The sequence below is a fragment of the Streptomyces sp. NPDC005820 genome, from assembly GCF_040630255.1.
Lineage (GTDB): Bacteria > Actinomycetota > Actinomycetes > Streptomycetales > Streptomycetaceae > Streptomyces.
The window spans coordinates 227,533-275,414 of record NZ_JBEXXE010000008.1 but is presented as its reverse complement, the minus strand read 5'-3'; the positions used below and the strand labels follow the sequence as shown (position 1 = coordinate 275,414).

Here is a 47,882-nt window from a genome sequence, read left to right as displayed (position 1 = left end):
GACGCGATGGGGGTCCCCCCGCTCGAGCGCAGCCGAGAGTGGGGGAGTCGTCAACTGACGACAACGCCGCAGACGCGCGTGCCACACCCCGCGACCCGCGGCATGATCCAAACGACAGGCCCTAGGCCGTCGCCCGGGTCTCGGCCAGGGGCAGCGGCGGCAGCGGCGGCCGGTACAGCCAGGCCTCGAACAGCTCGTCCAGGGGCTCCAGGGTGAACCGGGCCGCGTGGGCCGTGAACATGGCCGTCGTGACCGCGCCGCCCCGGTGCAGCCCGAGCCAGCCGCGCAGCATCCGGAAGAACGCCTCGTCGCCGAGCGCGCACCTGAGCGCGTGCACCGCGAGCCCGCCGCGCTGGTACAGCCGGTCGTCGAACATCGTCTTGCGGCCGGGATCGGCCAGCTTCAGGTCCTGCGGCCGCGAGGACAGCAACCGGTGTGCGGCGGCGGCGAGTTGCTGGGCGCTGCGACCGCCCGACCGCTCCGACCACAGCCACTCCGCGTACTTCGCGAAACCCTCGTTGAGCCAGATGTGCCGCCAGTCGGCGATCGACACGCTGTTGCCGAACCACTGGTGGGCCAGCTCATGCGCGACGAGCCGCTCCGAACCCCGCGCCCCGTCCACGTGGTTGACGCCGAACAGCGACAACCCCTGGGCCTCGACGGGGACATCGAGCTCCTCGTCGGCCACGACCACCGCGTACTCGTCGAACGGGTAGGGCCCGAACAGCCGTTGGAACAGATCCATCATCCCCGGCTGGCGCGCGAAGTCCCGCGAGAACTGCGGCAGCAGATGCGCCGGTATGTGCCCGTGCATCGGCACCCCGCCCAGACCCGGATCGCCCAGCAGCACCGTCTGGTACTTGCCGATCGACAGCCCGACCAGATAGCTCGACGTCGGCGCCGACTGCTCGTACACCCAGGTCGTCGTGGACGCCTTAGTGGTCCGGGTCAGCAGCCGGCCGCCCGCCACCACCGAGTACGCCGACGGCGTCGTGACCGAGATCAGATACGAGGCCTTGTCCGCGGGACGGTCGTTGCACGGGTACCACGAGGGCGACCCCACCGGCTGGCTCGCCACCAGCGCGCCGTCCGTCAGCTCCTCCCAGCCGATCCCGCCCCAGGGGCTCGACACCGGCTTGGGGTTGCCCGACCAGTGCACCTCGACCGTGAAGGCGGCCCCCGCGCGCAGCGCCTTCGCGGGACGGATGCGCAGCTTTCCGCCCCGGTGCGTGTAGTGCGGCTGCCGGCCGTCCACCCGGACCCGCCCGATCCTGAAGTCGGCCAGGTTCAGCTGGAATTCGGCCAGCGGCGCACGGCCCGCGATCGCGTTGATCCGGGCCGTGCCCGACAGCCGGTTCGGGCCGGGACGGTAGTCCAGCGTGAGTTCGTAGCGATGCACCCGGTAACGGGGATCGCCGTTGTCCGGGAAATACGGGTCCGAACCCATCGACTGCTGCACTGCCACTTCCGCGTCCGCTCCCTGCGCCGTACTCGAAGAACCACTCACCGGTGCACCGCCGCCCGCAGTCACCGCATGGCCCGCGCTCAGGGACGCCATGCCTCGATCGGGTTGCCCAGCCAGCGGGTGTCGTCCGGGACGGACTCCGCGGCCATGACGAGCGACGCGGGACCCAGGGTGGTACGGGCCCCGACCGTGCTGCCGGGCAGCACGATCCCGCCAGGGCCCAACGTGGCGCCCTCACGGAGGACCACAGTATCCGTCCGCAAGATCCGGTCGTGGAAGAGGTGAGTCTGCAGGACGCACCCGCGGCCCACCGTGGCCCCGTCCTCCAGTGTCACCAGATCCGCCTCCGGCAGCCAGTAGCTCTCCACCCACACGCCCCGGCCGATCCGCGCCCCGAGCCCGCGCAGCCACGCCGTCATCACCGGTGTACCCGGTACCGCGCCCGCCAGCCACTGCACGGCCACCACCTCGACGAAGGTGTCCGCGAGCTCGTTGCGCCACACGAAGGAACTCCACAGCGGATGCTCCCCGGTGCGGTGCCGCCCCACCAGCAGCCACTTCGCGACCACCGACAGCAGACAGGCCGCCACACCCGTGCCGAGCAGCACCAGCCCGCCCAGCAGCGGCGCCCACACCCCGAGGGCGCACAGCGCGGCCACCGTCAGCACGGCCAGCGCCGCCGAGCAGAACACCGGCACGATCCGGCACAGCTCCACCAGACCGCGCGCCCACAGCAGCCGCGCGGGCGGGTCGTACGTCCGGCTCTGATCGCCGCCGGCCGTGTTGCGCGGCAGCTTCACCGGCGGCAGACCCAGATAGGAGCTGCCCTTCTTCGCCTTCTTCGGCGTCGCCGACAGCACCCCGACCAGACCGCCGTCCGGCACGCTCCGGCCCGGCGCGGTCATCCCCGAGTTCCCGAGGAACGCCCGCCGCCCGATCTCCGCGCGCCCGATCCGCACCCAGCCGCCGCCGAGCTCGTACGGCGCGGTCAGCGTGTCGTCGGCCAGGAACGCGCCCTCGCCGACCGTCGTCAGGCTCGGCAGCGCGAGCACCGTCGACACCTCCGCGCCCCGCCCGATCCGCATCCCGAGCAGCCGCAGCCACAGCGGCGTCACCAGCCCCGCGTACAGCGGGAACAGCGTCTCGCGGGAGCGGTCCATCAGCTGCGTCACCGTCCACGCCTGCCAGCCCACCCGGCTGTGCGTCGGATGCGTGCCCTCACGCAGGCCCAGGCTCAGCAGCCGTACGGCGACCAGGAGCAGCAGCGCGTACGCCAGACCGTAGGCGAGCGTCGCCGGGACCAGCGCCAGCACCGCCCCGCGCAGCGCACCGCCCAGCCCGGCGCCCGGCGTGACGAACACCCGGGCCACCGCGAGCGCGGCCACCGCCGCCACCACCGGCAGCAGATTCAGCGCCAGACCGGTCACGCCGTACATGATCCGCCAGTACGTGCCGCGCTGCGGCCGCTCCTTGGGCCAGTTCCGCTTGGCCTTGCCGAGCTTGACCGCGGGCGCGCCCGCCCAGCGCTGACCGGTCGGGACCTGCCCGGTGACCGCCGAGCCCGGCGCCACCTCGGCGCGCTTGCCGACCCGGGCCCCCGGGAAGAGCATGCTGCGCGTGCCGACGACGGCGTGCGCACCCACCTTGACCGTGCCGATCTCCAGCCGGTCGCCGTCCAGCCAGTAACCGGACAGATCCGCCTCGGACTCCACGGCCGCGCCGCGCCCGAGCTTGAGCAGACCGGTCACCGGCGGCAGCGAGTGCAGATCGACGTCCGGACCGATCTTGGCGCCCAGCGCCCGGGCGTACCGCTCCAGCCAGGACCCGGTCAGCGTGGTCGCCCCGCTGAACTCGGCCAGCCGCTCCGCCGCCCACAGCCGCACATGCACCGAACCGCCGCGCGGATACCGGCCGGGCTTCACGCCCCGCAGCAGCAGCCGCGCCCCGCCCGCCGCCACGGCGATCCGCCCCGGCGGGCTGAAGAAGAGCAGTGCTCCGGCGGCCACCGCCCACCAGGACGCGGTCGGCAGCCAGCCGTACCCGGGCAGCAGATCGCCCAGCGCGGCCAGCACGACCGTCCAGCGCAGCCCGAGCAGGGTGAACAGCGGCAGGAGCAGCAGAAGCTGCACGAACTGCGTCTTCTTCGGCACCGGCGCGACCGTACGGGTGCCGCCCTCGTCGTGCGCCGACTCCTCCAGCCGGCGGGCCAGCTTGCGCAGCACCGGCGACTGGTAGATGTCCAGGACGGCCGCGCTCGGGTAGCGGGTGCGCAGCCGGGTGGTCAGCTGGGCCGCGGCCAGACTGCCGCCGCCGATCGCGAAGAAGTCGTCGGAATGGCTCGTCACCGGCATACCGAGGACCGCCGCCCACTGCTCGGCCAGCCATGCCTCGGTGCCGTACAGATCCTCGCCCACCGGCACCTCGACACTGTCGAGCGGCCACGGCAGCGCGTTGCGGTCGACCTTGCCGGACGTCCGGGTCGGCAGGTCGTCGACCGGCGCCAGCAGCGGCACCAGCGCGGCCGGCAGCGCGGCCCGCAGCCGCTCCACCGCCTCCGCCCGGTCCCAGCCCTCCTGCGTCACGACATACCCGACGAGCAGTTGGTTGCCGCTGCGCGCCGTCCGCACCGCCGCCGCCGCGCCCGCGACACCCGGCAGCGCCTGCAGCGCCGCGTCCACCTCGCCCAGCTCGATGCGCCGCCCGCCGAGCTTGATCTGCTCGTCGGCGCGCCCGAGGAAGACCAGCCCCTCGGGCTCGGCCTTGACCAGGTCACCGCTGCGGTACGCCCGCTCCCAGCCCAGCGACTCCAGCGGCGCGTACTTCTCGGCGTCCTTCTCGGCGTCGAGGTAGCGGGCAAGGCCGACCCCGCCGATCACCAGCTGCCCGCTCTCGCCCATCGGCACGGGCTCGCCGGCCTCGTCCACGACGGCCAGCTCCCAGCCCCGCAGCGGCAGCCCGATCCGGACCGGCTCCTCGCCCGACAGCAGCGAGGCGCAGGCCACCACGGTCGCCTCGGTCGGCCCGTACGTGTTCCAGACCTCGCGGCCCTCGGTCACCAGCCGCTGCACCAGCTCGGGCGGGCAGGCCTCACCGCCGAAGATCAGCAGACGGACGTCGCTCAGGGCCTCCGGCTCCCAGAGCGCGGCCAGCGTCGGCACGGTGGAGACCACGGTGATCTCCTGCTCGACCAGCCAGGGCCCGAGATCGGCCCCGCTCCTGACCTGCGACCGGGGCACCGGCACCAGACAGGCGCCGTACCGCCAGGCCAGCCACATCTCCTCGCAGGAGGCGTCGAACGCCACCGAGAGACCCGCCATCACGCGGTCACCGGGCCCGATGGGCTCCTCGGCGAGGAACAGCGCGGCCTCGGCGTCCACGAAGGCGGCGGCGCTGCGGTGACTGACGGCCACCCCCTTGGGCTTGCCGGTGGAGCCGGAGGTGAAGATGATCCACGCGTCGTGCTCGACCGTCGGCCGGGCGGCCCGCGTGTCGGAGGCCCCGTGAGCGGTGATCTCGTGCCCGGCGCCGATCACGGCCCGTACGTCCGCCTCCCCGAACACCAGCTCGGCCCGCTCGTCGGGGTCCTCGGCGTCCACGGGGACGTAGGCGGCACCGGCCGCGAGTACGGCGAGGATGGCGACGTAGAGGTCGTTGGTGCCGGACGGCACCCGCACGCCCACCCGGTCCCCGAGTCCGACCCCGGCGGCGGCGAGCCCGCGCCGCAGCCGCTCCACCTCCACGGCGAGCCCACGGTAGGTCAGCGGCGTGCTGCCGTCGTCCAGGGCGAGCTCGTCGGGGTACGACCGCACGGACGCCTCGAAGACGTCGACGAGCGTGCGGGGGGAAGCGGCGGGCCCGCCGGAGAAGCGTGCCCTGTCACCGAGTTGTACGCGGATTTCTTCGTCGAGCAGGCCGAGAGCGCTGCTCTCGTCAATGGCTGCCATCGGTCCTCGCGTCTCGATCCCGGAAGCCTCCGGGGCGCCGGCGGGCCCGCAGGTCTGCCTGGGGTTGTCCGGGCCGGCTCCGTAACAAGCCGGAAATTTTAGTACGACGCTAGGCTCGCCCCCTTCTGTCGGCCACTGGGGAAGGCCGTTCGGGCGACGCTCCGCGCCCGGGTGACCTGCGGTGACCTGCGTGATCTTCGGTCAGGGAGAGATCGGCCACACACAGCAAGCGAGGGCCCCGACCAATGGTCGCGACCCTCGCTGTTCTCAAGTGTCCGAGGGGGGACTTGAACCCCCACGCCCGATAAAGGGCACTAGCACCTCAAGCTAGCGCGTCTGCCATTCCGCCACCCGGACAAGGTGTCTGTCGCGGCGGGGTTTCCCTCGCGGCGACGTCGTAAACACTACCAGGCTTTCGAGGGTGCCCGATCACACCAGGTCGGCCGGGTGGCACGGCCCGCGTGAACGGTGTGTGACGGGCCGGGACCGGTCTTGGGCGGGGCGGCCCGGAGGGGGAGGATGTGGGGGAACCGGCAAGGACAGCGGGAGGAAGCAGCGTGAGCGACACGGCCAGGAACGTCACCGGCGAGGACGAGGTCGTGGACCTCTGCCGCGACCTCATCCGGATCGACACCAGCAACTACGGCGACCACTCGGGCCCGGGTGAGCGCAAGGCGGCCGAGTGGGTCGCCGAGAAGCTTGCCGAGGTCGGGCTCGAGCCCCAGATCTTCGAGTCGCACCCGGGGCGCGCCTCCACCGTGGCCCGCATCGAGGGCGAGGACCCGTCCCGGCCCGCGCTGCTCATCCACGGCCACCTCGACGTCGTCCCGGCCAACGCGGCCGACTGGACCCACCACCCCTTCTCCGGGGAGGTCGCGGACGGCTGCGTCTGGGGCCGGGGCGCGGTCGACATGAAGGACATGGACGCGATGACCCTGGCGGTCGTACGCGACCGGATGCGCTCCGGGCGCAAGCCGCCCCGGGACATCGTCCTCGCGTTCCTCGCCGACGAGGAGGCCGGCGGTCTGTACGGCGCCCGGCATCTCGTCGACCACCACCGCGAGCTCTTCGACGGCGTCACCGAGGCGATCAGCGAGGTCGGCGGCTTCTCGTTCACCGTGAGCGAGGAGCGGCGGCTCTATCTGATCCAGACGGCCGAGAAGGGCATGCACTGGATGAAGCTGACCGTCGCCGGCACCGCCGGGCACGGCTCGATGATCCACAAGGACAACGCGATCACCGAGCTGTCCGAGGCGGTGGCCCGGCTCGGCCGCCACACCTTCCCGGTCCGCGTCACCAAGACCACCCGCGCCTTCCTCGACGAGCTCGGCGACGCCCTCGGCACCGAGCTGGACCCCGAGGACATGCAGTCCACCCTCGCCCGGCTCGGCGGCATCGCCAAGCTGATCGGCGCGACCCTCAGCAACACCGCCAACCCGACCCAGCTCGGCGCCGGCTACAAGGTGAACGTGATCCCGGGCGAGGCGACCGCGCACATCGACGGCCGCTTCCTGCCGGGGTACGAGGAGGAGTTCCTCACCGACCTCGACCGCCTCCTCGGCCCGAACGTACGGCGCGAGGACGTGCACTCCGACAAGGCCCTGGAGACCTCCTTCGACGGGGCGCTCGTCGAGGCCATGCAGGCGGCGCTGCTCGCCGAGGACCCGACCGCGAAGGCGGTCCCCTACATGCTCTCCGGCGGCACCGACGCCAAGTCCTTCGACGACCTCGGCATCCGCGGCTTCGGCTTCGCCCCGCTGAAGCTGCCCCCGGAGCTGGACTTCGCGGGCATGTTCCACGGCGTCGACGAGCGGGTGCCGGTGGACGGGCTGCAGTTCGGGGTGCGGGTGCTCGACCGGTTCATCGACGCGTCCTGAATCACGCACCAAAAATCGCGCGCCCGTGCGGGAGTGACTGAGAAGAGTGAATGCGCCGATAAGCGCGTAGCCTCATTAATTCCCCCTCGTTACTGGTGATGCGGTCCGCTGCTGAGGATCGCTTTTGCCAACAAGGAGGAATAATGATCAAGAAGGTCGTCGCTGCTGCGGCTGCCACTGGTGGGCTGGTTCTCGCGGGCGCGGGCCTGGCCGTTGCCGATGCCGGTGCCCAGGGTGCCGCGGTGCACTCCCCGGGTGTCGCTTCCGGCAACGTGATCCAGGTTCCGGTGCACGTCCCGGTGAACGTCTGCGGCAACACGATCTCGGTGATCGGGCTGCTGAACCCCGCCTTCGGCAACGTCTGCATCAACAAGTGACGTCGACCCGCTGAGGGGTCGTCCACACCGTCGGCCCCGGAGCGCGCGCCATGCGCTCCGGGGCCGACCGGTCTTTTCCGAAGGAATGGCCGAAGAATTCGAACGGCCCGAATCTCCCCGAGCGCTTCCCGAAAACTGGAATGATGCGGGAATTCGAGTCGAGGACGAGATCGAAAGCAGGGAAACAGCAATGCGACAGGTCACCCGTAAAAGCCTCATGACCGTGGCGGCGGCCACGGGGGTGATCGCCGCCGCCGGCGGCTACGCGCACGCCGACTCGGGGGCGAACGGCTTCGCCGCGGACTCGCCCGGCGTCGCGTCGGGCAACACGGTGCAGGCGCCGGTGAACGTCCCGGTCAACGTGTGCGGCAACACCATCGACGTCGTCGGGATCCTCAACCCGACGTTCGGCAACTCGTGCGCCAACAAGGGCGGCGACCACCGCGCCCCGGGCGGCTATGGCGACAGCGACCACGCGTACGGCGGCGGGAAGCACGGCGGAGCCCACGGCGGCGGCCTGCACACCGGCGGTCACGGCGGCAACGGGGGCAACGGGGGAGGTCACTGGGGCGGCCACCAAGGCGGCAACGGCGGCCACCAGGGCGGCAACGGCGGCTACGGCGGCTACGGCGCGTACCCGGGCTCCGGGGGCGCGCACGCGGGCGGGTACACCGGTGGCTCGCCCGGCGTAGGTTCCGGCAACCAGGTCCAGGCCCCGGTCGACGTCCCGGTGAACGTGTGCGGCAACAGCGTCGACGTCGTCGGGATCCTCAACCCGTCCTTCGGCAACGACTGCGACAACGACGGCGGCTACGGCGGCGGCTACGGAGGTGGACACGGCGGTGGACACGGTGGTGGCCACCACCACGGCACGCCGCCGGGTCACGGCCACGAGACGCCGGGCAGGCCGGGCCACCAGACCCCCGGCAAGCCGGTCGGCCAAGGGTCCACCCCGTCCGGGCCCGAGGCGGTGCCGTCCACCCCGGGCCGCGGCACCCCGGCCCACTCCGTGACCGACCGCCGGCCCACCGGCGGCACCGGTGCGGTGGCGAGCGGCGCCCAGCTCGCCGAGACCGGGAGCGAGCTCCCGCTCGGCCTCGCCCTGCCGGCCGGTGCGGGCGCGGTTCTCGCGGGCGCGCTGCTCTACCGCAGGGCGCGCACCTCCATGTGACCCCGGAGGCCGGACGACGGAGCGGGCCCCGCCCAGGCGGGGCCCGCTCCGTCCGTGTCGCTCACTTCACCATGTGGCACGTACCTGGCGGATGATGCGTCGGCGCAGCCGCACCCTGCGGCTGCCGTCACGCATCAGGCTCAGGCGGTGCAACTCCCAGTGTCCGTACTCGGCATGGTCGGTCAGCAGACGTGCCGCCTCGTTGCGGGAGACCCCGCGCGGTACGTACACGTCGACAAATTCGTATTCCGGCATCGCATCTATTGTGCGGGCTGGGGCCTCGTACGGATAGCGTCTGCACTATGTCTGATGCTGCGCAGCCCACCGCTGCCGAGGTACGCGCCGCCGCCGAGGCGGTCAAGACCGCGCTCGACCGCCATCTGGCCGCGGTCGAACGCAGGACGGGGGAGGACGACCCGGCCGTCTACGAGGCGTTCAACGAGCTGGCCGCGGCCGCCGAGGCGTACGACGAACTGCTCTACGACCGCTACGACGAGGTCACGCCCTTCGAGATCCCCGGCGCGGACGACTCCCTGCCGCCGTACACCGGACCCGAGGAGCCGAACGCGCTCAGCGTGCTGATCCGCCGGGACTACGCCGTCGCGGAGCCACAGCGGTTGCTCGCCCAGGCCCAGCGGATCGAGGCGGCGGACGGCGAGGGCACGGAGACCGCGGGCACCGTGCACGGAGCCCTCGGCATCCTGTTCGGCGAGTTCGAACCGGACGAGATCGCCTCCCGGCACAAGGAGTTCGGCCTGGAGGAGGGCGACTCCACGCTGTGGGTGCTCGCCGCCGACGAACCGGCCGAACCGGGCGAGTGGCTGGAGGCCCCGTTCGACCAGGCCGATCCGCAGCGGGTGGTCTGCCGGTTCGACGTGAGCGCGGTCTTCGACGACCTCGACGAGGACGAGGACGAGGACGGCGGCGACGGCGAGGATCTCGCGGCAGACCTGGACGAACTCGACGACCTCGAGGAGATCGAGGACATCGAGGAGATCGAGGGCGAGGATCTGGACGGGGACCTGGAGCCGCTGGACGCCGACCGGCGCTAGGCGACCTACGTCCGCGGGCAGCGCGAAGGCACACGGCGGCGGCCGGCACGGGGGAGACCCGTCCCGGCCGCCGCCGTGTCCCGCCTCTTGCCCGGCGGCTCAGCCGGCCGGCGGGACCTGGGTCCGCAGCAGGACCGGCAGCCGGGTCGTGCGCGGCTTCGCCGGGACCTCGGCGACGGCTCTCGCCAGCGCCTGGTCGACACCGTGCACCACGGACAGATGCCGCTCCGCCCGCCCGAACGCCGTGTACACCCAGGGCCGGGAGAGAGCCTGCGCGGCGTCGCCGGGTAGCACCACGACCGCCGCCGGCCACCGGCTGCCCAGCGCCTGGTGCGCGGTCAGCGCCCAGCCGTGCCGCACCGACTGCTCCACCCGCTCCTTCGGTACGACGACGGGGGCGCCCGCACAGGACAGGTGCAGCCCGTCCGCGTCGGCCTTCTCCACCCGGCCCAGCTGGGTCCGCCCCGGCGCGGGGGAGTGGGCGACCACGTCCCCGGGGTCGAAGCCGCCGAAGCGGCCGGGACCGGGGTTGAGGCGCTCCTTGAGCGCGGCGTTCAGCGCGCGGGTGCCGGCCGCGCCGCCATGGCCCGGGGTGATCACCACCGTCCGGCCGGGCTCGACGCCGAAGGCTCGCGGCACCGAGTCCAGCACGAGCTGCAGGGTCCGGTGCACCGCCTCGGCCGCGTCCCGCACCGGCACGATCACCAGCTCCTTGCCGGGCGCCTCGACCTGGTTGAGCTCGCCGATGCCGATCCCGGAGAGCAACTCGCCGAGCGGGCCGGGGTCGGGCGTGCGCGAGGCGATCTGCGGGCACACCCGGGCCGCGAGCAGATCGGCGAAGACCCGGCCCGGACCGGCCGACCACAGCTCCGCCGGATCACCGCTCAGCACCAGCCGGGCGCCGTCCGGCAGCGACTCCACCACCATCGCGGCGCTCTCCACGTCGAGTCGCGGCGCGTCCGGCACGATCAGCAGGTCCAGGGCGAGCGCTCCGTCGGCGTCCCGGCCGGGGCCCTCGGTGCCCGCGAGCAGCCCGTGGACGGTGACGGCGGCGCCCTCCTCGCCCGCCCGGGCCGCGATGCGGTCCCGGCCGTCGGGGGTGTGACAGGCCGCGACCGCGCGCAGACCCAGGGAGCGGGCGGCGCTGAGCAGCGCGGCCGGTTCGGCGCGGGCGGCCTCGCCGCCGGTGTGCAGCACCAGGCCGTGCCCGGCGACGGCGCGGATCAGCTCGGCGGCGCTGCCGGACGCCGAGGCCGCGGCCGACTCCCACCCCGCCTCCGTGGCGGCCTCCTTGGCCAGGGAGTTCACGATCCTGGCCAGGCCGTCCGCGAGGCTCTCCTCGGCGAGCGCGTACCGCTCCAGGCCGACCAGGACCCGGACCGGACGGTCGTCCTCGGCCTCTTCGGTGGCGTCCTCGGAATCGTCGGTGGCTGCCGAGGCCTGGGCGGCGGATGCGCCGGCGGGTGCCCCGGGCTCCTCCACCGCGTCCTGGAAGGCGAGCGCCTCGCCCTCGGCCAGCGCGCTCTGCACGGCCGCGTCGGCGTCCGGCACGGACCGCTGGGCGAGCGCCGTGGTGAGCGCCGGGAGTTCCAGCGCGGTGTGACCGGCCAGGGCCGCCTGTTCCAGGAGCCAGACCGTCAGCGCGCGGCCCCGGCGCTCGTCGTCGGGGGCGCACTCCGCCCCGAGCAGGGCCCGTGCGAAGCCGTCGGCCTGCTCGGGCCGGACGCCGCCGACCCGCAGCAGGTGCCAGGGGTCCTCCCGCAGCAGGTCCTCCGCGCCCTCGCCGAGTGCCCCGGCGACCTGCGCGGCGAGCGCCTCGGGGGCACCGCCGTCGGTCAGCACGCGCCGTACGGCCGCCACGGTCTCCTCGGCGGGGGCCGGGGCGGCGGCCGGGGTCCCGGCGGGCGCCGGCTGCGGGTGCCGTACAGGCTCCCGGTCGGCGGGCCGGCGCGGGGGTTCCGGCGCGCTGAAGACGGTGGCCGCGGGCTTGGCCCCGCCCTCCACGGCACGGACCGCCGCGAGCAGATCGGCGGCCTTGCCGCTGAGCTTGGCCCCGCTGTCGATGGGCCCCGCCCTGTCGGCCCTGCGCCGCTCGATCCGCTCCCGCTCCAGCTTCTGCGCGGCGAGCTCGGCCTGGGCCTCGGTGACCTGCGCGGCGCTTTCGCCCGCGGCGCTTTCGCCCGCGGCGGCCGGTGTCGCGGCGGTCTCCTCGGTCTCGCTCCCGGTCGTGGCCGGGGCGCTGTCGTCACCGTCCGGTGTTCCCGGCCCGGTGTTCTCGGTCTCGTCCGAGGAATCCGGTTCCGTGCTCACAGCGTGCTCCAGTCGTGATCGGGATAGCGGTGCACGGGCGCCGACACGTCGTCGAGAGCCCGGCAGATCTCGTCAGGAAGAGTAAGGGCCTCCACTGACAACGCCGCCGTGAGCTGCTGCGCGTTGCGCGCGCCGACCACCGGGGCGGCCACGCCGGGCCGGTCGCGGACCCAGGCCAGGGCGACCTGGAGCGGGGTCACCGCGAGGCCGTCCGCCGCGGTGGTCACGGCGTCGACGATGCGGCTCGCGGTGTCGTCGAGGTACGGCTCGACGAAGGGCGCGAAGTGGTCGGAGGCGGCGCGCGAGTCGGGCGGCAGGGCGTCGCCCCGGTACTTGCCGGTGAGGACGCCCCGGCCGAGCGGCGAGGAGGGCAGCAGGCCGATGCCCAGGTCCAGCGCGGCCGGGAGCACCTCGCGCTCCACGCCGCGCTGCAGCAGTGAGTACTCCATCTGTGTACTGGCGAGCCGGGTGCGGGCGCCGGGTGCGGCGAGCTGCCAGGTGGCGGCCTTGGCGAGCTGCCAGCCGCAGAAGTTGGACACGCCGGCGTAGCGGGCGCGGCCGCTGGCGACAGCGATGTCGAGGGCCTGGAGCGTCTCCTCCAGCGGGGTGTCCGGGTCGAAGGCGTGGACGTGCCAGATGTCGACGTGGTCCGTGCCGAGCCGGGCGAGGGAGGAGTCCAGGGCGGCGAGGAGATGGCCCCGGGAGCCGTCGAAGCGGCGGTCCGGGTCGGGCACGCTGCCCGCCTTGGTGGAGATGATCAGGTCGCGCCGGGGCACCAGGCCGTCTATGAGCCGTCCCAGCAGGTACTCGGCCTCTCCGTCGCCGTACACGTCCGCCGTGTCGACGAGGGTGCCGCCCGCCTCCCAGAACGTCTTCAAGAGGTCCGCGGCGTCGTGCTCGTCGGTGTCACGCCCCCAGGTCAGGGTGCCGAGCCCGATGCGGGACACACGCAGGCCGGTGCGGCCGAGATGCCTCTGCTCCATGAACGCCGAGATTACTGGCCAGAACTGGGCCGTGGGTTGCCTGTGGACAACGGAATCTCCGCGCGTCACCCACGGACCCCGGCCACCCCACCGTCCCGCTGCCCCGCAGGCCACACGCCCGACCACCCTCCCGAGACACCCGCCGTTCCGCCAACTCCCCTCCACCGCACGCCCGCCCCACCCCACCCCTTCACCGCCCGCCCGCCCCACCCCACTCCCCCCGCGCCACCACGCGACCCTCGCCACACCGCCCTCCCGGCTCCCCGTCCCCCGCGCTAAGGTCGGCACGACAGCGTCGTTACTGATCGGTAAGGGGAATCGGCCATGCAGCTCGGGATCAACCTCGGCTACTGGGGTGCCGGAATGGACGGGGACAACCTGGCCGTCGCCCAGGAGGCCGACCGCCTCGGGTACGCCGTCTGCTGGGCCGCCGAGGCCTACGGCTCGGACGCCGCCACCGTGCTGAGCTGGGTCGCGGCCAAGACGGAGCGGATCGATGTCGGCTCGGCCATCTTCCAGATCCCGGCGCGTCAGCCCGCGATGACCGCGATGACCGCCGCCACCCTCGACTCCCTCTCCGGCGGCCGTTTCCGCCTCGGCCTCGGCGTCTCCGGACCGCAGGTCTCCGAGGGCTGGTACGGCGTCAAGTTCGACAAGCCGCTGTCCCGCACCCGCGAGTACGTCGAGATCGTACGGAAGGCGATGACGCGCGAGCGGCTGTCGTACGCGGGCGAGCACTGGACGCTGCCCCTGCCCGACGGCCCCGGCAAGCCGATCAAGCTGACCGTGCACCCCGAGCGCGAGCACATCCCGCTGTACATCGCCGCCATCGGCCCGAAGAACCTGGAGCAGACCGGCGAGATCGCCGACGGCGCGCTGCTGATCTTCCCGTCCGCCGAGCACATCGAGGACACCGCGCTCCGGCACATCCGGGCCGGACGCGAGAAGGCCGGGAAGACCCTGGAGGGCTTCGACGTCTGCCCGACGCTGCCGCTCGCCGTCGGCGACGACAAGGACGTCGAGAAGCTCGCCGACACCTTCCGCCCGTACACCGCCCTGTACGTCGGCGGCATGGGCAGCCGCAAGCAGAACTTCTACAACCAGCTCGCCCGGCGCATGGGCTACGAGGAGGCGGCCGCCGAGGTCCAGGACAAGTACCTGGCCGGCGACAAGCAGGGCGCCGCCGCCGCGGTCCCGCACGACCTGATCGACCGGACCACGCTGCTCGGTTCGGTGGAGCGGATCGCCGACCGGATGAAGGCCTACGCGGCGGCCGGCGTCACCACCCTCACCCTCGCCCCCGCCGGCTTCACCCTTGACGAGCGCCTCGCCTCGCTGCGCGCGGGCTCGCGCGCGCTGGAGCTCGCCGGCCTGGTGTAGGGAAATTCCAGCGGCCGTGGTGGGGGCTCGGGGGTCTTCCCCGCCACGGCCGTCACGGAGAACAACGCGCCGGAGCGCGCGCGGTTACGCCCCACGTCGGCGCCGTGGGCCTCATCCTTTCGGCCGAGTCCCCGGACACATCTGTTGCGGGCTGTGTCGTCCCGCATTTGACTGATTTGCATGCTTTCGGCCAAGAGTCTGTTCCAGGAGATCCTCGACCACGACGAGTCGTTCGCGCTGTTCTGCTCCATCGCCGCCGGCGGGGAGTCGCAGGGCGGCTGGGAGAACGCCCGGATCGCCGCGCTCGTCCCGCCGGACCAGCGCGACCTCGCCCCCAAGATCGCCCGGCACGGCGCCGACGAGGACAAGCACGGCCGCATCTTCAACGCCCTGATGAAGAAGCGCGGTGTCCGGCCCGTCCCGGTGCCGCCGGAGACCGACTACACGATGCTCCTGGAGCGCAGCGGCATCGGCCTCGCCCACGACAGGCTCCGGGCCGACCGGCCGCTGACCGTCCAGGACATCGTCACCTACCTCGCCCACAGCCGGGTCACCGAGCAGCGCGCCTCCGAGCAGATGGACCTGCTGTGCAGGTACTTCGCCGACCACCCCGACATCGGCCGCGCGGTGAAGATGATCTCCCACGACGAGGACAACCACCTCGCCTACTGCCACGAGGAACTGCTGCGCTTCGCCCACGCCGGGCACGGCCGCGCCATCCAGCGCACCCTGCGCGTGTGCGCGCTCGCCGAGATCCGGGTCTACCGCGACGTCAGCCTCGCCGTCATGGCCCACATGGGCCGCATCCTGGGCTGGCCGAAGGCCAAGTCCGCGGTCCTCGCGGCCGGTATCCACGGCCTGTACGCCTGGGAGCGGTTCGCGGGCTGGCGGCGGATGGTGTCCCTGGAGATGCCCGAGCGCCGCGACGCCCTCGGCGGACCCGCGACCCCCGCCCCGGAATACGCCTGAGCGGGGGAGCTACAGCCAGCCCCGTCGCTTGAACAGCCGGTACAGCAGCACCTCCAGGGCGGCCATCAGCGCGATCACCGCCGGGTACGACCACAGCCAGTGCAGCTCCGGCATGTGGTCGAAGTTCATGCCGTAGACCCCGGCGATCATCGTCGGCACGGCCGCCATCGCCGCCCACGCGGAGATCTTCCGCATGTCGTCGTTCTGGCGGACGCTCATCTGCGCCAGATGCGCGCTGAGGATGTCGGAGACCAGCCGGTCCAGGCCCTCCACGGACTCGTTCACGCGCGTGAGGTGGTCGCTGACGTCCCGGAAGAAGTGCCGTGCCTTCTCGCTGACGAAGGGCAGTTCCGAGCCGAGGCCGCCGACGTCCGCCAGGCGGGTCATCGGCGGCATCAGGGGGACGGACGCGCGGCGGAACTCCAGGAGCTGCCGCTTGAAGCGGTAGATCCGCGATGCGGTGTTCCGCGAACCGCCGCCCGACGGCGAGAACACCTCCGCCTCCAGTTCCTCCAGATCGGTGCCGAGCTCGGTCACCACTTCCAGGTAGTGGTCGACGATCGCGTCCGCGATGGCGTACAGCACCGCCGTGGGCCCCTTGGCGAGGATCTCCGGCTCCTCCTCCAGCCGCCGCCGCACGGAGCCCAGCGGCGAGCCCTCGCCGTGGCGGACGGTGACCACGAAGGCGTCGCCGAGGAAGACCATGATCTCGCCGGAGGAGACGGCGTCGCTCTCGGGCTCGTACACGACCGGCTTGAACACCTGGAACAGCGAGTCGTGGTACACCTCCAGCTTGGGCCGCTGGTGGGCGTTGAGGGCGTCCTCCACGGCGAGCGGATGCAGCCCGAACTCCTCGGTGACGTGCTCGAACTCCTGCTCGGTGGGCTCGTACAGCCCGATCCACACGAAACCGCCCGACGCGCGCGCCTCGGCCAGGGCGTCGGAGAGATCCTCCGGCCCCTCCGCGCGGTGCCCGTCGCGGTAGATCCCGCAGTCGACGATCACGGAGCGTATTCTCCCCTCGACGGACCCCCGGCGCACGCGCGCGTGTGCCCAGGGCCCTTCTGACGGCACGCCGAGAGCACGTGCCGGACGCCGCTCCTTCTCCCGCGGAGATCCGTCAGAAGGGCCCTAGGCTGGTCCGCATGCCCACGCTGATCCTCGTCCGGCACGGACGTTCGACCGCCAACACCTCCGGATTGCTCGCCGGCTGGACGCCCGGCGTCGCCCTCGACGAGCGCGGAGCCGCACAGGCCGCCGCGCTGCCCGGCAGGCTGGAGGGGCTGCCGCTCGCCGAGGTCGTCGCGAGCCCCCTGCAGCGCTGCCAGGAGACGATCCGGCCCCTCCTCGACGCCCGCCCCGGCCTGTCCGTCCACACCGACGAGCGGATCGGGGAGGCGCACTACGGCGACTGGTCGGGGCGCAAACTCGCCGAACTGATGGACGAACCCCTGATGGAGGTCGTCCAGGCGCACCCGTCCGCGGCCGCCTTCCCCGGCGGCGAGTCCATGCGCGCCATGCAGACCCGCGCGGCCGAGGCCGTACGCGAGTGGAACGCGCGCGTGGAGCGCGACCACGGCGCCGACGCCGTCTATCTGATGTGCTCCCACGGCGACATCATCAAGTCGCTCGTGGCGGACGCCCTCGGACTCCATCTCGACCTCTTCCAGCGGATCTCCGTCGAACCGTGTTCCATCACAGCGATCCGTTACACCCGGCTGCGGCCCTTTCTCGTACGCCTCGGCGACACCGGCGACTTCGCCTCGCTGGCGCCGCGGGAGGAACCCCCGAGCGGTGACGCGACGGTCGGGGGCGGCGCGGGCGCACCGTGATCGTCGGCCGCAGTAGGGTGAAGCGGTCCACACACACGCGTACACGCATGGACGTTCCCGAACCCACGACTCCCATGGAGACAGGACGTGTCCCGTCAGGTGTTCCTCTACGACCCACCGGACCGCTTCGTGGCCGGTACGGTCGGACTGCCCGGGCGCCGTACCTTCTTCCTCCAGGCCACCGCAGGCGCCCGGGTGACCAGCGTGGCCCTGGAGAAGACCCAGGTCGCCGCGCTCGCCGAGCGCATGGACGAGCTGCTGGACGAGGTCGTACGCCGTAGCGGCGGAAGCGCCTCGGTGCCCGCCGTGGCGCCCGCCGAGAACGCCGACACGGGCCCCCTCGACGCCCCCGTCGAGGAGGAGTTCCGGGTCGGCACCATGGCCCTCGCCTGGGACGGCGAGGAACAGCGCATGATCGTCGAGGCGCAGGCGCTCGTGGAGCTCGAGGCGGACTCCGAGGAGGATCTCGCCGAGGCCGAGGAACGCCTCCTGCAGGACGAGGAGAACGGGCCCCCGATGCTGCGGGTCCGGCTCACCGGCGCCCAGGCGAGAGCCTTCGCCAAGCGCGCCCTCGACGTCGTCAACGCCGGCCGGCCGCCGTGCCCGCTGTGCAGCCTGCCGCTCGACCCGGAAGGACACGTATGTCCGCGCCAGAACGGATACCGCCGCGGGGCGTGACGACCACCGACCCGGCCTCCGCCGAGCTTCTCGCCCGGGGCGGGCTGACCGTACGGGGCCGGATCCGCGACGCCTCCAACGCGGCCCTGTACTGCACCGTCACCCATGAGGGCCGGGAGGCCGCCTGCGTCTACAAGCCCGTGGCCGGCGAGCGACCCCTGTGGGACTTCCCCGACGGCAACCTCGCCCGCCGCGAGGTCGCCGCCTACGAGGTCTCCGAGGCGACCGGCTGGGGCCTGGTGCCGCCCACCGTGCTGCGCGACGGCCCGTACGGCGAGGGCATGTGCCAGCTGTGGATCGAGGTGGCCCCCGAGGCCGAACTGCTCGCCCTGGTCGACGGCGAGGAACCGGAGCCGGGCTGGAAGGCGATCGGGTTCGCCGAGGTCGGCGAGGGGCGGACCGCGCTGCTGGTGCACGCCGACGACGAGCGGCTGCGACGGCTCGCCGTCCTCGACGCGGTGATCAACAACGCCGACCGCAAGGGCGGCCACCTGCTGCCCACCGCCGACGGCCGGCTCTACGGCATCGACCACGGAGTGACCTTCAACACCGAGAACAAGCTGCGCACCCTCCTGTGGGGCTGGGCGGGGGAGCCCCTGACCGGAGAGGCCCTGGACGTCCTCAAGGGCCTCAGGGCCGCGCTGGAGCCCTCCGGGACGCTCACCGGCACTCTGTCCGCCCTGGTCACACGGGATGAGGTCGACGCCACGCGCGCGCGGGTCGAGGCGCTGCTGGAGAGCGGGAAGCACCCCGAGCCGAGCGGCGAGTGGCCCGCCATCCCCTGGCCGCCGGTGTAACGGGACGGGTGCACCCGGGGATGCACACGGGGCGGAAACACGCAAGAGCGCCTTCCCGGTCATCCGGCCCGCTCCGGCTCGTATGCACAACATCCGTCCGGGTTACGCTCATGACATGCATGCCTGGCCCGCTTCCGAGGTCCCCGCCCTGCCTGGTCAGGGCCGCGACCTGAGGATCCACGACACCGCGACCGGTGGCTTGGTCACCCTTGATCCCGGTCCCGTCGCCCGTCTCTACGTCTGCGGCATCACGCCGTACGACGCGACCCACATGGGTCACGCGGCGACCTACAACGCGTTCGACCTCGTGCAGCGCGTGTGGCTCGACACCAAGCGGCAGGTTCAGTACGTCCAGAACGTCACCGACGTCGACGACCCGCTCCTCGAGCGCGCGGAGCGCGACGGCGTCGACTGGGTCGCCCTCGCCGAGAAGGAGACCGCCCTCTTCCGCGAGGACATGACCGCCCTGCGGATGCTCCCCCCGCAGCACTACATAGGCGCCGTCGAGGCGATACCCGGCATCGTCCCGCTCGTCGAACGGCTCCGGGACGCGGGCGCCGCCTACGAGCTGGACGGCGACATCTACTTCTCCGTCGAGTCCGACCCGAACTTCGGCCAGGTCTCGAACCTCGACGCCGCCGCCATGCGCCTCCTTTCCGCGGAGCGCGGCGGAGACCCGGACCGCCCGGGCAAGAAGAACCCCCTCGACCCGATGCTCTGGATGGCCGCCCGCGAGGGCGAGCCCAGCTGGGACGGCGGCTCCCTGGGCCGCGGCCGCCCCGGCTGGCACATCGAGTGCGTCGCCATCGCCCTGGACCACCTCGGCATGACCTTCGACATCCAGGGCGGCGGCTCCGACCTCGCCTTCCCGCACCACGAGATGGGCGCCTCGCACGCCCAGGTGCTCACCGGCGAGTTCCCCATGGCCAAGGCCTACGTCCACGCCGGCATGGTCGCCCTGCACGGCGAGAAGATGTCCAAGTCCAAGGGCAACCTCGTCTTCGTCTCCCGGCTCCGCGCGGACGGCGTCGACCCCGCCGCGATCCGCCTCTCCCTGCTCGCCCACCACTACCGGGCCGACTGGGAGTGGACCGACCAGGTCCTCGCCGACGCCGTCGCCCGCCTCGGCCGCTGGCGCGCCGCCGTCTCCCGCCCCGACGGACCGCCCGCCGAGGCCCTGGTGGACGAGATCCGCGAGGCCCTCGCGCACGACCTCGACGCCCCGGCCGCGCTGGCCGCCGTCGACCGCTGGGCGGCCCTCCAGGAGGAGCGCGGCGGCACCGACATCAGCGCCCCCGGAGTCGTCTCCCGGGCCGTCGACGCCCTGCTCGGCGTCGCGCTGTAAACCGCGTACGAGGGGCCCTTCGCCGGTTCGTCCGGTGAAGGGCCCTTCCTTACTGTCGAAATGCTGTGGACCGCCCACGAGAGGCTGTGGCCGGCGGGGTCCATGTGGTGAGGTGGGGCGGTAGTTGACCGCTGGACCGGCCAACTGCCGGTCCCCTTCGCGGAAGGACGCTCCGTGGCACCCACACACGGTTCCTTCGCACATCCCCTCTCCCGCCGCAGACTGCTCGCGATCGGCACCGCGACCTTAGGCGCCGCCTCCCTCGGCACGTCCGCCCACGCCGCCGCCTCCTGGCCGGACGTCATCCCCCTGCCCGACGGCTTCCGCCCCGAGGGCATCGCCATCGGCCGCGCCCCCTACGCCTACCTCGGCTCCCTCGGCGACGGCTCGATCTACCGCGCCGATCTGCGCACCGGCGAGGGCGCCATCGTCTCGGCGGGACCCGGCACCGCCTCCGTCGGTCTCAAACTCGACGACCGGGGGCGGCTGTTCGTCGCCGGACGCGACGCCGGCGCCCGGGTCGTGGACGCGCGCAGCGGCGAGATCCTCGCCTCCTACCCGCTCGCCACCACCACCCCCACCTTCACCAACGACGTGTACCTGACCCCGCGCGCGGCCTGGTTCACCGACTCCTTCCAGCCGGTCCTGTACGCCCTGCCGCTCGGCCGGCGCGGTGAACTCCCGGACGCCGCCGACGTCGTACGCCTCCCGCTGAGCGGTGACTGGACCCAGGCCGACGACGGATCCGTGAACGCCAACGGCATCACCCGCACCCCGGACGGCTCGGCGCTCCTCGTCGTCCAGAGCGGCGCCGGGGGACTGCACCGCGTCGACCCGCGCACCGGCGTCACCACCCTGGTCGACCTCGGGGACGCGGCCCCCCTCACCAACGGCGACGGGCTGCTGCGCACCGGGCGCACGCTGTACGTCGTACAGAACCGGCAGAACGCGATCGACGTGTTCACCCTGGCCGCCGACGGCCGCAGCGGTGTCTTCCGGCGCCGCATCACCGACGCCGACTTCGACGTGCCGACCACGGTGGCCGCCTTCGGCAGCCGGCTCTATCTGCCCAACGCCCGGTTCACGACGACGCCGACACCCACGACGACGTACGCGGTCGTCGCCGTCCCGGCATGACGGAAGGGGCGGTGCGTTCCGAGAAACGCACCGCCCCCATCAGCACCGCCCGGGTCACACCGGCGCGATCACACCGCCGCGATCAGTGCTCCGACGAATCCTCGTCCCCGGGCGAGTCCCCGGTGTCACTGGCCTCACCAGCCTCACCGGCCTCACCCGCCTCACCGGTCTCCCCGCTCGGCCTCGGCGGCCTCGGCGGCCGGGTCCGCTCCCCGGGGTCCGGCGGCCCCCCGCCGTCCCGGCGCCGCAGATAGCGCTCGAACTCACGGGCGATCGCCTCGCCCGACGCCTCCGGCAGCTCCGCCGTGTCGCGGGCCTCCTCCAGCGTCTGCACGTACTCCGCGACCTCGCTGTCCTCCGCCGCCAGCTGGTCCACGCCCACCTGCCACGCCCGCGCGTCCTCGGGCAGCTCGCCCAGCGGGATCCGCACGTCGATCAGGTCCTCGAGCCGGTTGAGCAGCGCCAGCGTCGCCTTCGGGTTCGGCGGCTGGGAGACGTAGTGCGGTACGGCCGCCCACAGCGACACCGCAGGCACCCCCGCGTGCGTGCACGCCTCCTGGAGCACGCCGACGATGCCCGTCGGGCCCTCGTACTTGGTCTCCTCCAGGTCCATCCGCTGCGCCAGATCGGCGTCGGACGTCGTCCCGCTGATCGGGACCGGTCGGGTGTGCGGGGTGTCCCCGAGCAGGGCGCCCAGGATGACCACCAGCTCCACGCCCAGCTCGTGCGCGAAGCCGAGCAGCTCGTTGCAGAACGAGCGCCAGCGCATGGACGGTTCGATACCGCGCACGAGCACCAGATCCCGTGGCTTCTCGCCGCCGACCCGCACCACGGACAACCTTGTCGTGGGCCACGTGATCTTGCGCACGCCGCCGTCCATGAACACCGTGGGACGGTTCACCTGGAAGTCGTAGTAGTCCTCGGCGTCCAGCGCCGCGAACACCTCGCCCTTCCACTCCCGCTCCAGATGCGCGACCGCGGTGGAGGCGGCGTCGCCGGCATCGTTCCAGCCCTCGAACGCGGCCACCATGACCGGGTCGATCAGCTCGGGAACCCCCTCGAGCTCGATCACCCAGCGCCTCCTTCCGACGTGCCCTCGCCTGACCACCCAACCTTACGGCGTTCCGCGGGGGCGCCCGCAGCCCCCTTGCACGGGGGAGTGAACGGATCACTGCCCCGTTCGCCACGCTCGAACACCCCGCGCAACCCCCCTCTCGGACGGCGCGCTCAGAGGGTGGACCGCAGCCAGTGCTCCACGCTGGCGATGTGCACGGTCGCCCAGGACCGCGCCGCCTCCGCGTCCCGGTCGCGCAGCGCCGCCAGGATCGCGCGGTGCTCGCGCAGGGTCCCGGCGACCGCGTCCTCCTGTGTCAGCCCCCGCCAGATCCGCGCCCGCGTGGTCGGCCCGGACAGCCCGTCGAGCAGCGAGCACAGCACCGAGTTCCCCGCGCTCTGCACGATGCCCCGGTGGAACTCCAGGTCGCAGGCGACCAGCTCCTCCACCGACGGCGCGTCCCCCAGCTTGTCCAACTGGGCGTCCAGCGCGTCCAGTTGCTGCTCGCTGATCCGCAGGGCGGCCATCGCGGTCGCGGCCGGCTCCAGGATGCGGCGCACCGCCAGGAACTCCAGGACCGTGTCGTCGCGGTGGAAGTCGACGACGAACGACAGCGCCTCCAGGAGCAGTTGGGGATCGAGGCTGGTCACATAAGTGCCGTCGCCCTGGCGCACGTCCAGGATCCGGATCAGCGACAGGGCGCGCACCGCCTCCCGCAACGAGTTGCGGGACAGCCCCAGTTCGGCGGCCAGCTCGCTCTCCTTCGGCAGCCGGTCGCCGGGGCGCAGCGCACCCGAGACGATCATGCCCTTGATCTTCTCGATCGCTTCGTCGGTGACTGCCACGACCGGCCTCCCTCTCGCTTCCCGACCAGCTCGGACATCGGCCCGGACATCGGCCCGGACATCGGCCCAGACATCGGATGTCTCAGGTCATTATGAGCACGGCACCGCGTCGCTGGGGAGTGATCGGACGAGAACCTCCAGGTCGGCGACCGCCGCCCGCTCGTCGAGCGTCCTCAGCGCACGGTCCCGCATCAGCACCCGCCCGTCCACGACCGTGTCCCGCACATCCGCCGAGTGCGCCGCGTACGCCAGCGTCGACCACGGGTCGTGCGCCGGTCGCAGATGGGGCGCGTTCAGATCCAGCACGATGAGATCGGCCCGCTTGCCCGCCTCCAGGGACCCCAGCCGGTCCCCGAGCCCCAGCGCCCGAGCCCCCTCGGCCGTCGCCATCCGTACGGCCTGCTCGGCGCCGACCGCCGTGGGGTCGCCGCCCGCCTTGTGCACGAGCGCCGCCTGCCGCACCGCTCCCAGCACGTCCAGCGAGTTGGAGCTGACCGCCCCGTCCGTCCCCAGCCCCACGGTCACGCCCGCGCTCAGCAGCCTCGGCACCGGCGCGATCCCGCACCCCAGCTTCAGGTTCGACACCGGACAGTGCGCGACGGCCGTACCCGTGCGGGCCAGCGCCGCGATCTCCGGCCCGGTCAGATCCACGGCATGCGCGAGCAGCACATCGGGGCCGAGCAGCCCGAGCGAGTCCAGCAGCTCCACCGGCCGCTTCCCGTACCGCACCTCGACGGTCGCCACCTCGGTCGCGTTCTCCGCCGCGTGCAGGTGCACGAGCGCCCCGAACTCCCGGGCCAGCGCGAACACCTCGGTGAGCTGCCCGGGGGAGAGGGTGTACGCCGAGTGCGCGAAGACCACCGGCCGGTGCCCGCCGCGCGCCGCGCCCCGGGCCTCGAGATCCCGCCGCGCCCAGTCCAGCCGCGCCCCGAAGTCCCTGCCGTCCGGCGGCTCCGGCACGTCCATGAAGGTCGGCCCGGTCAGCAGCCGCCAGCCCGCCGCGCGCGCCGCCTCCTCGGCCGCCTCGTGGAACCAGTACATGTCCAGCGCCGAGGTCACCCCGGCCCGTACGCTCTCCGCGATCGCCAGGCGGACCGCCGCCGCCACGTTCTTCGGCTCCAGCAGCTCGGCCTCCCACCGCAGCACCCGCTCCAGGAACCCCTGGAGCGTGACGTCGTCGGCACGGCCCCGCAGCAGGGTCATCGCGAGGTGCGTATGGGTGTTGATCAGTCCGGGCAGGACCAGACAGCCCTCGGCGTCGATCTCCTCGGCGGCCTCGTACCGCTCACGAAGGTCCGCCGACGGACCCACGGCGAGGATCTCTCCGTCGTGGACGGCGACCGCCCCGTCCCGTACGACGGTCCCGGCCTCGTCGACCGTGAGCACGTCACCGCCGTGCACCAGCAGATCGATGCTCACGCCTGATCCCCCTCGGCCAGCAGCCGCAGCGCCTCCAGCGACACCACCGCGCCCCGCTCGACCCCGGCCGCGACGACCTCCCGGTGCGGGTCGTAGCGGCCCGTCGAAAAGGGTGCCTCCTCGTCGACCAGCTCGTCGGCGTTCGCCCCGTCCACGACCAGCACACCGCCGGCCACCAGCCCGCGCAGCGAGGCCGTGACCAGCAGCGCCGACAGCTCCATCTCGATCGCCGCGAGCCCCGCGCCGTCGTAGGAGAAGAGGGGGAGGAGCCCCGGCTGGAAGGCCGCCCGGGTCCACACCAGCCCCCGGTGGTGCGGGGCGCCCTGCTCGCGGGCCGCCCGCTGCAGCGCGAACACCGCCTCGGGGCTGGAGACCGCCGGGTACTCCGGGGGCAGCAGCTGATGCGTGACACCGTCGTCGCGGACGGCCGCCTCCGCGATGACCAGGTCGCCGTCGGCGATCCCCGGCTTCATCGCGCCCGCCGTACCGAACCGCAGGAAGACCGTCACGCCCGCTTCCGCCAGCTCCTGGAACAGCAGGATCGCGCCCGGCGCGCCCACCCCGTGCGAGGCGACGACCACCGGCACGCCCTTCCAGCTCCCGCTGAACACCCGGTACTCGCGGTGGTACGACACCTCCTCGGCGCCGTCGAGCAGCGCGGCGACGGCGGCGGCGCGCGCAGGGTCGCCGACGACCACCGCGTGCGCCGGCAGACCGGTGCGGGGGATGCGGGTGATGGGCAGGAGGTCCTGCGTCATGAACGTGCTCCAGAGGGACGGGGGGTACGACGGCGGCGGGCCGTCGTCAGGAACAGGGCGCCGAGCGTGACGACGTACGGCGCGGCGTCGGTCGCCTGCTGTGGCAGGCCGAGGCCCTGGAGACGGAACCCGGCCGCCTCCGCGAGCCCGAACAGCAGCGCCGCGAGCAGCACTCCGAGCGGCGCGGCCCGGCCCAGCATGACGGCCACGACAGCGATCCAACCACGGCCGGCCGTCATGTTCTCGGTGAACAACGTGACGTTGCCGAGGGCGAGTTGGGCGCCGGCGAGACCGCACAACACCCCGGACAGCAGGATCACGCCGTACTGGTACGTCGCCGGACGCACCCCGAGCGTGGCCGCCGCGTCGGGCGCCTCGCCGACCCCGCGCAGCCGCAGCCCCCACACATGCCGGGACAGCAGCAGCGCGGCCACCGCGACCGCCGCCCACGAGAGGTGGGCGAGCGGGCTGAAGCCGCCGATCAGCGGGAGCCCCTGGAGGGACGGGTCGTCGAAGGTGCCCTGCACACCGAAGACCGTGCGCAGCAGGAAGCTGGTCAGTCCGACGGCGAGGAGGTTCATGGCGATGCCGAGGACCACCGCGTCGCCCTTCAGCGTCACCGCGCCCAGGGCCAGGATCAGCGAGTACGCCGCCGCCGCGAGGGCCGCCGCGAGGACGCCCAGCCAGGGGCTGCCGGTGAACCAGCTGGTCGCCACCGAGGTGAAGCAACCCAGCAGCATCATGCCTTCGAGGCCGATGTTGAACACCCCGGCCCGCTCGCACAGGGCACCGCCCAGCGCGGCCAGCAGGATCGGGGTCAGCGCGCGCAGCGCCGACATCAGAAGATCGGAGTCGAGGAACATCAGACGGCCTCCCGCTTCCGGAACAGACGGGCGGGGAACCGCAGTCGGGCCGCCAGGAACACGATCACGATGGCCTGGAGCACCTGCGTCAGCTCGCGCGGCACCTCGGTCGTCCGCTCCATCGCCAGCCCGCCGACCTGGAGGACGGCGAAGAAGAACGCGGCGACCACCGTGCCGAGCGGGGCCGCGCCGGCCAGCAGCGCCGCCGTCAGCCCGGTCCAGGTGTAACCGGGCGCGGTCAGCGAGCCGTCCACGAAGCGGTACGGGAAGCTCAGCACCCCGATGGCGCCCACGAGTCCGGCGAGACCTCCGGAGACGGACATCAGCTTCAGCGTCAGCCCGCGGCGTTCGACGCCGGCGTACGCGGCGAAACGGGAGTTGAGGCCCGTCATGCGGATCTCGTAGCCGAGGGCGGTGCGCCGGTCGGTGAACCAGTACGCGGCGGCGGCCACCACGACGAGCACCAGCCCGAGGGTGACCGTCGTGTCGCCGAACGCGGGCAGCGCCACACCGTCCGGCAGGGCGCGGGTCTGCGGCAGGCTGGAGCCGGGCTCCTTGAGCGGGTAGCGGGCCAGATAGGAGGCCAGCGACACCGCCGGATAGCTCAGCAGCAGACTGCTGACCAGCAGCGGGACCCCGAGGTGGTTCTCGCACAGCGCGGCCAGGACCGCGTACCCGGCGCCCGCCGCCGTGCCCGCCAGCAGCGCCAGGACGACGGTGAGGGGCGCGGGCAGCGGGGAGTTGAGGCCGGTCACGGCGGCGGTGATCCCGCCGAGGACCATCTGCCCGTCGCCGCCGAGGTTGATCAGCCCGGCCCGCAGCGGGACCGCCAGCGCGAGCGCCAGACCCAGCACGCTGGTGGTGGTCGTCAGCGTCGCGCCGATGCCGTCGCCGCCGAGTGCGCCGGTCACCACGGCCTCGTACGCCGTCAGCGGGTCCGCGCCGGTGCCGACGAGGAACAGCGCGCCGATGAGTAGGCCCGCGAGCACGGAGAAGGTGAGCGGGGAGCGCAGCGCCCCCGCGAGGGATGTATGTGTCATGTCAGTCCGTGGCCTCCGCCGCTTCCGGGGCCGGGGCGGCGGCGCCCGCCATCGCCAGGCCCAGCGTCCGCTCGTCCGCCTCCTCCTTGGTGTACGACGCCGCGACGCGGCCCTCGTACAGCACCAGGACCCGGTCCGCGAGCCCCCGGATCTCGCTCAGCTCGGCCGAGACGAGCAGGACGGCGTGACCGGCGTCGCGGTGGGCGATCAGCTGGTCGTGGATGTTCTGGATGGCGCCGATGTCCACCCCGCGCGTCGGCTGCTCGACGAGCAGCAGCGGGGCGTCATGGGCGAGTTCCCGCCCGATCAGCAGCTTCTGCAGGTTGCCCCCGGACAGGGCGGAGGCGGGCACCTCGGTGGTCGCCGCCTTGATCCCGAACCGCTCGACGAGCTTGCGGGCATGGGCGCGGACGGCGGCGGGCGGCAGCAGACCGCGCGAGGACAGGGACGTACGGTGATGCCCCATCGCCAGGTTCTCCGCGACCGTCGCGGCGGGCGCCGTACCGACCGCGTGGCGGTCCTCGGGGACGTACGCGAGGCCCTTCGCCCGGCGTTCGGCGGCCGAGGCGTGGGTGATGTCCTCGCCCCGGAGGGTGACCTCGCCCGCGGTGATCGGCCGCAGTCCGGCCAGCGCCCCGATCAGCTCGCTCTGCCCGTTGCCGGCCACGCCCGCGATGCCGACGATCTCCCCGGCGTGGACGGTGAGGTCCACTCCGTGGACGGAGTCCGTGGTGAGACCGGCGACGGCCAGCACCGCTTCCCCCGGGGTGCCCGGCGTGTGGATCCGCTCCAGCTCGACCGACCGGCCGGTCATCGCGGCGGCGATCTCGTCGGCCGTCGTCTCCGCGGTGACCAGCCGGGCGACGACCCGGCCGTCCCGCAGGACCGTCACCCGGTCGGAGCCCTCCAGCACCTCACGCAGCTTGTGGGTGACGAGGACGACCGTACGGCCCTGCGCGGTCAGCGACTTCAGGACGGCGAACAGCGCGTCCGCCTCCGCCGGGGTGAGCACGGCCGTCGGCTCGTCGAGGATCAGCGTGCGCGCGCCCCGGTGCAGCAGCTTCAGGATCTCCACCCGCTGACGCAGCCCGACCGGCAGCTCGCCCACCCGGGCGTCCGGGTCGACGGCCAGCCCGTGCTCCTCTGCCAGCTCGCGCACCCGACGGCGGGCGGCGGCCCGGTCCACCAGGCCGAAGCGGCGCGGCTCGGCGGCGTACACGACGTTCTCGGCGACCGTCAGCGAGTCGAACAGCTTGAAGCTCTGGTGGACCATGCCGAGCCCGGAGGCCATCGCGGCCGACGGGCTGGCGAAGGTCACATCCCGCCCCTCGACACGGATCGTCCCGGCATCCGGGCGCTCCATGCCGTACAGGACCGACATCAGCGTGGACTTGCCCGCGCCGTTCTCACCCATCAGGGCGTGGATCTCGCCCCGGCGGACGCTCAGGTCGACGTCGTCGTTGGCGAGCGTGCCGGGGAACCGCTTGGTGATCCCCCGGAGTTCGACCGCGAGTGCGGACTCAGGAGGCGGCGGGGTCATCGACCTTCAGCTCTCCGGACACGATCTGGTCGCGCAGCGCCTCGACCTTCGTCAGGACGTCCTTGTGGTCGGCGATCACGCACTTCGAGGAGTCGACGCCGTCCTCCAGACCGGTCAGGCTGATGCCGCCCTCCTTCAGGCCGTACGAGACGGTGGTGCCCGTCTTGCCGCCCAGCACCGCCTCGACGCCCTTCTCGACGGCGACGTCCGTGCGCTTGATCACGTTGTCGACGACCGTGCCGGGCGCCGAGGGGCACTGGTTGACGTCCACGCCGTACGCGAACGCCCCCTTGGCCTTCGCGGCCTCGAAGACGCCGTAGTTGCCGGCCGCGGCGGCCGCCATGATCTGGTCGTAGCCCTGGGAGAGCAGGGTGTTCGCCTGCTCCTTGGCGCGGGCCGAGTCGTCGAACGGCGACTGGCCGCCGACGAACCGGGTGGAGGTCGCGGTCTTCGCGGCGACCTTCCTGGCGCCGGCCGCGAACGGGTCGCTGTAGCGGCGGAACTGGGGCGTGTCGAGCACGTCCACCGCGCCGACCTTGCCCGACTTGCTCAGCAGACCGGCCTCGGCGCCCGCGAGGTAGACGCCCTCGTGCTCGCGGAACACCGCGCAGCTGACGTTCCGGTACGTCTTCGTCGTGCACGCGTCGACGATCAGGAACTGCTGCTTCGGGTTTTTCTCCGCCTGCTGGGCGACGAGGTCGGCGAACTCGAAGCCGACGAGCACGATGACGTCCGGCTTGGCGTCCACCGCGGCCTGCACGTTCTGCTGCTGGGAGGCGGTGTCGGTGGACTCGTACACCTTCTGCGTCCCGTCGTGGGCCTTCGCCGCGTCCTTGACGCCGGTGACGGCGAGCTTCAGGAACTCGTTCTGCCCGACGGCGTCCGGGGTGACGAGCGTGAAGGACGTGGCGCTGCCGCCGCTCGCGCTGTCGGAGGCGTCGTCCTTGGCGGCGGCGTTGCACGCAGTGGCGGCGCCGACGAGGAGCGCGGAGGCGGCAACTGCGTGCAGGGTACGGCGGGTTCTGCGGGACATCGGGGGGACCTTCCGGAGGTACGGCGAACCACGCTCGACGGTGAGCGGGTGAAGAGGGAGCCTGAGAGAGGTGACGGGGCGCTGGGAGAGAGGTCAGCGTCGACAGCCGTCGCCGGCACACCGGCCGAAGTCGAGGAAACGGCGCTGGGTCAGCATCACGGATTTCCTCCTTCGTCTCGGTCTGCGGACTGGGTGCTGGACTGTAACACCCGTTTCCAGACAGGTGCGCGACTGTCTCGAACTATGGTTCTCCCAGGTCATGTACGGTGGCGGACACCACCGGATCATCAGGAGTGTCCCGATATGCCCCAGGAACTGCGTGCTGTCGCCTGGACCGGAAACAGCCTTTCGCTCATCGACCAGACGCTGCTGCCGCACCGGAACGAGACCGTGGATGTCCGCGATGTGGACACATTGGTGGACGCGATCCAGCGGCTCGTCGTGCGCGGCGCCCCTGCCATCGGCGCGGCCGGTGCGTACGGCGTCGCGATAGCGATCCTCCAGGGCGAGCGCGAGGGCTGGACCGAGGCCGAGGTGCGCGCCGCCGTCGCGCGCGTGCGCGAGGCGCGCCCCACCGCCGTGAACCTCATGGTGTGCGTCGACCGGGTCATGACCCGCTTCGCCGAGGGCCTCGACACGGTCCTCGCGGAGGCGGCCGCCGTCCAGCGCGAGGACGTCGAGGCCAACCGGGCGATGGGCGCCTTCGGCGCGGACTGGCTGCTGAAGCGGGTCGGCGAGGACCGGCCGCTGCGCATCCTCACCCACTGCAACACCGGCGCCCTCGCGACCGCCGGCTGGGGCACCGCCCTCGGCGTCATCCGCGAACTCCACGCACGCGGCCGCCTCGAGGTCGTCCACGCCGACGAGACCCGCCCCCTCCTCCAGGGCTCCCGCCTCACCGCCTGGGAACTGGTCCAGGAGGGCATCCCGCACTACGTCCAGGCCGACGGGGCCGCCGCCGGCACCATCCTGCGCGGCGAGGTCGACGCGGCGATCGTCGGCGCCGACCGCATAGCCGCCAACGGCGACACCGCCAACAAGGTCGGCACCGTGGGCGTGGCCCTCGCCTGCGCCGACGCCGGCATCCCGTTCCTGGTGGCGGCGCCGACGACCACGGTGGACCTCGCCACCCCGGACGGCGACGCCATCCACATCGAACTCCGCGGCGAGGACGAGGTGCTGGAGTGGGCCGGGGTACGCACGGCTCCGGCCGCCTCGCGCGGGCACAACCCCGCCTTCGACGTGACCCCCGGGCGGTTGGTGACGGGGCTGGTCACCGAGCGGGGGGTGCTGGAGGTGTCGGCGGGTGAACTCCCGGGCGACCGGCTGAAGTAGACGCTGAAGCAGACGCAGAAAGAAGGGATCTCCGGGCAGGAGATCCCTTCTTCGTGTCAGCGGCGGGTGAGTTCCAACTCCAGCAGCCACTCGACGACTTCGGTGTGATGGCGGGCCTGCCGCGGGTTCTCCCCCCACACGTACAGCCCGTGCCCGGCCACGACCACCGCCGGCATCCGGGGTTCACGCGCGGCCTCCAGCCGGTCCCCGAGCACCTTCATGTCCTGGCTGTTGGCGATGACCGGCAGTGTCACCTCGACGTCGTGGGCGGGCTGGCCGACGCCCTTGAGCATCTCCAGGTCCCTGAAGACGATCCCGCCGGGATGACGGTGGCCCAGCGCCACGGACGCCACCGTGTGCACATGCACCACGGCCCCGGCCCCCGTCAGCGCGGCGACCCGCGCGTGCAGCTCGGCCTCGGCGGACGGCCTGCCGCCCCGCACCGCCGCCCCCCGGCCGTCCACCAGCACCACGTCGGCGGGCGTCAGCTCGCCCTTGTCGTGGCCGCTCGCGGTGACCGCGAGCCGCAGCGGGTCGCGGGAGAGCACCACGGACAGGTTCCCGGAGGTGCCCCGCATCCAGCCGAAGGAGGCGAACCGGGCGGACTCGGCGGCGAGGACCGCGCCGGCCTCTTCCAGGTCGAGTGCGGAGATGTCGGCGGTCACGTGGTGCTCCTCGAAACGGTGATCTCGTCGAACGTCCCCGCCTGCGCGTGGTCGCCGACGCCCTGCTCGTAGTACGGCTCCCCGGCCCGCCGGATCCCGACGGTGCGCCAGCCCGCCTCGCGGGCCGCGTCCAGCTCGCCCGGCCGGTCGGAGAGGAACAGGAGACGGTCCGGGGCGGTCCCGGTCGCCTCCGCGATCCGGCGGTACGACGCCGGCTCCTGCTTGGGTCCCGCGTTCTCGGTGTCGTACAGACCCGACACGAGCGGCATGAGGTCGCCCTGCGGGCTGTGCGTGAACCACGCCCGCTGCGCCGACACCGAGCCGGACGAGTAGACGTACAGCCGCAGCCCCGCCGTGTGCCAGGCGCGCAGCGCCCGGACGACGTCGTCGTAGAAGTGCGAGACGAGGTCGCCGCGCGCGAACCCCTCCGACCAGACGATGCCCTGAAGGGTCTTCAGCGGGGTCGCCTTGCGGTCCTCGTCCAGCCAGGCGTTCAGCGCCTTCTCGATCGTGGCCGCGTCGGCGTCCGGTACGCCGGTCAGCTCCCGCACCTGGGCGATCGCCCGCGCCACCGCGGGCTCGGCGGACCGCTCGGTGAGCAGTTCGGCGAACCGGGCGCGCGAGTACGGGTAGAGCACGTCGACGACGAAACCCGTGGCGCTCGTGGTGCCCTCGATGTCGAGCACCACGGCGTCCACGGTGTGACTCGGGCTCACGCGGCGCCCTGGTCGGCCGCGTACCCGGCGGCGATCGTGTCGTAGTCCGGGAAGCGGGCGGAGATGGGGGAACCGGTGAAGTTGCCGATCCAGCCGTCCTCCTCGTGGAAGAAGCGGATCGCGGTGAAGGACGGCTTCGTGCCCATGTCGAACCAGTGGGTGGTGCCGCGCGGCACGCCCAGCAGGTCGCCCTTCTCGCAGTAGACCGCGTGCACCTCGCCGTTCACGTGCAGATAGAAGATGCCGGAGCCGGAGACGAAGAAGCGGACCTCGTCATCGTCGTCGTGCGTGTGCTCCTGGAGGAACTTCTCGCGGGCCGCCTTCGCCTTCACCGGGTACTCCGGGTCGTCGCTCGGGTGCAGGCCGAGGACGTCGACAGTGGTGAAGCCCTCCTCGGCGTTGAGCTTCTCGATCTCCGGGCCGTACGCGGCGAACACGGTCTCGCTGTCGGCGTCGAACGGGACGTCCTCACGGATCGGCCACTGCTCGTAGCGCACGCCCAGCGGCTTGAGGGCCTCGGCGATCTCGGCGGGGTCGGAGGTGCGGCGGACCAGGGTCTCCGGGCCGGACTCGGACCAGGTCGTCAGCAGCGTCATGGGGGCAACTCCAGGATTCTGGAAGGGGTGTCCGGATACCGAGACGGAATCGGACGCATCTTTCGGGGAAGCGAGAGGGGAGGGCGGCGGCGGTGGAGAGTCGCTCAGCCGCGACACGGTGCGCCGGGACAGCGCCGCATGCCGGGCATGCGCAGCGCGTTCGCGCAGGGTGTCGTCATCGGGGCCTCACTTGCCGGGACGGGTGCCGGTCCGCCGATGGTAACTCCCGACGAGGGACAGGCCGCCTGTGACGTAATCGTTGTCTCGGATGGTGAGATTCGATGTCCATCTCTTTGACGGGTGGCTGAAAACGTTCTCATGATCTCCGTATGAAGACGCTGCTGCTCGTGCGGCGGCTGTACGTGGACCTGCTCCGGTCGACCACGGCCAGCTGTCGCTGACCTCTCCCGGAGCTCTGTCACGCCCTCTCTGCCGGGCGTTTCCCGCCATCCCCCTCGCGGTGGCCCATCTGCCTTCCTCGCTCCGGGCGCGCACCCGTTTCCGTTTCCCCCTGCACCACCCCGCCCCTGGAGCACTGTCATGTCCCGTACCCGTCTGCCCCTCGCCGCGCTCTCGCTGGCCTCCGTCTCCGCCCTCGTCCTGTCCGGCTGCTCCCAGTCCTCGGACGCCTCCGAGAACACCGGCAACACCGCGGCCTCCGCCTCCGCCGCCACCGGCAAGAAGCCCGCCCCGTTCAGCGAGGGCGCGGTCAAGGTCGCCCTGGTCCGGCAGAGCGGCGCCGGCGACTACTTCGAGCAGTGGGGCAACGGCGCCAAGGCCCAGGCCAAGGCCCTCGGCATCGACCTCACCGTGTACGACGCGCAGGCCGACAACGCCAAGCAGGCCACCGACCTGTCCTCGGCGATCAACTCCGGCGCTCAGGCGATCATCATCGACCACGGCTTCCCGGCGACCATCCAGCCCGAGATCGACAAGGCCGTGAAGAAGGGCATCAAGGTCGTCGTCTACGACGTCGAGACCGCCACCAAGGGTGTCGTCTCCACCAAGCAGGACGACGCCAGCATGGCCAAGGCGGTCCTCGACGTGATGGCCGAGGAGGTCGGCAAGGACGCCCAGGTCGGCTATGTCAACGTCGCCGGCTACGCCGCCCTCGACAAGCGCGACACCGTCTGGAAGTCCACCGTGACCTCCGAGGGCTGGAAGCAGCAGTTCAAGGTCGGCAAGGTCACCGACTCCACGGCCACCGACAACGTTCCCCTGGTCTCCGCCGCGCTCACCCAGCACTCCGACGTGGCCGGTGTGTTCGCCCCGTACGACGAGCTCGCCAAGGGCACCGTCCTCGCCGTGCAGAACAAGAAGCTCCAGGACAAGGTGAAGGTCTTCGGCGCGGACGTCTCCAACGCCGACATCCAGCAGATGACCGCGACCGGCAGCCCGTGGGTCGCGACGGCCGGGACCGACCCGTCCGCGGTCGGCGCGGCCGTCGTCCGCACCACCGCGCTCGAGCTGGCCGGACAGCTGAACAAGACCTCCGTGGAGTTCCCGGCCGTCGCCATCACCCAGGACTTCCTGCGCGAGAAGAAGATCGCCAACATGGACGAACTGCGGGAGGCGCTGCCCGCGCTGAACCTGTCGCAGGTCTCGACCGCGGACTGGATCTCGAATGTCGCCCACTGAGACGCCGGCGGTCGCGCTCACCGACGTCAGCATGGCGTTCGGCGGCAGGACCGTGCTCGCCTCGGTCTCGCTGGACATCGCCCCGGGCAGCGTGGTCGCGCTGCTCGGCGCGAACGGCGCCGGCAAGTCCACCCTGATCAAGATCCTGTCGGGCGTGCACACCGGCCACGGGGGAGAGGTACGGGTCGACGGCTCACCGGTGACCCTCGACTCCCCGCTCGCCGCCCGCCAGTTGGGCATCCAGACCGTCCACCAGCGGATCGGCGAGGGCATCGTGCCCGGCCTCACCGTCGCCGAGAACCTGGTCTTCGAGGAACTCGCCCGCAAACGCGGTAACCCCTTCCTCGCCGGGCGCACCACCCTCGCCCGCGCCCGCGAGATCCAGGCAGGCCTCGGCCTGGACTGGAGCGACGCCGTGCTCAAGCAGGACGTCACCGAACTCGGCATCTCCGACCGGCAGTTGCTGATCCTCGCGCGCGCCCTGGCCACCCGGCCCCGGCTGCTCATCCTCGACGAGCCGACCTCCGCGCTCTCCGCCGCCGAGGCGGAGCGCCTGTTCGCACTCGTCCGCAGGATGCGCGAGGACGGCATCGCCGTGCTCTACGTCTCCCACCGGCTCGGTGAGATCGACGCGCTCGCCGACCGGCTGGTCGTCCTGCGCGACGGGCTCCTCACCGAGGACCAGGCCCGGCCGTTCGACTGGGACGCCGCCCTGCGCGCGATGCTGGCGCAGGCCCAGGAGGCGACCACGGCCCGACCCGTCCGGGAGGGCGCCGACGGAGACGTGGTGCTGTCCCTGCGGGGCGTCCGCCTCCTCGCCGGCCGCTCACCTCTCGACCTCGATCTGCGCACCGGCGAAGTCACCGGAGTCGTCGGCCTGTTGGGCGCCGGCAAGACGGAACTGGCCCGCGGCCTGTTCGGCGCCGAGCCCTTCATCACCGGCACGGTCGAGCTGGCCGGCGCGGCCTACGCCCCCCGCCGCCCCGCCGACGCCATCCGCGCCGGCGTCCACCTCGTCCCCGAGGACCGGCACGCCGACGCCCTCGTGCCCGGCTGGTCGGTCGCGCGGAACATCTCCCTGCCGTTCCTGAAGTCCTTCTCCCGCGCGGGCCTGGTGCAGCGGTCCAAGGAGGACTCCCTCGGCCGCGCCACGATCGACGCGCTCGGCGTCGTCGCCCGCGACGAGCACAGCACCGTCGAGGAACTGTCCGGCGGCAACCAGCAGAAGGTCGTCGTCGGCCGCTGGCTCGCCGAGACCCCGCGCGTCCTCATCCTGGACGAACCATTCCGGGGAGTGGACATCGGAGCCCGCCGTGACATCGGCCGCCGGGCCCGGACGCTGGCCGCCGAGGGCGCCGCCGTCCTCGTCCTGTCCGCCGACGTCGACGAGGTCCTCGAGATCGCCGACCGGGTCGTCGTCCTCGCGGCCGGCGAGATCCACCTCGACGCCCACGGCGAGGACGCCGAGCGCGATCGCGTCATCCAGACCATCTCGGCGTCCGTCTGACGCCGGCCCGCCCCACGAAGTCCCGGGAAAGCACCCCATGACCACCACCCAGAGCACCGAGGCCCCGGTGAAGGCGGCGACCCCGCCCGCCCCCGGCACGGCCCTGCGCGTCCAGAACGCCGTCATCAAGTACGGGTTCATCTTCGTCACGGTCGCGCTCTTCCTGTACTTCGCGCTGACCGAGGGCTCCTTCCGCGAGTCGGCGACCCTCCTCGACACCCTGCGGTACGTGTCCGTCGCCGCGATCCTCGGCCTCGGCGTCACCCTCACCATGGCCGTCGGCGGAATGGACATGTCCGTCGGCGCCGTCGCAGGCCTCGGAGTCTCCGTCGCCGCGCAGACCATGGTCGTCTTCAACCAGGTCGGCACGGTCGCGATCCTCGCCGTCCTGGTCGCGGGCGCCCTCGCCGGACTGCTCAACGCGCTGCTCATCGTCGTCCTGAAGATCCCCGACATGCTCGCCACCCTCGGCACCATGTTCGTCATCCAGGGCAGCAAACTGATCCTGGTCGACGGCCAGTCGATCACCCCCGGCATGACCCTGGACGACGGCTCCACCGCCCCCGGGAAGTTCACCGACGGCTTCCTGAAGATCGACCGCGGCACCGTCCTCGGCGTCCCGGTCTCCGTGCTGATCTTCGGCGCGCTCACCGTCGCCGCCTGGGTCTTCCTCGCCCGCACCCGCTGGGGCCGCATCCTGTACGCCATCGGCGCCAACCCCGAGGCCTCCCGGCTGGCCGGCATCCGCGTCGGCGCCTACCGCGCCCTCGCCTACGTCGTCTCCGGCGTCCTCGCCTCCGTCGGCGGCCTCATCCTCGCCTCCCGCATCGGCCAGGGCGATGTGTCGGCGGGCACCTCCCAGCTCCTCGAAGCGGTGGCGGTCGCGCTGGTCGGCACCTCCGTGCTCGGCCGGGGCCGCCCGAACGTGTGGGGCACCGCCCTCGGCGCCGTCCTGATCGGCATCATCACCACCGGCCTCACCATCAAGGGCCTGCCGTACTACACCCAGGACGTCGTCGAGGGCGCGGTCCTCATCCTCGCCCTGGTCTTCAGCTTCACCCTGTCCAAGCGCCGTACCGCATAAGGGAGTTCACCGACCATGGGCTACCGCATCCTGGAGACCGACGACATCCCGGCGTACCTGCGCGAGCGCGGCCACTGGCCGCAGCGCACACCCGGCTCCGACGGCTCCGACGGCTCGGACGGGGAGGAGATCTCGGTCCGCGAGGTGTCCGACGGCAACATCAACCGGGTCTTCCTCGCCTCGAACGCCGACGGCACCCGCAGCCTCGCCCTCAAGCAGGCCCTGCCCTGGGTCCGGGTCGCCGGCCCCTCCTGGCCACTCAGCCCCGACCGCGCCGACGCCGAGGCCCGCGCCTACGAGCAGGTCGCCAAGGTCGCCCCCGACAAGATCCCCGCGATCCACGGCTACGACCCCGAGCACTACGCCCTGGTCATGGAGGACCTATCCGACCTGGAGGTCCTGCGCACCGCCCTCAACGAGGGCGCCCCGTACGGCCCGCACACCTCCGCCCGCATCGGTGAGTTCGTCGCCCAGCTCACCTTCGCCACCAGCGACTTCGGCCTGCCCTCCGCCGACCGCAAGGCCCTCCTCTCCGTCTCCGTCAACCCGGAACTCTGCAAGATCACCGAGGACGTCGTCCTCTCCGAGCCGTACATCGAGCACGAGCACAACCACTGGCACCCGGGCCTCGACGGCCTGGCCGCCGCCTTCCGCGCCGACGCCCGGCTGCGCACCGAGGTCGCCGACCTCCGTCACACCTTCATGACCGGCGCCCAGGCACTCCTCCACGGCGATCTGCACACCGGCAGCATCATGGTCGGCGTGCGCGAAGGCGCCCCCGTGGTCCGTGTCTTCGACCCGGAGTTCTCCTTCGTCGGACCGATCGGCTACGACCTCGGCCTGTACTGGGCCAACGCCCTGGTCTCGGAGGAGCGGGCGCGGGCGCTCGGCACCCTGTCCGACCACCCCGATCAGCTCCGGCTGTCCTGGGAGGCGTTCGAGACGGAGTTCCGCCGCCTGTGGCCGACCCGCGTCGACACCTTCTTCGACGACGCCTACCTGGACCGCTTCCTGCGCCGCGTATGGACGGACGCGGTTGGCTTCGCCGGCACGGAGATCGTCCGCCGCGTCATCGGCTTCGCCCACCTCACCGACCTCACCACCCTGCCGGACCCGGTCCCGGCGTCCCGGCGGGCCCTGCTCCTCGGCCGTGAACTGATCGTGCGGCGGGCGGAACTGAGGAACCCCGAAGAGGTGAGGGCGCTGGTGGAAGCCCTCCAGCCTCAGTAGGCGTCGAACCAGTCGTTGCCCTCGGACCAGTGCCTCACCCAGTCGGCGAAACCGGGCCCGGCGGTCGTGTGCCCGAACTCGGCGCCGTGCGGAAGGGCGCCCTCGCCGGTGACGAGCCAGAGATGGCCTCTGTGGGGGCCCGTGACGACCAGGTGCCAGTCCATCCCGCAGCCGTCCGTGCCCAGTGTGAGCGAACCGTGGTGGGCGACCTGCTCGATGACGGCATCAGGATCGTCGTACGGCCCTTCCTCCTCTTCCCACAGCCACCCCTGCGTGAGCGGGAAGGGCCTGCCCAGATCCTGCTTCCGAGCGGCCTCGGCCAGCCCCACCATCCCGTACTCCGGCGGCCCCTGGTGCGACCCGTCGGATATCTCCGCCACGAACGTCCGGTACGGCTCAGGCAGCACGACCCCGTGCTCCTTCTCGAAGGCGTGCACGGCCTCCCAGCCGAGCGCCGACGCGCCGCCGTCGTCCACGGCGAAGGCCTCCCGCAGGGCCGCCAGTTCGGCGGGATCCGCCTGTTCGGTGTTCATACGTCCATGGAAGCACCCGGCACTGACAACGGGCCGGCGAGGACGACCGGGCACGGGAAAGGGGCGGCTCCCTCGCGAGGTGCCGCCCCTTCCCTTCGTACCCGCTACTTCTTGTCGAGCAGGTCCTGCACCTTCCCGCGCACCTCGTCCGTGGCCAGGCCGCGGATCGTCAGCGTGGTGCGGCGGCGCAGCACGTCGTCCGCCGTCTCGGCCCACTCGTGGTCACGGGCGTAGACGACCTGCGCCCAGATCTCGGGGGCGTCGGGGTGGACGCGCTCGCGCAGCTCGGGGTTGTCGTTCGCCAGCCGGGCGATGTCGAAGGCCAGCGAGCCGTAGTGGGTGGCGAGGTGCTTGGCGGTGTCGGCGGCCATGCGCGGGCCGGGCGCCGGGTTGTCCACCAGTAGCCGGTGGGCGACCGCGCGGGGGTTGGCGACACCGGGCAGCGGCAGCTTCTTCGGCAGCGAGGAGATCGGCTCGAAGTCGTCGCCGAGCGGGTGGCCCGGCAGCGCCTCCAGCTTCTGCATCACCGTACGGCCGATGTGGCGGAAGGTGGTCCACTTGCCGCCCGCGACGGACAGCATGCCGCCCCTGCCCTCGGTCACCACGGTCTCACGCTTGGCCTTCGCCGTGTCGCCGGGTCCGCCCGGCAGCACCCGCAGACCCGCGAAGGCGTAGGTGATGTTGTCCCGGGAGAGCTGCTGGTCGCGGACGGAGAACGCGGCCTCGTCGAGGATCTGCGCGATGTCCTTGTCGTTGACCGCGACGTCCGCCGGGTCGCCCTCGAACTCCTCGTCGGTGGTGCCCAGCAGGAGCATGTCCTCCCAGGGGAGGGCGAAGGTGATCCGGTACTTGTCGATGGGGGTCGCGAGCGCGGCCTTCCACGGGGAGGTCCGCTTCAGGACCAGGTGCGCGCCCTTGGAGAGCCGGATGGAGGGGGCCGCGTTCGGGTCCTCCATCTTGCGCAGGTGGTCGACCCAGGGGCCGGTCGCGTTGAGCACCAGCCGGGCGTTGACGCCGAACTCGTCCCCGGAGGTGCGGTCCTTCAGGTCCGCGCCCGTGACCCGGCCCCGGGTGAAGCGCAGCCCGGTGACCTCGGCGTGGTTGAGGACGACCGCGCCCGCCTCGACGGCCGCGCGGACCGTCATCAGCGCCATGCGCGCGTCGTTCATCTGGTCGTCGCCGTACACGGCCACGGCCTTGAGGTTCTCGGTGCGCAGCTCGGGCACGTCCTGCGCGGCCTTGGCCGGCGAGAGTAGATGCCCCACGCCGTCACCGAAGGCCGACAGGGCGGAGTAGGCGAACACGCCCGCCCCGAGCTTCGCCGCGCCGTGCGGCCCGCCCTTGTACACGGGGAGGTAGAACGTGAGCGGGTTCGCCAGGTGGGGGGCCACCTGGCGGGAGACCGCACGGCGCTCGAAGTGGTTCTCCGCCACCAGCTTCACCGCGCCGGTCTGCAGATAGCGCAGACCGCCGTGGAGCAGCTTGGAGGAGGCGGAGGAGGTGGCGCCGGCGAAGTCGCCGGCGTCGACCAGGGCCACCCTGAGGCCGGACTGCGCGGCGTGCCAGGCGGTGGAGATGCCCAGGATGCCGCCGCCGATGACAAGAAGGTCGTACGACGCCTTGGAGAGCTGCTCCCGGGTCTCGGCGCGGCTCGGGTTGGAGCCGGAGGCCGGGTGCGTCCCCAGGGCAGGCACGGAACTCAGGGTGGACTGACTGGTCATGTCGGGTTCTTACTCCTCATCAGAGCTGTGCGCGTGGGGCGGGGTCAGCTCTCGTCCTCGATCCAGCCCATGGTCCGCTCGACGGCCTTGAGCCAGGTCTTGTACTCACGGTCGCGGGTCTCCGCGTCCATGCGGGGGGTCCACTCGGCGGCCCGGCGCCAGTTGGCGCGCAGGTCGTCGGTGCTGGTCCAGAAGCCGACGGCGAGGCCGGCGGCGTAGGCGGCGCCGAGGCAGGTGGTCTCGGCGACCATCGGGCGCACCACGGGGGCGTCCAGGAAGTCCGAGAGGGTCTGCATCAGCAGGTTGTTGGAGGTCATGCCGCCGTCGACCTTGAGGGCCGCGAGCTCGACGCCCGAGTCCTTGGTCATGGCGTCCGTGATCTCACGGGTCTGCCAGGCGGTGGCCTCCAGGACGGCGCGCGCGAGGTGCGCCTTGGTGACGTACCGGGTGAGGCCGGCGATCACACCGCGGGCGTCGGAGCGCCAGTGCGGGGCGAACAGACCGGAGAAGGCCGGCACGAAGTAGGCGCCGCCGTTGTCCTCGACCGAGAGCGCGAGCGTCTCGATCTCGGCGGCGGTGGAGATCAGGCCCATCTGGTCGCGCATCCACTGCACCAGCGAACCGGTGACGGCGATCGAGCCTTCGAGGGCATAGACCGGCTTGTCGTCGCCGATGCGGTAGCCGACGGTGGTCAGCAGACCGGAGTACGAGTTGATGATCTTCTCACCGGTGTTCATCAGCATGAACGTGCCGGTGCCGTACGTGGACTTGGCCTCGCCCTCGGAGAAGCAGGTCTGGCCGAACAGGGCCGCCTGCTGGTCGCCGAGCGCGGAGGCGACCGGGATGCCGCCGAGCAGGTCGCCCAGCTTGCCGCCGGTGACCTCGCCGTAGACCTCGGCGGAGGAGCGGATCTCGGGCAGCATCGCCAGCGGCACGCCGATGGACTCGGCGATCTTGTCGTCCCACTCCAGGGTGTGGAGGTTCATCAGCATGGTGCGGGAGGCGTTGGTGACGTCGGTGTAGTGCTTGCCGCCGTCGACACCGCCCGTCAGGTTCCAGATGACCCAGGTGTCCATGGTGCCGAAGAGGATGTCGCCCGCCTCGGCGCGCGCACGCAGACCCTCGACGTTGTCGAGCAGCCAGCGGGCCTTGGGGCCGGCGAAGTACGAGGCCAGCGGCAGGCCGGTCTCCCGGCGGAAGCGGTCCTGGCCGACGTTGCGGCCGAGTTCCTTGCACAGGGCGTCGGTGCGGGTGTCCTGCCAGACGATGGCGTTGTGGACGGGCTCACCGGTGTTCCTGTCCCACAGCACGGTGGTCTCGCGCTGGTTGGTGATGCCGATGGCCTTGATGTCGTCGCGGGTGATGCCGGCCTTCTGGATGGCTCCGGCGACGACCTCCTGGACGTTGGTCCAGATCTCGTTGGCGTCGTGCTCGACCCAGCCCGGCTTGGGGAAGATCTGCTCGTGCTCCTTCTGGTCGACCGAGACGATACGGCCGTCCTTGTCGAAGACGATGCAGCGGCTGGACGTGGTGCCCTGGTCGATCGCGGCGATGAAGGGGCCGGCGGTGTGGGCGTCGGTCACTGAGTGCTCCTGGGGTTCCGTGGGTAAGGGGCTGTCTGTACGGCGCGGTGCTGTTTAAGTGCGGTGAAGGCCGAGGTGATGCTCAGCGTGCTCTTCGTGCTCTTAAGCAAAGGCGACGTTGTAGATGCCTGCAGCGATCGCGCCGCCGATCAGCGGACCGACCACCGGGATCCAGGCGTAGCCCCAGTCGGAGCCACCCTTGTTGGGCAGGGGCAGGAGGGCGTGCACGATGCGCGGACCGAGGTCACGGGCCGGGTTGATCGCGTAGCCGGTCGGGCCGCCGAGGGACAGACCGATCGAGACGACCACGAGCGAGGTGATGAGGGCCCCGAGGGTGCCGAGGCCGTTGCCCTTGTCGTTCAGACCCTGGGTGAGGACGGCGAGGACCAGCACGATCGTGCCGACGATCTCCGTGGCGAGGTTCTGCCAGGGCACCCGGATCTCCGGGCCGGTGGAGAAGATGCCGAGGACCGGACCCGCGCCCTTCTCCTGGGCCTCGACCGCCTTGGCCGTGGTGGCCTGGGCACCCGGACCGCCGACGATCTCCTTGTCGGTGAGGTGCGCCTGGAACTGGCCGTAGTAGGCGACCCACACCAGGGTCGCGCCGATCGCGGCGCCGAGCAGCTGGCCCGCCCAGTAGACCGGAACGTTGCTCCAGTCGCCGTCCTTGATCGCGAGCGCGAGCGTCACGGCCGGGTTCAGATGGGCGCCGGACAGCGGCGCCGAGGTGTAGACGGCCGTGAGCACGGCGAAGCCCCACCCGAAGGTGATGGCGAGCCAGCCGGCGTTGCGGGCCTTGGAGGCCTTCAGCGTGACGGCGGCGCAGACGCCTCCGCCGAGCAGGATGAGTATGGCGGTACCGATGGTCTCGCCGATGAAGATGTCGGAGCTGGACACCCGCGACTCCTTTGTCCTTCGTCCAGGGAAGCCGTTCTCCCCGGGTCCCTCCGGGGGTCTGGCGCCCTCGGGGGTGAGAGCGATTCCGGTCCTTGGCGTTGTCACACTCTAGCGCGTATTGCCGGTAGGTGTTCGACAATGCCGACCGATGGACGGGAGTCTTGCCCCGGGGTCACGTGTGCGTCAAGGGTTCGGTTCTCGAAAACGCGATCGTTACTGATCCCCGGGCTCCAGGGGGTCGTCCGCGGGGCGCCCGCGGGCATGACGAAGGCCGGGACGCCCTACGGCATCCCGGCCCGAACCCGCTGCTCAGAAGCGCCCGGCGCCCAGATCCCGCGACACCGCGCGGGCGCAGTCCCGTACCGCCGCGATCAGCTCGGGGCGCAGCTCGCCGTCCCGGCGCAGCCGCTCCACGGCCCCCGTGATGCCGACCGCCCCGACCGGCATGCGCCGCCGGTCGTGGATGGGCGCGGCGAGGGAGGCCACACCCTCCCAGGTCTCCTCCACGTCCGCCGCGTAGCCACGCGCGCGCGTGACGTCGAGGATGTGCTCGAAGGCGTCCAGGTCGCACACCGTGCGGTCCGTGAAGGGCTTGCGGTCGGCCTCCAGGGCCTCACTGTGCGCCACCGGGTCGTACGCCGACAGCACCTTGCCCAGGGCCGTGGAGTGCAGTGGCTGCATGGCCCCGATCTCCAGCACCTGCCGGCTGTCGTCCGGCCGGAAGACGTGGTGCACGATCAGCACGCCCTGCTGGTGCAGGACCCCCAGATGGACGCTCTCGCCGCTGGACCGCGCCAGGTCGTCCGTCCACACCAGGGCCCGCGCCCGCAGCTCGTGCACGTCCAGGTAGGTGGTGCCCAGCCGGAGCAGCTCCGCGCCCAGCTGATAGCGCCCGGAGGGTTCGTCCTGTTCGACGAACCCCTCCTGCTGGAGCGTGCGCAGGATGCCGTGGGCGGTGCCCTTGGCCAGGCCCAGCGCCGAGGCGATGTCGGACAGGCCCAGCCGCCGCTCCCCGCCCGCGAGCAGCCGCAGCATCGCGGCCGCCCGTTCGACCGACTGGATGTTCCGTGCCATCCGCCCTCCTGCCTCCGTCCCCTTCGCCGTCCACGAGCGGCACGCAAGTACCGTCGTTCGGCAATGTCGAACACTACCGGTCCATGCCGACCTCCCGCTAATGGTCGGTCAACACCTGTTACGCCGCCCGACCCCTCGTGGTGGCGTGGCGGCAGTGTGGCGGTGACCGGCCCCGCACGCGAGCACCGGCACGACCGACGTCCCCCTCCGTCCCCGTCCGTCCCGTGGACGCCCTGACCATACGGCCCCCGACCCGGCTACCCTGACGGCGTGCGCACTCCTCGGGAAGCCGTACGGCCCGCATCCTGAGGTCACGCAAAGCCGACAGCCGTCGCATCCGAGGGAGCCCTTCCATGGCCTCTGTGCCGCCGACCCCTTCCGCCGACAGCCGGACCCGTGTGTCCGAGCTCCGCCAGGCCCTGGCCACCCGTGTGGTGGTGGCCGACGGGGCCATGGGCACCATGCTCCAGGCCCAGGAGCCCACGCTCGAGGACTTCGAGAACCTCGAGGGCTGCAACGAGATCCTCAACCTCACCCGGCCCGACATCGTCCGTTCGGTCCACGAGGCCTACTTCGACGCGGGTGTCGACTGCGTCGAGACCAACACGTTCGGCGCAAACCACACGGCGGCGGCCGAGTACGACATCGCCGACCGCGTGTTCGAACTGTCCGAGGCGGGCGCCCGCATCGCCCGCGAGACCGCCGACGCCTTCGGTGCCCGCGACGGCCGGCAGCGCTGGGTCCTCGGCTCGATCGGCCCCGGCACCAAGCTGCCCACCCTCGGCCACATCGGCTACGGAACCCTGCGCGACGGCTTCCAGGCCAACGCCGAGGGCCTGCTCGCCGGCGGCGCCGACGCCCTGATCGTCGAGACCACCCAGGACCTCCTGCAGACCAAGTCCTCCATCCTCGGCGCCAAGCGCGCCATGGAGGCCACCGGCGCAGAGGTCCCCCTGCTGGTCTCCATGGCCTTCGAGACCACCGGCACCATGCTGCTGGGCTCCGAGATCGGCGCCGCGCTGACCGCGCTGGAACCCCTCGGCATCGACATGATCGGCCTGAACTGTTCCACCGGCCCCGCCGAGATGAGCGAGCATCTGCGCTACCTCGCCCGGCACTCGCGCACCCCCCTGCTGTGCATGCCGAACGCCGGTCTGCCCATCCTCACCAAGGACGGCGCCCACTTCCCGCTCGACCCCGAGGGCCTGGCCGACGCCCAGGAGAACTTCGTACGCGACTACGGCCTGAATCTCATCGGCGGTTGCTGCGGCACCACGCCCGAGCACCTCAGGCAGCTCGTGGAGCGCGTCCAGGGCGCCACACCCGTCGAGCGCGACCCGCGCCCCGAGCCCGGTGCCGCCTCCCTCTACCAGACGGTCCCCTTCCGCCAGGACACCTCGTACCTGGCGATCGGTGAGCGCACCAACGCCAACGGCTCCAAGAAGTTCCGCGAGGCGATGCTGGAGGCCCGCTGGGACGACTGCGTCGAGATGGCCCGCGAGCAGATCCGCGAGGGCGCGCACATGCTCGACCTGTGCGTGGACTACGTGGGCCGCGACGGCGTCGCCGACATGGAGGAACTCGCCGGCCGCTTCGCCACCGCCTCCACCCTGCCGATCGTCCTGGACTCCACCGAGGTGCCCGTCATCCAGGCCGGCCTGGAGAAGCTCGGCGGCCGCGCGGTGATCAACTCCGTGAACTACGAGGACGGCGACGGACCCGAGTCGCGGTTCGCGCGCGTCACCCGGCTGGCCCAGGAGCACGGCGCCGCGCTGATCGCCCTCACCATCGACGAGGAGGGCCAGGCCCGCACCCCCGAGAAGAAGGTCGAGATCGCCGAACGGCTGATCGACGACCTCACCGGGAACTGGGGCATCCAGGAGTCGGACATCCTCATCGACACCCTGACCTTCACCATCTGCACCGGTCAGGAGGAGTCCCGTAAGGACGGCGTCGCCACCATCGAGGCGATCCGCGAGCTCAAGCGCCGCCACCCGGACGTCCAGACCACCCTGGGCCTGTCCAACATCTCCTTCGGACTCAACCCGGCCGCCCGCATCCTGCTGAACTCCGTCTTCCTCGACGAGTGCGTCAAGGCGGGCCTGGACTCCGCCATCGTCCACGCCTCCAAGATCCTGCCCATCGCGCGCTTCAGCGAGGAAGAGGTCCGAACGGCCCTCGACCTGATCCACGACCGCCGCAGCGAGGGCTACGACCCCCTCCAGAAGCTCATGCAGCTCTTCGAGGGCGCCACCGCCAAGTCCCTCAAGGCCGGCAAGGCCGAGGAACTCGCCGCCCTGCCGCTGGAGGAGCGCCTCAAGCGGCGCATCATCGACGGCGAGAAGAACGGCCTGGAGGCCGACCTCGACACCGCCCTCGAAGACCGGCCCGCCCTCGACATCGTCAACGAGACCCTCCTCGACGGCATGAAGGTCGTCGGCGAGCTCTTCGGCTCCGGCCAGATGCAGCTGCCGTTCGTCCTGCAGTCCGCCGAAGTCATGAAGGCGGCCGTCGCCCACCTCGAACCGCACATGGAGAAGTCCGACGCCGACGGCAAGGGCACCATCGTGCTGGCCACCGTCCGCGGAGACGTCCACGACATCGGCAAGAACCTCGTCGACATCATCCTGTCCAACAACGGCTACAACGTCGTCAACCTCGGCATCAAGCAGCCCGTCTCCGCGATCCTCGACGCCGCCCAGGAGCACCGCGCCGACGTCATCGGCATGTCCGGCCTCCTGGTCAAGTCCACGGTGATCATGAAGGAGAACCTGGAGGAGCTCAACCAGCGCGGCCTGGCGGCGAACTACCCGGTCATCCTCGGCGGCGCCGCCCTCACCCGCGCCTACGTCGAACAGGACCTGCACGAGATCTACCAGGGCGAGGTCCGCTACGCCCGCGACGCCTTCGAGGGGCTGCACCTCATGGACGCCCTCATCGGCGTCAAGCGCGGCGTCCCCGGCGCCAAGCTGCCCGAGCTCAAGCAGCGCCGCGTCCGCGCCGGCGCCGCCGTGGCCGTCGAGGAACGCCCCGAGGAGGGCCACGTCCGCTCCGACGTCGCCACCGACAACCGCGTCCCCGAGCCGCCGTTCTGGGGCACCCGCGTCATCAAGGGCATCCAGCTCAAGGAGTACGCCACCTGGCTGGACGAGGGCGCCCTCTTCAAGGGCCAGTGGGGCCTCAAGCAGGCCCGCACCGGCGACGGACCGACCTACGAGGAACTCGTCGAGACCGAGGGCCGCCCGCGTCTGCGCGGCCTGCTGGACCGGCTCCAGACGGAGAACCTCCTCGAGGCCGCCGTCGTGTACGGCTACTTCCCCTGCGTGTCCAAGGACGACGACCTGATCATCCTGGACGAGCACGGCAACGAGACCAAGCGCTTCACCTTCCCGCGCCAGCGCCGCGGCCGCCGCCTGTGCCTCGCGGACTTCTTC

At 72.0% G+C, this 47,882-nt stretch carries 39 protein-coding genes and 1 tRNA gene (1 of these 40 running past the window's edge); 17 read left to right on the top strand and 23 right to left on the bottom strand.

Translation table 11 applies throughout. From position 1 onward, the window contains the following. Positions 1-121: 121 nt before the first annotated feature. The 3 genes from ABZ464_RS12820 to ABZ464_RS12810 all read right to left on the bottom strand — a co-directional run bounded on the left by ABZ464_RS12820 (position 122) and on the right by ABZ464_RS12810 (position 5,766). Positions 122-1,465 (bottom strand): M1 family metallopeptidase, encoded by a 1,344-nt coding sequence (locus ABZ464_RS12820; protein WP_359275010.1) that lies wholly within the window; start codon positions 1,463-1,465, stop codon positions 122-124. An 80-nt stretch (positions 1,466-1,545) separates the two neighbouring features. Further along, positions 1,546-5,409: a Pls/PosA family non-ribosomal peptide synthetase gene (locus tag ABZ464_RS12815; RefSeq protein WP_359275007.1), complete on the bottom strand. Its 3,864-nt coding sequence runs from the start codon at positions 5,407-5,409 to the stop codon at positions 1,546-1,548. A 272-nt stretch (positions 5,410-5,681) separates the two neighbouring features. Continuing rightward, positions 5,682-5,766, bottom strand: a tRNA-Leu gene (locus tag ABZ464_RS12810). Positions 5,767-5,966: 200 nt separating this feature from the next. Between ABZ464_RS12810 and ABZ464_RS12805 the strand changes: the two genes are divergently transcribed. From ABZ464_RS12805 to ABZ464_RS12795, 3 genes are all read left to right on the top strand, one after another. After that, a complete protein-coding gene (locus ABZ464_RS12805) occupies positions 5,967-7,286 on the top strand; it encodes a M20/M25/M40 family metallo-hydrolase (protein ID WP_359275004.1) in 1,320 nt (439 codons plus the stop codon). 143 nt (positions 7,287-7,429) lie between these two features. Then, positions 7,430-7,663: a chaplin ChpH gene (gene chpH, locus ABZ464_RS12800; protein WP_055638647.1), complete on the top strand. Its 234-nt coding sequence runs from the start codon at positions 7,430-7,432 to the stop codon at positions 7,661-7,663. A gap of 190 nt (positions 7,664-7,853) precedes the next feature. Next, complete coding sequence (locus ABZ464_RS12795; RefSeq protein WP_359275001.1) at positions 7,854-8,834, top strand: chaplin; 981 nt, start codon at positions 7,854-7,856, stop codon at positions 8,832-8,834. 66 nt (positions 8,835-8,900) lie between these two features. Here the strand turns inward: ABZ464_RS12795 and ABZ464_RS12790 are convergent, their stop codons facing one another. Beyond that, complete coding sequence (locus ABZ464_RS12790; RefSeq protein ID WP_359274999.1) at positions 8,901-9,089, bottom strand: DUF5703 family protein; 189 nt, start codon at positions 9,087-9,089, stop codon at positions 8,901-8,903. A 47-nt stretch (positions 9,090-9,136) separates the two neighbouring features. Here ABZ464_RS12790 and ABZ464_RS12785 point away from each other — a divergent pair, with 47 nt between their 5' ends. Beyond that, complete coding sequence (locus ABZ464_RS12785) at positions 9,137-9,886, top strand: hypothetical protein (RefSeq protein WP_359274996.1); 750 nt, start codon at positions 9,137-9,139, stop codon at positions 9,884-9,886. A 99-nt stretch (positions 9,887-9,985) separates the two neighbouring features. Here ABZ464_RS12785 and ABZ464_RS12780 read toward each other — a convergent pair whose 3' ends face one another. Together ABZ464_RS12780 and ABZ464_RS12775 are read right to left on the bottom strand one after the other, a co-directional pair. Beyond that, positions 9,986-12,196, bottom strand: a complete 2,211-nt coding sequence (locus tag ABZ464_RS12780) for a helix-hairpin-helix domain-containing protein (RefSeq protein ID WP_359274994.1) — start codon at positions 12,194-12,196, stop codon at positions 9,986-9,988. Further along, positions 12,193-13,179, bottom strand: coding sequence for an aldo/keto reductase (locus ABZ464_RS12775; protein WP_359274992.1), 987 nt, complete (start codon positions 13,177-13,179; stop codon positions 12,193-12,195). The genes ABZ464_RS12780 and ABZ464_RS12775 overlap by 4 nt, the downstream gene beginning before the upstream one ends. A gap of 324 nt (positions 13,180-13,503) precedes the next feature. On the opposite strand from ABZ464_RS12775, the gene ABZ464_RS12770 reads away from it, so the two are divergent. Both ABZ464_RS12770 and ABZ464_RS12765 read left to right on the top strand, forming a co-directional pair. Beyond that, complete coding sequence (locus ABZ464_RS12770; protein WP_359274989.1) at positions 13,504-14,559, top strand: LLM class F420-dependent oxidoreductase; 1,056 nt, start codon at positions 13,504-13,506, stop codon at positions 14,557-14,559. Positions 14,560-14,739: 180 nt separating this feature from the next. Further along, positions 14,740-15,528, top strand: coding sequence for a ferritin-like domain-containing protein (locus tag ABZ464_RS12765; RefSeq protein ID WP_359274987.1), 789 nt, complete (start codon positions 14,740-14,742; stop codon positions 15,526-15,528). A 9-nt stretch (positions 15,529-15,537) separates the two neighbouring features. Here the strand turns inward: ABZ464_RS12765 and corA are convergent, their stop codons facing one another. Further along, entirely contained in the window at positions 15,538-16,533 is a 996-nt protein-coding gene (gene corA, locus ABZ464_RS12760) for a magnesium/cobalt transporter CorA (protein ID WP_359274984.1), read from the bottom strand. A gap of 140 nt (positions 16,534-16,673) precedes the next feature. On the opposite strand from corA, the gene ABZ464_RS12755 reads away from it, so the two are divergent. The 5 genes from ABZ464_RS12755 (at position 16,674) to ABZ464_RS12735 (ending at position 21,317) form a co-directional block, all read left to right on the top strand. Then, positions 16,674-17,360 (top strand): histidine phosphatase family protein, encoded by a 687-nt coding sequence (locus tag ABZ464_RS12755; RefSeq protein WP_359274981.1) that lies wholly within the window; start codon positions 16,674-16,676, stop codon positions 17,358-17,360. 87 nt (positions 17,361-17,447) lie between these two features. Next, positions 17,448-18,038, top strand: coding sequence for a DUF3090 domain-containing protein (locus ABZ464_RS12750; RefSeq protein ID WP_359274980.1), 591 nt, complete (start codon positions 17,448-17,450; stop codon positions 18,036-18,038). Continuing rightward, the gene (locus tag ABZ464_RS12745) at positions 18,002-18,835 is read left to right on the top strand and encodes an SCO1664 family protein (protein ID WP_359274977.1); all 834 of its coding nucleotides are present in this window, start codon (positions 18,002-18,004) and stop codon (positions 18,833-18,835) included. Before ABZ464_RS12750 ends, ABZ464_RS12745 begins: the two co-directional genes overlap by 37 nt. 115 nt (positions 18,836-18,950) lie before the next feature. Continuing rightward, a complete protein-coding gene (gene mshC / locus ABZ464_RS12740) occupies positions 18,951-20,180 on the top strand; it encodes a cysteine--1-D-myo-inosityl 2-amino-2-deoxy-alpha-D-glucopyranoside ligase (protein ID WP_359274975.1) in 1,230 nt (409 codons plus the stop codon). Between the two features lie 174 nt (positions 20,181-20,354). Then, positions 20,355-21,317, top strand: a complete 963-nt coding sequence (locus tag ABZ464_RS12735) for a superoxide dismutase (protein WP_359274972.1) — start codon at positions 20,355-20,357, stop codon at positions 21,315-21,317. 82 nt (positions 21,318-21,399) lie between these two features. On the opposite strand, the gene ABZ464_RS12730 is transcribed toward ABZ464_RS12735, so the two are convergent. The 8 genes from ABZ464_RS12730 to ABZ464_RS12695 all read right to left on the bottom strand — a co-directional run bounded on the left by ABZ464_RS12730 (position 21,400) and on the right by ABZ464_RS12695 (position 29,869). Then, positions 21,400-22,389, bottom strand: coding sequence for a PAC2 family protein (locus ABZ464_RS12730; protein WP_359274969.1), 990 nt, complete (start codon positions 22,387-22,389; stop codon positions 21,400-21,402). A gap of 155 nt (positions 22,390-22,544) precedes the next feature. After that, positions 22,545-23,216 (bottom strand): FadR/GntR family transcriptional regulator, encoded by a 672-nt coding sequence (locus ABZ464_RS12725; RefSeq protein ID WP_359274966.1) that lies wholly within the window; start codon positions 23,214-23,216, stop codon positions 22,545-22,547. A 90-nt stretch (positions 23,217-23,306) separates the two neighbouring features. Beyond that, positions 23,307-24,635, bottom strand: a complete 1,329-nt coding sequence (locus tag ABZ464_RS12720) for an amidohydrolase (protein WP_359274963.1) — start codon at positions 24,633-24,635, stop codon at positions 23,307-23,309. After that, on the bottom strand, positions 24,632-25,393 hold the full coding sequence (locus ABZ464_RS12715) for a nucleoside phosphorylase (protein ID WP_359274961.1): 762 nt from the start codon (positions 25,391-25,393) through the stop codon (positions 24,632-24,634). Before ABZ464_RS12715 ends, ABZ464_RS12720 begins: the two co-directional genes overlap by 4 nt. Continuing rightward, complete coding sequence (locus tag ABZ464_RS12710) at positions 25,390-26,256, bottom strand: ABC transporter permease (RefSeq protein ID WP_359274959.1); 867 nt, start codon at positions 26,254-26,256, stop codon at positions 25,390-25,392. Before ABZ464_RS12710 ends, ABZ464_RS12715 begins: the two co-directional genes overlap by 4 nt. After that, the gene (locus ABZ464_RS12705; protein WP_359274956.1) at positions 26,256-27,296 is read right to left on the bottom strand and encodes an ABC transporter permease; all 1,041 of its coding nucleotides are present in this window, start codon (positions 27,294-27,296) and stop codon (positions 26,256-26,258) included. The genes ABZ464_RS12710 and ABZ464_RS12705 overlap by 1 nt, the downstream gene beginning before the upstream one ends. 1 nt (position 27,297) lies before the next feature. After that, positions 27,298-28,836: an ABC transporter ATP-binding protein gene (locus ABZ464_RS12700; RefSeq protein ID WP_359274953.1), complete on the bottom strand. Its 1,539-nt coding sequence runs from the start codon at positions 28,834-28,836 to the stop codon at positions 27,298-27,300. Beyond that, positions 28,817-29,869 carry a BMP family ABC transporter substrate-binding protein gene (locus ABZ464_RS12695; protein ID WP_359274950.1) on the bottom strand — a complete coding sequence of 351 codons (1,053 nt, stop codon included), beginning with the start codon at positions 29,867-29,869 and terminating at the stop codon, positions 28,817-28,819. The genes ABZ464_RS12700 and ABZ464_RS12695 overlap by 20 nt, the downstream gene beginning before the upstream one ends. 303 nt (positions 29,870-30,172) lie before the next feature. Here ABZ464_RS12695 and mtnA point away from each other — a divergent pair, with 303 nt between their 5' ends. Continuing rightward, the gene (mtnA, locus tag ABZ464_RS12690; protein ID WP_359274947.1) at positions 30,173-31,204 is read left to right on the top strand and encodes an S-methyl-5-thioribose-1-phosphate isomerase; all 1,032 of its coding nucleotides are present in this window, start codon (positions 30,173-30,175) and stop codon (positions 31,202-31,204) included. Between the two features lie 56 nt (positions 31,205-31,260). Here mtnA and mtnB read toward each other — a convergent pair whose 3' ends face one another. The 3 genes from mtnB to ABZ464_RS12675 are packed head-to-tail and all read right to left on the bottom strand — an operon-like array spanning position 31,261 to position 33,181. Then, positions 31,261-31,869 (bottom strand): methylthioribulose 1-phosphate dehydratase, encoded by a 609-nt coding sequence (gene mtnB, locus ABZ464_RS12685; protein WP_359274944.1) that lies wholly within the window; start codon positions 31,867-31,869, stop codon positions 31,261-31,263. Further along, positions 31,866-32,585: an acireductone synthase gene (mtnC, locus tag ABZ464_RS12680; protein WP_359274941.1), complete on the bottom strand. Its 720-nt coding sequence runs from the start codon at positions 32,583-32,585 to the stop codon at positions 31,866-31,868. Before mtnC ends, mtnB begins: the two co-directional genes overlap by 4 nt. After that, positions 32,582-33,181: a cupin gene (locus ABZ464_RS12675; RefSeq protein ID WP_359274939.1), complete on the bottom strand. Its 600-nt coding sequence runs from the start codon at positions 33,179-33,181 to the stop codon at positions 32,582-32,584. Before ABZ464_RS12675 ends, mtnC begins: the two co-directional genes overlap by 4 nt. Before the next feature lie 540 nt (positions 33,182-33,721). Between ABZ464_RS12675 and ABZ464_RS12670 the strand changes: the two genes are divergently transcribed. From ABZ464_RS12670 to mtnK, 4 genes are read left to right on the top strand one after another with little or no spacing between them, the layout of a single operon-like run. Continuing rightward, positions 33,722-34,819, top strand: a complete 1,098-nt coding sequence (locus ABZ464_RS12670; RefSeq protein WP_359274936.1) for a substrate-binding domain-containing protein — start codon at positions 33,722-33,724, stop codon at positions 34,817-34,819. Beyond that, on the top strand, positions 34,806-36,326 hold the full coding sequence (locus ABZ464_RS12665) for a sugar ABC transporter ATP-binding protein (RefSeq protein ID WP_359274932.1): 1,521 nt from the start codon (positions 34,806-34,808) through the stop codon (positions 36,324-36,326). Before ABZ464_RS12670 ends, ABZ464_RS12665 begins: the two co-directional genes overlap by 14 nt. Positions 36,327-36,363: 37 nt before the next feature. Continuing rightward, complete coding sequence (locus ABZ464_RS12660) at positions 36,364-37,410, top strand: ABC transporter permease (RefSeq protein WP_359274929.1); 1,047 nt, start codon at positions 36,364-36,366, stop codon at positions 37,408-37,410. A 15-nt stretch (positions 37,411-37,425) separates the two neighbouring features. Continuing rightward, positions 37,426-38,640 carry an S-methyl-5-thioribose kinase gene (gene mtnK, locus ABZ464_RS12655; protein ID WP_359274926.1) on the top strand — a complete coding sequence of 405 codons (1,215 nt, stop codon included), beginning with the start codon at positions 37,426-37,428 and terminating at the stop codon, positions 38,638-38,640. On the opposite strand, the gene ABZ464_RS12650 is transcribed toward mtnK, so the two are convergent. The 5 genes from ABZ464_RS12650 to ABZ464_RS12630 form a co-directional block, all read right to left on the bottom strand. Continuing rightward, positions 38,634-39,173 carry an SMI1/KNR4 family protein gene (locus ABZ464_RS12650; protein ID WP_359274923.1) on the bottom strand — a complete coding sequence of 180 codons (540 nt, stop codon included), beginning with the start codon at positions 39,171-39,173 and terminating at the stop codon, positions 38,634-38,636. The two genes, mtnK and ABZ464_RS12650, sit on opposite strands and share 7 nt — an antisense overlap. Before the next feature lie 104 nt (positions 39,174-39,277). Then, positions 39,278-40,894 (bottom strand): glycerol-3-phosphate dehydrogenase/oxidase, encoded by a 1,617-nt coding sequence (locus tag ABZ464_RS12645; protein ID WP_359274920.1) that lies wholly within the window; start codon positions 40,892-40,894, stop codon positions 39,278-39,280. Positions 40,895-40,938: 44 nt separating this feature from the next. Continuing rightward, positions 40,939-42,477, bottom strand: a complete 1,539-nt coding sequence (gene glpK / locus ABZ464_RS12640) for a glycerol kinase GlpK (protein ID WP_359274917.1) — start codon at positions 42,475-42,477, stop codon at positions 40,939-40,941. Between the two features lie 102 nt (positions 42,478-42,579). Beyond that, positions 42,580-43,374, bottom strand: coding sequence for an MIP/aquaporin family protein (locus tag ABZ464_RS12635; RefSeq protein WP_359274915.1), 795 nt, complete (start codon positions 43,372-43,374; stop codon positions 42,580-42,582). Between the two features lie 309 nt (positions 43,375-43,683). Beyond that, on the bottom strand, positions 43,684-44,448 hold the full coding sequence (locus ABZ464_RS12630; RefSeq protein WP_359274913.1) for an IclR family transcriptional regulator: 765 nt from the start codon (positions 44,446-44,448) through the stop codon (positions 43,684-43,686). 353 nt (positions 44,449-44,801) lie between these two features. Between ABZ464_RS12630 and metH the strand changes: the two genes are divergently transcribed. After that, positions 44,802-47,882, top strand: the 5' portion of a protein-coding gene (gene metH / locus ABZ464_RS12625; RefSeq protein WP_359274911.1) for a methionine synthase. The gene runs 435 nt beyond the window's last position; only the first 3,081 of its 3,516 coding nucleotides appear in the window; its start codon is at positions 44,802-44,804; its stop codon lies beyond the right edge, outside the window.

Coding starts and splice junctions, on each gene's coding strand:
- ABZ464_RS12815 (WP_359275007.1), bottom strand. CDS start 5,409: ATGGCAGCCATTGACGAGAGCAGCGCTCTCGGCCTGCTCGACGAAGAA.
- chpH (WP_055638647.1), top strand. CDS start 7,430: ATGATCAAGAAGGTCGTCGCTGCTGCGGCTGCCACTGGTGGGCTGGTT.
- ABZ464_RS12795 (WP_359275001.1), top strand. CDS start 7,854: ATGCGACAGGTCACCCGTAAAAGCCTCATGACCGTGGCGGCGGCCACG.
- ABZ464_RS12790 (WP_359274999.1), bottom strand. CDS start 9,089: ATGCCGGAATACGAATTTGTCGACGTGTACGTACCGCGCGGGGTCTCC.
- ABZ464_RS12785 (WP_359274996.1), top strand. CDS start 9,137: ATGTCTGATGCTGCGCAGCCCACCGCTGCCGAGGTACGCGCCGCCGCC.
- ABZ464_RS12775 (WP_359274992.1), bottom strand. CDS start 13,179: ATGGAGCAGAGGCATCTCGGCCGCACCGGCCTGCGTGTGTCCCGCATC.
- ABZ464_RS12770 (WP_359274989.1), top strand. CDS start 13,504: ATGCAGCTCGGGATCAACCTCGGCTACTGGGGTGCCGGAATGGACGGG.
- ABZ464_RS12765 (WP_359274987.1), top strand. CDS start 14,740: ATGCTTTCGGCCAAGAGTCTGTTCCAGGAGATCCTCGACCACGACGAG.
- ABZ464_RS12755 (WP_359274981.1), top strand. CDS start 16,674: ATGCCCACGCTGATCCTCGTCCGGCACGGACGTTCGACCGCCAACACC.
- ABZ464_RS12745 (WP_359274977.1), top strand. CDS start 18,002: ATGTCCGCGCCAGAACGGATACCGCCGCGGGGCGTGACGACCACCGAC.
- mshC (WP_359274975.1), top strand. CDS start 18,951: ATGCATGCCTGGCCCGCTTCCGAGGTCCCCGCCCTGCCTGGTCAGGGC.
- ABZ464_RS12715 (WP_359274961.1), bottom strand. CDS start 25,393: ATGACGCAGGACCTCCTGCCCATCACCCGCATCCCCCGCACCGGTCTG.
- ABZ464_RS12710 (WP_359274959.1), bottom strand. CDS start 26,256: ATGTTCCTCGACTCCGATCTTCTGATGTCGGCGCTGCGCGCGCTGACC.
- ABZ464_RS12705 (WP_359274956.1), bottom strand. CDS start 27,296: ATGACACATACATCCCTCGCGGGGGCGCTGCGCTCCCCGCTCACCTTC.
- ABZ464_RS12700 (WP_359274953.1), bottom strand. CDS start 28,836: ATGACCCCGCCGCCTCCTGAGTCCGCACTCGCGGTCGAACTCCGGGGG.
- ABZ464_RS12695 (WP_359274950.1), bottom strand. CDS start 29,869: ATGTCCCGCAGAACCCGCCGTACCCTGCACGCAGTTGCCGCCTCCGCG.
- mtnA (WP_359274947.1), top strand. CDS start 30,173: ATGCCCCAGGAACTGCGTGCTGTCGCCTGGACCGGAAACAGCCTTTCG.
- ABZ464_RS12675 (WP_359274939.1), bottom strand. CDS start 33,181: ATGACGCTGCTGACGACCTGGTCCGAGTCCGGCCCGGAGACCCTGGTC.
- ABZ464_RS12670 (WP_359274936.1), top strand. CDS start 33,722: ATGTCCCGTACCCGTCTGCCCCTCGCCGCGCTCTCGCTGGCCTCCGTC.
- ABZ464_RS12665 (WP_359274932.1), top strand. CDS start 34,806: ATGTCGCCCACTGAGACGCCGGCGGTCGCGCTCACCGACGTCAGCATG.
- ABZ464_RS12660 (WP_359274929.1), top strand. CDS start 36,364: ATGACCACCACCCAGAGCACCGAGGCCCCGGTGAAGGCGGCGACCCCG.
- mtnK (WP_359274926.1), top strand. CDS start 37,426: ATGGGCTACCGCATCCTGGAGACCGACGACATCCCGGCGTACCTGCGC.
- ABZ464_RS12650 (WP_359274923.1), bottom strand. CDS start 39,173: ATGAACACCGAACAGGCGGATCCCGCCGAACTGGCGGCCCTGCGGGAG.
- ABZ464_RS12645 (WP_359274920.1), bottom strand. CDS start 40,894: ATGACCAGTCAGTCCACCCTGAGTTCCGTGCCTGCCCTGGGGACGCAC.
- ABZ464_RS12630 (WP_359274913.1), bottom strand. CDS start 44,448: ATGGCACGGAACATCCAGTCGGTCGAACGGGCGGCCGCGATGCTGCGG.